Origin of the sequence: Chengkuizengella marina (assembly GCF_009910845.1) — a bacterium.
Lineage (GTDB): Bacteria > Bacillota > Bacilli > Paenibacillales > KCTC-33759 > Chengkuizengella > Chengkuizengella marina.
In genome coordinates, this window is sequence record NZ_SIJB01000027.1 from 1 (window position 1) to 57671 (window position 57671).

Annotated in this window: 52 protein-coding genes and 2 pseudogenes (1 of these 54 running past the window's edge); 9 read left to right on the forward strand and 45 right to left on the reverse strand. The window is 33.0% G+C overall.

Translation table 11 applies throughout. The annotated features are described in order from the left end of the window. Positions 1-36 precede the first annotated feature (36 nt). The 6 genes from ERL59_RS21430 to ERL59_RS11865 all read right to left on the reverse strand — a co-directional run bounded on the left by ERL59_RS21430 (position 37) and on the right by ERL59_RS11865 (position 6715). On the reverse strand, positions 37-723 hold the full coding sequence (locus ERL59_RS21430) for a phosphatase PAP2 family protein (protein WP_160646437.1): 687 nt from the start codon (positions 721-723) through the stop codon (positions 37-39). An 86-nt stretch (positions 724-809) separates the two neighbouring features. After that, complete coding sequence (gene nikC / locus ERL59_RS11845; RefSeq protein ID WP_160646438.1) at positions 810-1703, reverse strand: nickel transporter permease; 894 nt, start codon at positions 1701-1703, stop codon at positions 810-812. 45 nt (positions 1704-1748) lie between these two features. After that, positions 1749-2753: an ABC transporter permease gene (locus ERL59_RS11850; RefSeq protein ID WP_160646439.1), complete on the reverse strand. Its 1005-nt coding sequence runs from the start codon at positions 2751-2753 to the stop codon at positions 1749-1751. Positions 2754-3049: 296 nt separating this feature from the next. After that, positions 3050-4708 carry an ABC transporter substrate-binding protein gene (locus tag ERL59_RS11855; RefSeq protein ID WP_160646440.1) on the reverse strand — a complete coding sequence of 553 codons (1659 nt, stop codon included), beginning with the start codon at positions 4706-4708 and terminating at the stop codon, positions 3050-3052. Between the two features lie 34 nt (positions 4709-4742). Continuing rightward, the gene (locus tag ERL59_RS11860) at positions 4743-5726 is read right to left on the reverse strand and encodes an ABC transporter ATP-binding protein (RefSeq protein ID WP_160646441.1); all 984 of its coding nucleotides are present in this window, start codon (positions 5724-5726) and stop codon (positions 4743-4745) included. Then, the gene (locus ERL59_RS11865; protein ID WP_160646442.1) at positions 5723-6715 is read right to left on the reverse strand and encodes an ABC transporter ATP-binding protein; all 993 of its coding nucleotides are present in this window, start codon (positions 6713-6715) and stop codon (positions 5723-5725) included. The genes ERL59_RS11860 and ERL59_RS11865 overlap by 4 nt, the downstream gene beginning before the upstream one ends. A 661-nt stretch (positions 6716-7376) precedes the next feature. Between ERL59_RS11865 and ERL59_RS11870 the strand changes: the two genes are divergently transcribed. The 4 genes from ERL59_RS11870 to ERL59_RS11885 all read left to right on the forward strand — a co-directional run bounded on the left by ERL59_RS11870 (position 7377) and on the right by ERL59_RS11885 (position 10761). Next, positions 7377-8282 carry a diacylglycerol/lipid kinase family protein gene (locus tag ERL59_RS11870; RefSeq protein ID WP_160646443.1) on the forward strand — a complete coding sequence of 302 codons (906 nt, stop codon included), beginning with the start codon at positions 7377-7379 and terminating at the stop codon, positions 8280-8282. A gap of 112 nt (positions 8283-8394) precedes the next feature. Further along, complete coding sequence (locus ERL59_RS11875) at positions 8395-9243, forward strand: basic amino acid ABC transporter substrate-binding protein (RefSeq protein WP_160646444.1); 849 nt, start codon at positions 8395-8397, stop codon at positions 9241-9243. A gap of 101 nt (positions 9244-9344) precedes the next feature. Next, positions 9345-10052, forward strand: coding sequence for an amino acid ABC transporter permease (locus tag ERL59_RS11880; RefSeq protein WP_160646445.1), 708 nt, complete (start codon positions 9345-9347; stop codon positions 10050-10052). After that, positions 10039-10761 (forward strand): amino acid ABC transporter ATP-binding protein, encoded by a 723-nt coding sequence (locus tag ERL59_RS11885; RefSeq protein ID WP_160646446.1) that lies wholly within the window; start codon positions 10039-10041, stop codon positions 10759-10761. The genes ERL59_RS11880 and ERL59_RS11885 overlap by 14 nt, the downstream gene beginning before the upstream one ends. 77 nt (positions 10762-10838) lie before the next feature. On the opposite strand, the gene ERL59_RS11890 is transcribed toward ERL59_RS11885, so the two are convergent. The 5 genes and pseudogenes from ERL59_RS11890 to ERL59_RS11910 form a co-directional block, all read right to left on the reverse strand. Continuing rightward, positions 10839-11360 carry a hypothetical protein gene (locus tag ERL59_RS11890; RefSeq protein ID WP_160646447.1) on the reverse strand — a complete coding sequence of 174 codons (522 nt, stop codon included), beginning with the start codon at positions 11358-11360 and terminating at the stop codon, positions 10839-10841. A gap of 339 nt (positions 11361-11699) precedes the next feature. Next, positions 11700-12056, reverse strand: coding sequence for a cupin domain-containing protein (locus ERL59_RS11895; RefSeq protein WP_160646448.1), 357 nt, complete (start codon positions 12054-12056; stop codon positions 11700-11702). A gap of 13 nt (positions 12057-12069) precedes the next feature. Beyond that, positions 12070-12924 carry an HAD family hydrolase gene (locus ERL59_RS11900; protein WP_160646449.1) on the reverse strand — a complete coding sequence of 285 codons (855 nt, stop codon included), beginning with the start codon at positions 12922-12924 and terminating at the stop codon, positions 12070-12072. Between the two features lie 39 nt (positions 12925-12963). Continuing rightward, positions 12964-13363, reverse strand: a pseudogene (locus tag ERL59_RS11905) (GNAT family N-acetyltransferase). A 142-nt stretch (positions 13364-13505) separates the two neighbouring features. After that, positions 13506-14387, reverse strand: coding sequence for a LysR family transcriptional regulator (locus ERL59_RS11910; protein WP_160646450.1), 882 nt, complete (start codon positions 14385-14387; stop codon positions 13506-13508). Between the two features lie 118 nt (positions 14388-14505). Between ERL59_RS11910 and ERL59_RS11915 the strand changes: the two genes are divergently transcribed. After that, positions 14506-14955, forward strand: coding sequence for a rhodanese-like domain-containing protein (locus ERL59_RS11915; protein ID WP_160646451.1), 450 nt, complete (start codon positions 14506-14508; stop codon positions 14953-14955). 210 nt (positions 14956-15165) lie between these two features. On the opposite strand, the gene ERL59_RS11920 is transcribed toward ERL59_RS11915, so the two are convergent. From ERL59_RS11920 to nagA, 7 genes are all read right to left on the reverse strand, one after another. Beyond that, positions 15166-16515 carry an MATE family efflux transporter gene (locus ERL59_RS11920; protein ID WP_160646452.1) on the reverse strand — a complete coding sequence of 450 codons (1350 nt, stop codon included), beginning with the start codon at positions 16513-16515 and terminating at the stop codon, positions 15166-15168. A 17-nt stretch (positions 16516-16532) separates the two neighbouring features. Beyond that, positions 16533-16802, reverse strand: coding sequence for a metal-sensing transcriptional repressor (locus ERL59_RS11925; RefSeq protein WP_160646453.1), 270 nt, complete (start codon positions 16800-16802; stop codon positions 16533-16535). A 241-nt stretch (positions 16803-17043) separates the two neighbouring features. Then, positions 17044-18828, reverse strand: a complete 1785-nt coding sequence (locus ERL59_RS11930) for a peptidoglycan D,D-transpeptidase FtsI family protein (RefSeq protein WP_160646454.1) — start codon at positions 18826-18828, stop codon at positions 17044-17046. A gap of 213 nt (positions 18829-19041) precedes the next feature. Then, entirely contained in the window at positions 19042-21996 is a 2955-nt protein-coding gene (locus ERL59_RS11935; protein ID WP_160646455.1) for a fibronectin type III domain-containing protein, read from the reverse strand. A gap of 902 nt (positions 21997-22898) precedes the next feature. Continuing rightward, positions 22899-23225, reverse strand: a complete 327-nt coding sequence (locus tag ERL59_RS11940; protein ID WP_160646592.1) for an MGMT family protein — start codon at positions 23223-23225, stop codon at positions 22899-22901. A 369-nt stretch (positions 23226-23594) separates the two neighbouring features. Then, positions 23595-23771, reverse strand: a complete 177-nt coding sequence (locus ERL59_RS11945; RefSeq protein WP_160646456.1) for a hypothetical protein — start codon at positions 23769-23771, stop codon at positions 23595-23597. Between the two features lie 71 nt (positions 23772-23842). Further along, positions 23843-25018, reverse strand: a complete 1176-nt coding sequence (nagA, locus tag ERL59_RS11950) for an N-acetylglucosamine-6-phosphate deacetylase (protein ID WP_160646457.1) — start codon at positions 25016-25018, stop codon at positions 23843-23845. Positions 25019-25210: 192 nt separating this feature from the next. On the opposite strand from nagA, the gene deoD reads away from it, so the two are divergent. Further along, on the forward strand, positions 25211-25918 hold the full coding sequence (gene deoD, locus ERL59_RS11955; RefSeq protein ID WP_160646458.1) for a purine-nucleoside phosphorylase: 708 nt from the start codon (positions 25211-25213) through the stop codon (positions 25916-25918). A 95-nt stretch (positions 25919-26013) separates the two neighbouring features. On the opposite strand, the gene ERL59_RS11960 is transcribed toward deoD, so the two are convergent. The 16 genes from ERL59_RS11960 to lepB all read right to left on the reverse strand — a co-directional run bounded on the left by ERL59_RS11960 (position 26014) and on the right by lepB (position 43156). Next, entirely contained in the window at positions 26014-26553 is a 540-nt protein-coding gene (locus tag ERL59_RS11960) for a GNAT family N-acetyltransferase (RefSeq protein ID WP_160646459.1), read from the reverse strand. 66 nt (positions 26554-26619) lie between these two features. Continuing rightward, a complete protein-coding gene (locus ERL59_RS11965) occupies positions 26620-27117 on the reverse strand; it encodes a GNAT family N-acetyltransferase (protein WP_160646460.1) in 498 nt (165 codons plus the stop codon). A gap of 160 nt (positions 27118-27277) precedes the next feature. Next, positions 27278-27583 (reverse strand): hypothetical protein, encoded by a 306-nt coding sequence (locus ERL59_RS11970; RefSeq protein ID WP_160646461.1) that lies wholly within the window; start codon positions 27581-27583, stop codon positions 27278-27280. Between the two features lie 482 nt (positions 27584-28065). Then, entirely contained in the window at positions 28066-28791 is a 726-nt protein-coding gene (locus ERL59_RS11975; RefSeq protein WP_235929872.1) for an MBL fold metallo-hydrolase, read from the reverse strand. 42 nt (positions 28792-28833) lie between these two features. After that, positions 28834-29697: a helix-turn-helix domain-containing protein gene (locus ERL59_RS11980; protein WP_160646462.1), complete on the reverse strand. Its 864-nt coding sequence runs from the start codon at positions 29695-29697 to the stop codon at positions 28834-28836. A gap of 164 nt (positions 29698-29861) precedes the next feature. Continuing rightward, positions 29862-31916 carry a (Fe-S)-binding protein gene (locus ERL59_RS11985; protein ID WP_160646463.1) on the reverse strand — a complete coding sequence of 685 codons (2055 nt, stop codon included), beginning with the start codon at positions 31914-31916 and terminating at the stop codon, positions 29862-29864. A 14-nt stretch (positions 31917-31930) separates the two neighbouring features. Continuing rightward, a complete protein-coding gene (locus ERL59_RS11990) occupies positions 31931-32314 on the reverse strand; it encodes a PaaI family thioesterase (RefSeq protein ID WP_160646464.1) in 384 nt (127 codons plus the stop codon). 41 nt (positions 32315-32355) lie between these two features. Further along, a complete protein-coding gene (locus tag ERL59_RS11995) occupies positions 32356-34134 on the reverse strand; it encodes an acyl-CoA dehydrogenase family protein (protein WP_160646465.1) in 1779 nt (592 codons plus the stop codon). A gap of 133 nt (positions 34135-34267) precedes the next feature. Next, positions 34268-35446, reverse strand: a complete 1179-nt coding sequence (locus ERL59_RS12000; protein ID WP_160646466.1) for an acetyl-CoA C-acyltransferase — start codon at positions 35444-35446, stop codon at positions 34268-34270. Between the two features lie 39 nt (positions 35447-35485). Then, the gene (locus ERL59_RS12005; protein WP_160646467.1) at positions 35486-37846 is read right to left on the reverse strand and encodes a 3-hydroxyacyl-CoA dehydrogenase/enoyl-CoA hydratase family protein; all 2361 of its coding nucleotides are present in this window, start codon (positions 37844-37846) and stop codon (positions 35486-35488) included. Between the two features lie 16 nt (positions 37847-37862). Then, positions 37863-39530 (reverse strand): long-chain-fatty-acid--CoA ligase, encoded by a 1668-nt coding sequence (locus ERL59_RS12010; RefSeq protein ID WP_160646468.1) that lies wholly within the window; start codon positions 39528-39530, stop codon positions 37863-37865. A 24-nt stretch (positions 39531-39554) separates the two neighbouring features. Beyond that, a complete protein-coding gene (locus ERL59_RS12015) occupies positions 39555-40538 on the reverse strand; it encodes an electron transfer flavoprotein subunit alpha/FixB family protein (RefSeq protein ID WP_160646469.1) in 984 nt (327 codons plus the stop codon). Further along, positions 40531-41301, reverse strand: a complete 771-nt coding sequence (locus tag ERL59_RS12020) for an electron transfer flavoprotein subunit beta/FixA family protein (protein ID WP_160646470.1) — start codon at positions 41299-41301, stop codon at positions 40531-40533. The genes ERL59_RS12015 and ERL59_RS12020 overlap by 8 nt, the downstream gene beginning before the upstream one ends. Before the next feature lie 376 nt (positions 41302-41677). Further along, the gene (locus ERL59_RS12025) at positions 41678-41974 is read right to left on the reverse strand and encodes an antibiotic biosynthesis monooxygenase family protein (RefSeq protein WP_160646471.1); all 297 of its coding nucleotides are present in this window, start codon (positions 41972-41974) and stop codon (positions 41678-41680) included. Positions 41975-42197: 223 nt separating this feature from the next. After that, positions 42198-42527 carry a tRNA-binding protein gene (locus ERL59_RS12030; protein ID WP_160646594.1) on the reverse strand — a complete coding sequence of 110 codons (330 nt, stop codon included), beginning with the start codon at positions 42525-42527 and terminating at the stop codon, positions 42198-42200. Between the two features lie 20 nt (positions 42528-42547). After that, positions 42548-43156, reverse strand: coding sequence for a signal peptidase I (lepB, locus tag ERL59_RS12035; protein ID WP_160646472.1), 609 nt, complete (start codon positions 43154-43156; stop codon positions 42548-42550). 192 nt (positions 43157-43348) lie between these two features. Between lepB and ERL59_RS12040 the strand changes: the two genes are divergently transcribed. Further along, entirely contained in the window at positions 43349-44062 is a 714-nt protein-coding gene (locus ERL59_RS12040; protein WP_160646473.1) for a YceI family protein, read from the forward strand. An 81-nt stretch (positions 44063-44143) separates the two neighbouring features. Here ERL59_RS12040 and ERL59_RS12045 read toward each other — a convergent pair whose 3' ends face one another. From ERL59_RS12045 to ERL59_RS12065, 5 genes are all read right to left on the reverse strand, one after another. After that, positions 44144-45157: an NADP-dependent oxidoreductase gene (locus ERL59_RS12045; RefSeq protein WP_160646474.1), complete on the reverse strand. Its 1014-nt coding sequence runs from the start codon at positions 45155-45157 to the stop codon at positions 44144-44146. Positions 45158-45333: 176 nt separating this feature from the next. Next, a complete protein-coding gene (locus ERL59_RS12050; protein WP_328699946.1) occupies positions 45334-45957 on the reverse strand; it encodes a LysE family translocator in 624 nt (207 codons plus the stop codon). Positions 45958-45998: 41 nt separating this feature from the next. After that, entirely contained in the window at positions 45999-46433 is a 435-nt protein-coding gene (locus ERL59_RS12055) for an Lrp/AsnC family transcriptional regulator (protein WP_160646476.1), read from the reverse strand. Between the two features lie 245 nt (positions 46434-46678). Beyond that, positions 46679-47548, reverse strand: coding sequence for an EamA family transporter (locus ERL59_RS12060; RefSeq protein ID WP_160646477.1), 870 nt, complete (start codon positions 47546-47548; stop codon positions 46679-46681). Positions 47549-47737: 189 nt separating this feature from the next. Beyond that, positions 47738-51427 carry a carbohydrate-binding protein gene (locus tag ERL59_RS12065; protein WP_160646478.1) on the reverse strand — a complete coding sequence of 1230 codons (3690 nt, stop codon included), beginning with the start codon at positions 51425-51427 and terminating at the stop codon, positions 47738-47740. Between the two features lie 323 nt (positions 51428-51750). Between ERL59_RS12065 and ERL59_RS12070 the strand changes: the two genes are divergently transcribed. Next, on the forward strand, positions 51751-52740 hold the full coding sequence (locus ERL59_RS12070; RefSeq protein ID WP_160646479.1) for a LacI family DNA-binding transcriptional regulator: 990 nt from the start codon (positions 51751-51753) through the stop codon (positions 52738-52740). A gap of 88 nt (positions 52741-52828) precedes the next feature. Here the strand turns inward: ERL59_RS12070 and ERL59_RS12075 are convergent, their stop codons facing one another. Continuing rightward, positions 52829-53875, reverse strand: a complete 1047-nt coding sequence (locus tag ERL59_RS12075; RefSeq protein WP_160646480.1) for a S66 family peptidase — start codon at positions 53873-53875, stop codon at positions 52829-52831. A 278-nt stretch (positions 53876-54153) separates the two neighbouring features. Between ERL59_RS12075 and ERL59_RS12080 the strand changes: the two genes are divergently transcribed. Continuing rightward, positions 54154-54723, forward strand: coding sequence for a nucleotidyltransferase family protein (locus tag ERL59_RS12080; protein ID WP_160646595.1), 570 nt, complete (start codon positions 54154-54156; stop codon positions 54721-54723). Between the two features lie 31 nt (positions 54724-54754). Here ERL59_RS12080 and ERL59_RS12085 read toward each other — a convergent pair whose 3' ends face one another. The 5 genes and pseudogenes from ERL59_RS12085 to ERL59_RS12105 all read right to left on the reverse strand — a co-directional run. Then, positions 54755-55078, reverse strand: a complete 324-nt coding sequence (locus ERL59_RS12085; protein WP_160646481.1) for a YciI family protein — start codon at positions 55076-55078, stop codon at positions 54755-54757. A gap of 43 nt (positions 55079-55121) precedes the next feature. Beyond that, positions 55122-55574: a GNAT family N-acetyltransferase gene (locus ERL59_RS12090; protein ID WP_160646482.1), complete on the reverse strand. Its 453-nt coding sequence runs from the start codon at positions 55572-55574 to the stop codon at positions 55122-55124. Between the two features lie 101 nt (positions 55575-55675). Further along, positions 55676-56422 (reverse strand): HAD family hydrolase, encoded by a 747-nt coding sequence (locus tag ERL59_RS12095; protein WP_160646483.1) that lies wholly within the window; start codon positions 56420-56422, stop codon positions 55676-55678. A gap of 172 nt (positions 56423-56594) precedes the next feature. Beyond that, positions 56595-57518 carry a hypothetical protein gene (locus tag ERL59_RS12100; protein ID WP_160646484.1) on the reverse strand — a complete coding sequence of 308 codons (924 nt, stop codon included), beginning with the start codon at positions 57516-57518 and terminating at the stop codon, positions 56595-56597. 54 nt (positions 57519-57572) lie between these two features. Next, positions 57573-57671 (reverse strand): annotated as a pseudogene (locus ERL59_RS12105) (AraC family transcriptional regulator); its annotated part runs 339 nt beyond the window's last position; the annotation flags it as partial.

Here is a 57671-nt window from a genome sequence, read left to right on the forward strand (position 1 = left end):
TACTTGACAGGGGGCAGTTCATATTGTTATTCGTGTTTAGTTATTTTTTTTATGAATTTTCAACTCACTTATACTTTCATAAATGAAAATAGATACACATAAAATTGTAAGCCCTAAGAAATATCCTGCCATAATATCAGTAAAATAATGTACTGAGAAATAAATTCGATTAAATCCTAACAAACCGATGAAAAGAATAAAAATGATAGAAATAATCCATTTATCTATTGTTCTTTTTGTATACTTCACTAAAAAATATGCAATCAAACCATAACATACCAGTCCCACAAGTGCATGTCCACTAGGGAAACTAAACCCTGTTCCATCAACTGCTATATTGATTTCAGGTCTAGGTCTTTGAAAAAAATCTTTAATTGACCCTTTTAAAATCTCACTTATCGCAACAGCAATAGGTAAAATAATTACGCCTATTAAGTCTCGCTTCCTCCATCCCAACCAGAGCATCGCTATCAACACTACGATTGGAATAGACCAATAGGTCACTGCTTCAGTTAAAAGAGTTAAAAAACCTGATAAAAAGTTGGGAGCATGTTGATCCACCCATTCTATAACCTGAATGTCCAGAGATGACGGTTTGTTTATATCTAATGAATAAACCAACAATACAAAAATAGCAAGTGTTAGTATAGCTAAAACTAAACTATATAATTTCGATTTTGAATGTAATGTTATTCCACTGTCTTTCCTAGATATTTGAGCCACGCCAATGAATACCTCCACAATCATTAATGGTGATGCTTTTCTATCTTAACACAAGATATCAAACACTAACAATAGTAACATTACATTTAGTTTTTCATTCTTGGATCTAAAGCATCTCTTAAACCATCACCCATCAAATTAAAACCAAGTACAGTTAACATGATTGCAATCCCTGGGAAAAACATCGTCCATGGTGCCTGTACCAAGTAATTCTTTGAATCTGCCAACATTTTCCCCCATTCAGGTGCTGGTGGTTCTGCTCCTAACCCCAAAAACCCTAAGGCAGCAGCTTCAATTATAGCAGTTGCTATAGCTAAAGTACCTTGGACAATAATTGGAGCCATACTATTTGGTAAAATGTGAAAAAATAAAATTCTACGATCTCGCATGCCAATCGCCTTTGCTGCAGTAACATATTCTTCTTGTTTAATGCTCAGAACTTTTGATCTTATCAAACGTCCAAAATTAGGAACATTAATAATAGCTATAGCTATTAAGGCATTTCTTAATGAAGGACCTAATACTGAAACAATGGCAATAGCTAATAATATACTAGGAAAGGCAAGCATAATATCAAAAAATCTAGAAATGATAGTGTCTACCCATCGTCCGTAATAACCAGCTAAAATACCCAGAAAACAACCAACCACAATAGACCCTATAACTGAAACAAATCCAACCCACAGTGATATTCTAGCACCGTGTATCACCCGAGATAAAATATCTCTTCCAAAGTCATCTGTTCCTAACCAGTGTTCACTTGAAGGTGGTAGTAATCGATCCGCTAGTTTTTGATCATTAATTCCTTCTGGTGTTATATACGGAGCCGAAAGAGCTAAAAATATAAAGACGATCACGATAAATAAACCCACAACGGCTAATTTATTTTTTTTAAAACTTTTCCAAGCTTCTATCCATAAGAGAAAGCTATTTCCCCTTAAGGATTTTTGTGGAGCGTTATTTCGAGCTAATTCTGCCATAAGTAATAATCCTCCCCTTAGGAGTTGTTCATATTTTAATGAATATTAGTTGTATTTAATTCTTGGATCAATTAATGCATATAATAAATCAACAATAAGGTTAATCATTACAAAAATCGTTGCTACAATTAATATACCGGACTGAATGACAGGGTAATCCCTAAATTCAATGGCATTGTAAATATATCGTCCAATCCCAGGCCAGGAAAAAATAGTTTCTGTTAATATTGCTCCACCTAGCAATAGTCCTGTTTGTAAACCAATTACAGTTAACACTGGAATGACCGCATTTTTTAAAGAATGTTTATATACAACCCAAAACATCTTCTGCCCTTTAGCCCTAGCTGTTCTAATGTAATCTGAGCGCATAACTTCTAACATACTGGATCGAGTAATTCTGGCAATAATAGCCATAGGTATAGTTGCAAGTGCTATACCAGGCATAATCAAGTGTTTTACCACATCTATAAACTGATCCATTCTACCTTGTATTAACGTATCAATTAAATAGAAATGAGTAATGGTTTCAACAGGATTTTTAACATTTTCTCTCTTTGAAGGAGGTAACCAATCAAGCTGAACAGAAAACATCCACTGTTCCATTAAACCCAGCCAAAATATTGGCATAGAAACCCCTACGAGTGCTACTACCATTGCTGTATAATCAAACCAAGATTTTTGAAACCATGCACTAATAATCCCAGCGTTTACACCAACAACAACAGCAATAATCAAAGCCACGAAGGATAGCTCAAAAGTAGCCGCTAAATAAGGCCAAATCTCCTCACTTACCTCTGTCTTGGTTCTTAGTGATTCACCTAAATCCAAGGTGAATAACTGTTTTAAATATTCAAAATACTGAGTAAACCATGGTTGGTCAAGCCCTAGTTCTGCCCTTAAACTGTTAATAGCTTCTTCTGTAGCAAGCTGACCTAAAATCACTTGAGCAGGATCACCTGGAATCGCTCGAATCATAAAAAATACGATAAACGTCATTCCAAATAAAACGGGTATCAACATTAAAAGTCGTCTAATGGTATAACTGAACACTATGATCACCTCTTCATATACCCATATTTACCCTAAAAAGTGAAGTATGCACACGGATGTGATTGCCGAGTACTTTTCAGGGACCCCCGGAATAAAATGAAGAAATTCATTCTTCTATCTTCTGGAGCCCGATGATTTTACCAATACTTTTAAAGGGCTCTGAGCCACTTAATAAAATCACATATGTGAATTGTTTAATTCGTTCCTTATGAATTAGCAGGTATCGAAGTTAAACTTATTTTCAACGCTTGAAAAAAGGGGAGGTTTTAGCTCCCCTTTTTTTGAAATTCTATATCTTATTCAAAATAAACTTTTGTTAAAGATTGTGAACCAGTTGGATGAGCAAAAAAGTCTTTAATATTGTTCTTTCCACCAAGGATTGGAGTAGAATGTACTAAAGGAATCCATGGGGCATCTTCATGAATAATCTCCTGTGCTTGTTTATAAAGCTCTTCGCGTTTTGCTTGATCAGGGTTAGATTGTGCGTCAATTAAAATGTCATGTAATTGATCATTACTGTAATAAGCGTAGTTATTGCTTCCTATGTTGTCTTTATCTAACAAGACATACATAAAATTATCAGCATCTCCATTATCACCAGTCCAACCTAATAAGAATGCATCTGCTTCACCATTTCTTGCTTTTTCTAAGTAAGTAGCCCACTCATAGGATACAATTTTAGCGCTAACTCCAATTTGTGCAAAACTATTTTGAATTACCTCAGCTACTTTTTGACCGTCAGGCATATAAGGACGTGGTACTGGCATAGCCCATAATTCCATTTCGAAACCATCTGCATATCCAGCTTCTGCTAATAATTCTTTTGCTCTTTCTAAATCATAAGGATATGGATCGATGTCGTCATTATATCCAGCAATTACAGGTGGTAATGGATTTTTAGCTGGAACTGCTTGTCCTGAGTAGAAAGCTGCAATAATACCTTCTTTATCAACTGCATGATTTAAAGCTTGACGTACAAGTTTATTATCAAATGGTGGTCTTGTATTCGTTAAGCCTAAATAACCAACATTCATAGAAGGTCTAACGAATAATTGTAAGTCGCTTTCCTCTTCAACTCTTGTATTGTCGTTAGGACTTACTCCATCTGCAATATCAATTTCTCCAGCAATCAATTCATTTAATCTTGTTGCGTTATCTGGAATAGAAACAAAGATAACCGATTCTAGTTTTGGATAACCTTCCATCCAATAATTTTCATTTTTAACTAAAACAATGCGATCATTTCTTTTCCATTCTTGAAATACAAATGGTCCAGTTCCCACAGGATTTTCTGTGAAACTTTCACCATACTCTTCTAAAGCTGTAGGACTGGCAATACCAAACGGAGGCATGGCTACATTTTGTAGAAACGGTGCTTGTGGTCGACTTAGTGTAAACTCAACCGTAAGCTCATCAACCGCTTTTACTTCTTGAATGACATGACCTTCATCCCCTTTAAATCCTCCAAACATAGATGAATAATAATAGAATGAAGATTTATCACCATTTGCCCAACGCTCAAAGTTATAAACAACTGCTTCTGCATTGAAGTCCGTTCCATCATGGAACTTTACTCCTTCACGAAGATTAAAAGTATATGTTAATCCATCATCACTTGTTGTCCAGTCAGTTGCCAAACTTGGTTCAATAGAAGTATCTAAATCACCATATTTCACTAAAGTATCATAAATGTTTAAAGTTACCTTAATGGATTCACCGTCTGTGACTAAAGCAGGGTCTAAATCAACTGAATCAGCACCTCGACCAAACACTAGAGTACTTTCTGAAGAACTATCCTCTGATTGTTGATTCTGATCATCATTAGTCTCCTCATTGTTATCATTTGTCTCCCCTTGTTCAGGCGGATTTTCTGTAGTAGATGTGCTGCAACCTACTAATGCAATACCTAGAATAAAAATAAAGACTAGCGAAAGAAAAAGACTCTTTTTTTTCATTTCTTTTTAACCCTCCTAATTTTTTTATCTATCACTAAAGCTGCTCGTTCTTGTTGTACAAATGACAAGCAACATAATGATCTTGCTCAATTTCTTCAAACTCTGGCTGAACTGTTTTACATATGTCCATACTATGTGGACATCTTGTATGAAACGAACACCCCTTTGGTGGATTAGAAGGACTTGGCATTTCTCCTGATAACTCTATATGCTCCCTCTCATATGTAGGGTCAGGAATAGGCACTGAACTTAGAAGTGCCTCGGTATATGGATGCAGTGGTTTTTTATAAAGCTTTTCACTGTTCGATAATTCTACTATTTTACCTAAATACATGACAGCTACTCGATCACAAATATGTCTAACAACTCCTAAATCATGTGCTATAAATATATAGGTTAATGAAAATGCCTTTTGCAGATCATCTAGTAAATTTAATATTTGTGATTGAATAGAAACGTCCAATGCAGAAACAGGTTCATCTGCTATGATGAGTTTTGGTTTTGTCATTAGAGCACGTGCTATACCAATACGCTGGCGCTGTCCACCACTGAATTGATGAGGATATCGTTTTGCGTGATAACTGCTCAAACCTACTGTTTCTAACATTTCAATAACCATTTGTTTTCGTTCTTTAGGGGTGCCTATTTTATGAACGATTAAAGGTTCTTCTAATATTTTCTCAACGGTTTGCCTAGGATTAAGTGAAGCGAATGGATCTTGAAATATCATCTGAACATCTCTTCTAACCGTACGCAATTCACTTAGACTGAGATTTGTTAATTCCTGATTGTTGAATTTGACCTTTCCATCAGTAGGTTCGTGTAAGCGAAGAAGTGTTCTTCCAGTTGTAGATTTTCCACAACCGCTTTCCCCCACTAAACCGAAAGTCTCCCCTTCAAATACAGAAAATGATACATCATCAACCGCCTTTACTTCTCCTATTTTCCGTCCCAGAATTCCCCCGTTAATCGGAAAATACTTCTTCATCTTTTCAACTTCTAATAGTGTTTTTGTCATAAAGTATTTTCCTCACTTTCCTGATGTAAAAAGCAACGAACCTTATGGTTGGTTTCAATTGTAATTAAATCTGGTGTTTCTACTTTGCATTTATCCATGACAAAATCACACCGATCAGCAAATCGACAGCCTTGTTTAATAGATCCAGGAATCGGTACATTTCCTGGAATTGAGTATAAACGACTCTTTTTATCACGAATATCAGGTACAGATTGAATTAAACCTTTAGTATAAGGATGCTGTGGACTCTCAAATATCGTTTTAACATCCGTCTCCTCAACTATTTTCCCTGCATACATAACAATGACTCTCTCACATATTTCTGATACAACGCCAAGATCATGAGTAATAAGTATAATAGATGTATTTAGCTGTTTATTTAATCTCTTCATCAAAGCCAAGATTTGTGATTGAATTGTAACATCTAAAGCTGTAGTAGGTTCATCAGCTATCAATACTTTCGGTTCACAAACCATTGCCATTGCAATCATAACTCTCTGTCTCATTCCTCCAGATAACTGATGAGGATACTCATTCATCAATTCCTCAGCACGAGGTAGTCCGACCAACTTTAAATATTCTATGGCTTTTATTTTCGCTTGTTTTTTATTCCATTTACGATGTATTAAGATTGCTTCGATGATTTGATTACCAATGGTAAAAAGCGGATTCAAAGAAGTCATAGGTTCCTGAAATATCATAGCTATCTCATTTCCACGTATATCCCTCATCTTTGATTCTGAAGCTTTTAATATATCTTCATCATTAAAAATAATCTCACCGCCCACAACTTTACCGGGAGGATGAGGTACTAGTCCCATTATAGAAAGGGAAGTAACACTTTTGCCGCATCCAGACTCTCCTACTATGGCAATGATCTCCCCTTGTTTTAAGTTGAAATCAACATCGTCAACAGCTGGCACTTCGGATTTATCCATAAAAAAAGAGGTTTTCAGTCCATTTACCTGTAATACAGAAGTTTCACTCATTTCATTACCCCCAAGAAATTAACAATTTAAATTATATGAGTTGGATAAAACCATCGCTAATAGCATTTAAATCGTATGATATTAAATTTATTTAGTTAGAACAATTCCATTCAATGAAAGCGCTTCATTCCCTTCTTGCAATATTGCTATAAGTAATAGCCTTTCATAGATAAAAAAATCAATAGTACCAAAATAATTCACATTGTGAATTTAATTTTAATATTGTGTAAACGAAAGTAGTGAAGTTAAATAAATTTCTGAAGTTGATTTGATATTTTATATAAATCTCTTAAATGTTCTAAGGAGGTCAAATCTACTGGAGTACACAAGAAGTTATATGTGAATAAATTAATTTCTGAATATTTATCCACATCTATACTCACAGATGTAAGGTTATATATTTATTGAAATATTATCATATTCCGATTTTTTTTTCTATATTAAATATAAAATAATTTCACTAAAGCTTATATTTACCCTGATTGTTTATTTATAATTTAAAGTTGATCATTATGAAAATGACTGGTAATATCAAGAATTTTTTACTTTTAAATCACTGATATAATATGACATTTTTTTATTGAGGAAATGAATCTAGTAAGTTAATATGAATGAATAGAATTAGACACAATTAGCATCTTTAGAAGAAAGTAGGTTCGATATGATAGGTTTTGTTGTGAACCCTGTTTCTGGAAATGGCAGGGGTCTTAAAGTTTGGCATGAAATTAAAAATATATTAAATGAAAAAGACATAAACTATGTTGAAAGTTTTACGAATAGAGCAGGTTCTGGGGTTGCTTGTACAATGGATTTAATTAAAAAGTATGAACCAAATATCATTGTAGCAGTAGGAGGTGATGGAACCGTACACGAAGTAATCAATGGGATCTATCAAGCTGAAATTAAGAACAAAGTCCATTTTGGTTTTATTCCTTCTGGTTCTGGAAATGATTACGCAAGGGGAGTAAAATTGCCAAGACATCACTTGAAAGCGCTTGAAGTCATCTTAAACTCAACTCAACGTAAATCAATAGATCTATTAAAAATTGATAATAAAGTTGCGGTATGTTCTATTGGTGCAGGTTTAGATGGAAAAATAGCTCAAATTACGAACGAAGCAAAATATAAAAAATGGTTAAATGGACTCCGCCTTGGTGGATTGGCTTATGTAATTTCATTATTTAGAGTATTGTTTTCTTTTCGAACCAGTGACATTGCTTTAACCATAGATGGAGAAGTAAAACAACTCAAAAATGTATGGTTCATCGCTGTCTCCAATCTCCCATACTATGGGGGTGGTATGATCATTAATCCAAATGCAAACGAGAATGACGAGAAAGCAGAGGTTTGTATTGTTAGCAATATCAATCGTTTGCAACTTCTAACACTATTCCCACTCGTATATCTTGGAAAACATGCCAAACATAAAGCCGTGAGTTTCTTTGCAGGAGAAAACATAGAATATGAACCAAATCATTACCTTACTACTCAAGCAGATGGAGAAACGATTATAGTGAATAAATATAAAATTGAGGTTTTGCCCCAACATATCACAGTTGTTAAATAAACTTCAAATCCTAATCGTAAAATTGCATTTCTAAAACAATGGTTGAGAAATTCTCTTAATAGGTTATACTATTAAATAAATATATATAATTTATTCAAAAAGGGGAATAAAAATGAAAAAGAACTTATTCATTGTATTATTGATTAGTATGGTTGCAATTTTAGCAGCTTGTGGCGCTAATCCTTCAAATGAAAGTCAGGAGCCTACAAATGGTTCAACTGGAGAAACTTCTGAACCAGCTACACCTGAAGAACAAACTAAATTAGTTGTTGGTACTGATGCAGCTTTTGCACCTTTTGAATCACTGGATGGAGAAGACATTGTAGGTTTTGATGTGGATTTATTAGATGCAGTAATGGAAGAAGCAGGTCTTGAATATGAATTGAACAATATTGGATGGGACCCAATATTTCTTTCATTAAAGGATGGGAGCATTGACCTAGCAATTTCTGGAATAACTGTTACAGAAGAACGTGATCAAGAGTATGACTTTACACGTCCTTATTTTGAATCTACTCATATGATTGCTTTTTATGAAGGAACAGATATTGAAAGCGCAAATGATTTAGAAGGAAAAATTATAGGAGTTCAAACAGCAACTACAGGTCAAATTGCAGCAGAGGCAATCGTAGGTGAATTAAATCCAAACCTACAACTATTTGAGACAACAGCGTTGGCTTTCGCTTCTTTAAAGGAAGGAAATGTTGAAGCAGTAGTTACAGATATAGCAGTAGCAGCTGAATTTGTTAAAAACAATCCAGAAGATAATGTGAAGCTTGTTTCAGATCCAGAAAACTTCGAAGCTGAATACTATGGTATGATGGTTCCAGAAGGTAGCGAGTTGAAAGAAACGTTAGATAAGGCTTTAACAACAATCATTGATAATGGTAAATACGCTGAAATATATGAAAAATGGTTTGGTTCAACACCTAATCTAGAAACATTATTAGAGCAGGAATAGTTTGAAGTAAGGCTTAAAATTCCAGCGTAGCGCAATAAGCGGTACGCTTTTCTTTTTTATTACGAATGATATGTTTTATATGAAGAAAATGGAGTGAGTTTATGCAAGGTTTATATGATTGGATATTGAACGACTCAGGTATTCGAATAGATGTAATTATAGAATATTTCCCATTGTTTATGAAAGGAACACTATATACTTTAGGTATTTCAATCTCAGGTATTCTAATTGGATGTATACTGGGATTAATCATTGCATTTGGAAAAATGTCACGTTTAATGCCAATTCGTTTACCATTCGTTTGGTACATTAATTTTTTTAGAGGGACACCTCTCCTCGTACAAATTTTAATTATTCATTTTGGTGTTACCCCTCTATTCATAGCTGGTGCAAGTCCTATAAAAGCCGTAATTTCAGCCATAATTGCCCTATCACTAAATTCCGCAGCATATTTGGCAGAAATATACAGAGCAGGTATTCAATCTATTGATAAAGGGCAAGTTGAAGCTGGACGATCATTGGGAATGAATAAGGTTCAAACGATGAGTTATATTGTATTACCTCAATCCATTAAAAGAATGATACCTCCTTTTGGAAATGAGTTTATTACATTAATTAAAGATTCTTCTTTAGCATCTGTTATTGCAGCTCCAGAGTTATTGTATTGGGCACGTGCAGTAAATGGTAAATTCTTTATCGTATGGGAATCTCTTTTATTTATTGCATTAATATATTTAGTCATAACTTTATCTTTAACTTATTTATTAAATTACATCGAAAAGAGGTGGAATATCGATGATAACCGTTAATAATCTAAAAAAATCCTTTGGAGATAACGAAGTCTTAAAAGATATTAATCTTCAAATTAAGCCTCAAGAAGTCGTTGTTATTATAGGACCTTCAGGATCAGGGAAATCAACCTGTTTACGTTGTATGAATTTGTTAGAGTCTATTACAGCTGGTGAAGTTCATATTGAAGGTGTTAATCTTACAGATAAAAACACAGATATAAATCAAATTCGTACAGAAGTAGGGATGGTATTTCAGCAGTTTAATTTATTTCCGCATAAATCTGTTCTTGAAAATATTACTCTCGCACCGATAAAAGTTAGAAAATGGTCGAAAGAAAAAGCAAATAAAGTGGCATTAGATTTACTTGAAAAAGTTAACTTATCTGAAAAGGCAAATGCTTATCCAGATTCATTGTCTGGGGGACAAAAACAACGTGTTGCCATTGCAAGAGCTTTAGCCATGGAACCTAAAATCATGTTATTTGACGAGCCAACCTCTGCCCTTGATCCAGAAATGGTTGGAGAAGTGCTAGATGTCATGAAACAATTAGCCAAAGAAGGCATGACAATGGTAGTCGTAACTCATGAAATGGGATTTGCGCGTGAGGTTGGAGATCGAGTGATTTTCATGGATGAAGGGTATATAATTGAAGAAAATGTACCTGAAAAATTGTTTGATTTTCCATCTCACGAAAGAACAAAATCATTTTTAAGTAAGGTACTCTGAACAGCTATTACAAACCATTACAAATCTCATATAAATGTGAGAAAAATAAACCAGCAGAATTGCTGGTTTATTTTTCTTTATAAATTCATCGTTGAATGACCACATTGTGGGCAAACATCAACAGCGCACTCTAACTCTTCATCACAAAAGGAACAAGTAAACTGCTCCTCGTTTACTGGTTTGATATTTGTATATTCATAGTCTTTACTATAAATATTATCTGTACCATAAACATTCTGTACAACTTTAACTTCAAATTTGTGTCCACAAACTGGGCAATAATTGTTATCAATATCTACTAAATAACCGCAGCTGCATTCTTTTTTATTTGATAATTCTTTCACCTGTAAATCAATTTGTTTGATTTCATTTTTTAATTGCTCAATATCTTTACACATTATCTCCATGTCCTGATCCAATTCAATTAGAGCTTGATTTTGATATTGATCATATACTTTTTCTCCAATGTACATCAACTTATTATCTATTTCTTTCTGTTTCACAGAAATTTTATATTTTAATTGGTTTATTTCAATCACTTCTTTTGCTTTATTGCCTGCTTCAGAGAACCCTTTCTTCAATTTGTCTAACATGCTCATCTTCCTGCGCTCCTTAAATGGTCTTTTTGATTACTTTTAACCAAATTCGTTTACAATCATATTATGATCAAAAACATACATTGGTTAATCATTATCCTCATAATGTTTTGAAATGACTTATTTAATGATCTATTAAACTACTACTTTTTCTATTAACTTCCTATGGATTATACGTAAATTTGTTAATAAAGTTTCATCAAAAGATAGAATTGAAGAATTGAAATTAGAAGCATTATTTATTGGAATATAAATTTTTCTAATTATTGTATTTACAAGTCAAAAAACCTCGTAAAAAGCTTACCATTACTTCTTACAAGGATTCAATCATTGTTTATTTTATTATTTAAGTTTTACTATAGCTGAAGTATCTATATTTTCTCCTTCGATAATGATAGCTGTCATTCCCTTTTCTGAGGTTGTTTTATGCCATTCACCAGGCTCCCAAAAAGCAGCTTGACCTGCTTTAATTGGTGTTTTTACATCCTCTTTACCACGAACAAATCCTTCACCACTTACAACTAATAATAATTGTGCACCTACTGCTTGATGATGACCTACAACACCATCAGAACCAATGAACATACACCCAATATGATGGGTTTCTTTAGAGTGTAGAATTCTAGACATGGTTATATTTTTACTATCAAAGGCTGTTATTTCCTTTCCTACCTCTTTATCAAAACTAAACATTTTCATAAGTATCCTCCCCCTAAGGTGAACCAGAATTTTGGACTACAAATCTCTTTATATATTTAGCTACCGAGTCACTATCATGATGATCAATCACTTCATTAGCTAATCCTTTTAAATTTACATGTGCATTTTGAACAGCTACTTTCAATCCAGCTTCTTCAAACATTCCTAAATCATTTAAGTTATCTCCAAAAACCAATACATCCTTTTTGTTACAATCCACATGCTCGCACCATAGTTCTAATCCTCTTTTTTTATTGGCCAAAGGATGGCTAAATTCTAAAAAATAGTTATTTGTAATATAACTATCCTCCATAAAGTGGATTTGAATTAGATCACTAAAAGTCTCTTTCACAATTTGAAAAATAGGAATCATCTCTTCATAGGTTCCTATAAATGTAACAATGATTGTTTTTGAATCCTTTGGAAATAATAAACGGTCAACTTGATTGAATCTTGGATCACCTAATCTACTCTTATAAAATTGTAAGTCACTCCCTCTTGATAATGATCTGTGAAATACCTTTTCTTCATCATTTGCATCTAGAAAAAATAAAAAAGGAGATATATTGTGTTGCTCACCTATCCTGATAATTTCATTGGATATAATGGTATCTAGAAAATACCCATCTATTAATTTTTGTTGAACAGGATCAAATAATAATGCTCCGTTATACAATACTAATGGAAACTTCCAAGGAATATCTGAAAGAATCTCCATTGAACTCCTATAACTTCTTGCTGTAGCATAACTAATGGTAACACCTATTTCTAATGCTTCTGTAAGTACTCTTACTGAATATTTAGATATGCTTTGATTTGATCGAAGTAATGTTCCATCTAAATCGGTCAAAATGTATTTTCTGTCCATAAATCTCTCCTTATGTTTAAAAAATTGATGTTTCATAACTTATAAATCATAGTGAAATTCTAATTCGTGTTCTATAGGAATATCATTGAAACCAGTTAAAGGAATTTGTGGTTTTAATTTTCTAGACTCCTGAACGGCATTCAAATGCAAATCTTTCATCTTAAATCCTCTTTTTTGATAAAATCGAAATTGCTCTAGTATTATCATTTGTTGTAATTAGCCAAACCTGCTTGCATTTTTCCATTCTTGCTTTTCCTATCACTTTATTAATCAGCTGACTCCCAATTCCTCTGTTTTCAATGAAACTATCTAATGATACAATTTCCATCTTTTTGTTTTGGATGATGTAAGTAATAAGTCCAATGATGTTACTATCGGAGTACACTACAAAACCTGGCAACTTATCAATAAAATGCACTTTCCCCCTTGACACCATCATAGAAGAACCCCAGTTTTCTGTAACTAATTGTTTAACTTAATTTCTTATCTTGTTTGTTATTTCTTTAATTTCAATCACTTTTTTAACCTTCTTCTCACTTATTCTATATACACAATGTTTAAAAAACTATAAATAATTCCTATCAATTCGAATGAACCTTTTGTAAATCTATAAATTTTTGAGAAGCCTTTGAAATCCATTTATCTTTCCTGTAAATCAATTGACTATAGAAATTTATGTTAGGGTTGATAAAAGGTATCACTTTCAAACCCCTATCTACTATATTATTCTCAACCGAAAAATGTGGTAAAAAAGCAATTCCCCAACAATGTTCCACAGCTTTTTTTATCGTCTCAACGCTGCTTAGTTCTAATGAAATATTACAAGTAATAAAATGCTTATTCATTTCATTTATTAGGAGTGCACGATATGTGCAACCTTCCTCTGTCAAAATTAATTTCTTATTCTCTATATCCTGGATTGTAAGTATTGATTTATTAGAAAGAGGGTGATCTAAGTCCATTAAGATGATCATATTTTCCTTTTTTATAGGAATGGTATTTATGTCTTTTGAAGAGTATGGAACATCTAATATTAAACCAAAATCAATTTCTTTGAATTTTAATCTATGAATAATATTAGTTTCAGTATCTAGTATAATACGAACCCTTACTTCTGGATAACTCTTTTTAAATTCCTCTAAAATTTCTGGTAGATAATATATTGCTAATGTCTCTACTGTTCCTACTGTAATGATTCCAGTGTCTTGTTTTATAATTTTATCTTTTGCTTCCTGATGTAATGATAGAATCTTTTTTGCATAATCATAAAGCACTTCTCCTGTGTCTGTAGGTACCATAACATTTCCTCTTCTCTGTAGGAGCTTGACATTGCCATATGATTCTTCAAGTTTCTGAATATGATTAGTTACACTAGATTGAGCATAATCTAGTTCTAAAGCTGTTCTTGTATAAGTACCCCATTTTATGACTTCACAAAAAGTTTTTAAATATAGTAATTCCACCTACTCTTCACCGCCTTATCAGTAATTCTGATAATTAACATCATTAAATATCTATAACTATAATACAGAAAATAAAGTAAAATGAAAACGAAATAATTTAATTTGGGAGGAAAAAAGAATGAACACAAAACCTAAATTTTCATTGGTATTACAATCTGAAGCAGCTGACCCAAAAATAGCGTTTCTACACTTCACATCAAAACTTGCATTTGAGAAAGATGTAGCCGATCTCTTAATTGATTTAAAAAAAGGATGTGATCATTTCATTCTTGTTGATGTTCGAGAACCTAGTTCATACGAAGAATGTCATATACCTGGAGCGATCTCTTTACCTACGAATCAGATAAATGCAAAAACAACAGATTCATTTCCTAAGGAAAAAGTAATGATCACTTATTGCTGGGGACCTGCTTGCAATGGAGCAACAAAAGCTGCAGCCAAGTTTGCAGAACTTGGTTTTAAAGTAAAAGAATTAATAGGGGGTATTGAATATTGGCGTAATGAAGGTGGAGAAGTTGAAGGTGCTTTAGGGAAAGAAGCTCCATTATACTGGAAAATGAAATCTTAATAAAAAGTGCCGATTTCCTTAAACGAAGGTCATCGGCATGAAAAAACCATAGAAATTTTTCTTAAAGAGGCTTTCTGCCACAATAGTAAAAATGAAGGCTTGAAGGAAGGATTTTTAATATTGGGATGTTCACAATAATATCCATTTTTTCAGGGATTGTTATAAACCTTAAATTAAATGATTTTTTGTTTTTTTAAGTGTAGTTTAAATTTATGTATTCACGATCCATCTATTATTTTTATAACGAATCCATAAACAGATAGCTCTAAATAAGTTATCAAGACCTATTGCTATCCAGATTCCAGCAATCCCCCACCCAAGGTATATCCCTAAAAAATAAACCCCAATTGTTCTTATTAACCAGATTCCAATTGCCGTAATATACATAGGAAATTTTGTATTTTCTCCTCCTTGATAGATTCCCGTTAAAATAAGAACGATTGCAAGAACGGGTTGAATGAAAGCATCTATCTTTAATGCAAGTGCAATTTGCTTCATTACAACAAGATCACTTGTAAAGAAAGACGCAACCCAGTTTCCTAAAAAGAATAACAAGATACCAAAAATACTCATAAAAATTATACCTAGGATCATAGACATATTTGCGTACTTTTTTGCTCCTTCATAATCATTTTCACCTAGTTTTTGTCCTACTAGAGTAGTAGCAGCTGTTGCAAATCCGTACCCAATCATATAAGAGAAAATCTCAATATTTCCTGCAATTTGATGAGCTGCAAATGTATTGGTTCCAATTGCTACAATCATTCCAAAATAGAGTACCTGCCCTACTCTCATCACAAGTCTTTCCCCTGCAGCAGGAGTACCTAATCTCATTAAATTTAGTTGTGATTGCTTATCAATCTTCCAATTTTCCTTTAAAATTTGTATGGATTTTGATTTAAACATGTACATAGATAGTCCAATCACTCCAATTAATCTAGATAGAACCGTAGCCCATGCTGCTCCTGCTAAACCAAATGAAGGGATGAAGAAAAAACCAAAGATGAGTATATAATCTAATAAAATATTTAATAGGTTTGCCATAATACTAACTTTCATCGGCGTTTTTGTATCTCCTGTCCCTCTTAAAATACTACTAAGAACAAACATTAATGAAATCAAAATAGAGGGGATAGCTACAATACGAAAATAAGTCGTGGCATGAGCAAGAACATCTTTATCTACACCCATAAGTTTCAAAAGTGGTTCAGCAAAAAATAAAGATATAAGTCCAAACAATACTCCTGCAAAAATAGATAAAATAATAGCTTGTTGTCCGATTTGGCTCGCTTTGTCTTTCTTCCCTGCCCCAATATTTTTAGCTACAAAAACATTTGTTGCAACTCCAAGTGCCATGAAAACTGCAAAATATATAGCTAATATGGCATTAGTTACACCAACAGCTGAAACTTCTATTAGTCCTAATTTAGAAACAAATAGAGTATCTACAAAACCAAGAATAGTTTGAAAAAAATTTTCTATCACTGCTGGCAAGGCTAGAACCAGTATGAATTTTATTATTTGACTATTGGATTGGGGTGAACCTAAAGGATGTTCCATAGTAGGCTTTTTCCTCTCTAACGTATAAATTTATCAATCGCATCGTTTAATTTTTCAATCACTTTTTCATCACCTTCTTTAATTGCTTCTACGACACATCCTTCTAAATGATCTTTTAAAATTAATTTTCCACAACTATCTAAAGCTGATCTTATAGCTGCCAGCTGAATGAGCAAATCTCCACAATCCCTTCCTGTACCTGCCATTTCTTTAACAGAACGAACATGTCCTTCAATCCTAGCTAAGCGGTTTACCACACTTTTTCGATGTTTATGATGATCTGACATTTTTATCACCTCTTATATTCACTATATCCCCCCTGGGGGGTTATTGGCAAGACAAAAAAAAGAATAAATCTATTTCATCTAAACTAGCCTCTGTCATCAATTCACATGTTTGCAGTTCTTCCTCATTGAAATCCATTTTCTATGGTAAACAAAAAAATCCATTTTGAAAAAAATTGTCAAAATAGATTCTATATTTGAAGTTGGTTATTTATTTTAAAAGAACTAGATAAGCCAAACATGACTAATAACCATTCTCGGCTAACCACTTCATAATCTCTCCAAAAATTTTCGTAGCTATATGTTGTGCTCCTTCGTAAGGATTTTGAACAAATACAGCGATCGAATATCTAGGATCTTTATGAGGACCGTAGCCAATAAACCATTGATTTTCTCCATTTTTCCCATCAACAATCACTTCTGCAGTCCCAGATTTTCCTGCTAGTTTCCAGGGATTGCTTTTTAAACTTTTTCCAGTACCGTCTTGTACAACCTCCTCCATCCAATGCAATAATAAATTTGAAGTTTGCAATGAAATATTATGTTCTCCCGTACTTAGAAACTGATCATCAAAAGCTTGTTTAAAAGAGTCATTTTGGTAACGAACTTCCTTTACTACCTTTGGTTGCTTTACTTCACCTTGATTAAGCAAGGTGACAACAAGGTTTGCGGCTTGCAGTGGTGTCATCAATACATCCCTTTGACCAATTGAGGTTTGAGCTTTCACACCTTCATCATATCTATCAGTATCGGCTGAAAAAATTTGCCCTACCTCCTCATGATCAAATTGATAAAATACAGATTTTCCTTGAATCTGAAACCATCCATTTTTTTGTAAACCACCTAATTTCCTAAATGTTTTTGTTAACATGTCAGAGCTCATTCGTTCCATTACTTTTGCAAAGGTAATATTGCAAGATTGTGCAAAAGCTTCCTCGAATGAAATTGTACCATGACCTTCCTTTCTCCAGCATGTAAATCTATATTTTCCAAGATGACCGTTACATTCAAATTTTTCTTTTGGATCTACTAAATCGTTTTCTATTGCTGCCGCTGCAACAATGATTTTAAAAATGGAACCAGGGATTTGCGCTTTTAAAGCTTGATTGCCCCAATGATTTACAGTCATGGTTACCCGATTAGGATCATAACCAGGAAGACTGGACATTGCTAGAACATCAGCGTTATGAGTATCTAAAACAACCACAGCACTATTTTGATTTGTATATGAGGCTTGTATCCTTTCCACGTTCTGTTGAATATTTTTATCAATCGTAGTCTGAATTTTTAAAGGATAAAATGGATTAGTAGACTGAATGAGCCTTAAATCTAATCCAGGAATCACTCGATGTTTCCCATCTGTGAAAAATGAAAGTGATATATCTTCTACACTTTGAATTAGTGAGTCAAATGTTTTTTCTAATCCGCTAGCACCAATTAATGTATTTATGGACATTTCTCCACGATCAATTTTATTTGGGTATAAATTTTTTATTCTACTCGGGTTTTCACCTACAAAACCAATTAAATGGCTTGCAATATAAGGATCAGGGTATCTTAGTTCATATTGGATAGCTTGAATACCTGGTAAATGGAGTTCATTGATGTGTGCTACCTCATCGGCTGTTAATAAATAAGGAATTATTGCAGTTGGATCCTCCTTCCAAATGACAGGTTCATTTATACTATTAAAGAATTCAGTCCACTCTTCTAATGTAATGTCTAATATACTTACTAATTTATTTATTTTTTGTTCATTTCCCTGGAAATGACTTTGATTTGGAAAGACGGCTACAACATGTACCAACCTTCCTGTTAATGAATCTCCATTACGATCATAAAAGTGACCTCTTCCAGAGGATAGTATAACTCCAGATTCTCTTTGATTAACGGAACGCTCAACAAGATTAATGTCCATAGTTGAATAACTTCTGGTCTCAACCACTTGAATCCAGAACAATCTTGAGACTAATATTCCAATTATAAATGTAAAACATAATAATATGAGTAAGATCCTTCTTTTATCCAATTTGCCTGCTCCTAATTTCTGACTTTTACTTGTTTTTATTTCAGAAACATAAAAATTAAGTCGTTTTTATTATTTACAAATTTAAATTAGAACAAACAAAAGTGTTAAATATACTATATTTTTTCAACAAAAAAACTCCTATGCTACAGAATTTTATCTGCTTGCACAGGAGTTCTTTAACTATTTTAATTTAATGATATGAGTTGTTTACATTTAATGTGTGTATTCATAATGCTCAGAGTCATATTGAGGTCCATTCTTTTCATATGTGAAATAATAATCCACTACATCCCCTGTTGATAAATTAGAAATCGTATATTCCCAACGATCTCCACCGCCAACATCATTTAGAAAATAGTTTTGTTCATCTCCGTTGTTCACCCTGTAGTGCACTACTACAAAATTTGGAGTATAACCGTTTGGTTCAAATGAAATGAGAGCTTGTGAATCAGTAATAGCTTCTACATTAGAAGTGAAATCAATATTCGGTGTTCCGTCACCCTCATGTTCAAATATATAGGTCTGAGATTCATATTGAGGCCCATTCATTTCATAAGTGAAATAATAACTAATTGAAGAACCTACTGGAACATTGTTAATCGTATACTCCCATCGATCACTTGTTCCATTATATTGTAGGAAATAATTCTGTTGTGTACCATTATCTATTCTGTAGTGTAATGTCACAAAATTTGGTGTGTAGCCGTTTGGAACAAACCATATCTGTACTTGTGAGTTACTTAATGTGTCTACGCCTTTTGAGAAATCTCCCGCTGGTGCTTCATCTGTAGTTACATTAAGTGCAATGCTCTCTGTAGAGCTATTACCTGCCGCATCTTTAGCGATGATTGTAAATGAATAAGTTGTACTAGCATTTAGACCAGTTATTTCAAATGTCAAATTACTTGTAGAACCTACAAGACTTGAATCCATATATACATCATATTCAGCAACACCTACATTGTCAGTTGATGATGTCCAATTAATATTGACACTTGACTGAGTAACGTTACTAGCATTCAAATTGGTTGGTGCAGTTGGTGGTTCTGTATCTGGTGATTCTGTAGTAACACTTAATGGCTCACTTTCCCCAGATTTATTTCCAGCTGCATCTTTTGCAGAAACTGTAAATACATAATTTGTTTCTGCATTAAGTCCATTCACCACATAAAAGGTATCAGTTGTTGATCCAATGAAATTTGAGTCCATATATACATCATATTCTAAAACTCCAAGGTTATCTGACGATGCATTCCATGAAATATTAACAGTGGATTGTGTTATGACAGTTGCAGCTAAATTAGTTGGTATTGTTGGTGGTTCTATGTCTGGCCCAGCTGTAGTCACTAATAATGGGATGCTTTCATTTGATACATTTCCTGATACATCCTTCGCTGTGATAGTAAAGGTATAAGTTGTATCTGGAGATAAACCAGTTACAGTAAAATGAGTGCTGTTAGATGACCCTACTAAATTTCCATCTCTATAAATATCATATCCTGACACCCCGTAATTATCTGTGGAAGGGGACCAAGATAGATTTACAGAAGTATCTGTTACTAAATCAGCAAACAAATTAGCAGGGACAGTAGGAGCTTCAGTATCATCTACAGGTACACCTGTCTCTAATATTTCAAACAGATCTGGTGACGCATTCATCCACATTCCATTATTTATTTCTTCTAACCATTTCGTTTTAATGTAATCATTCGTTTCAATTCTTGTATCTCCCCATAAATCTCCCCACATCTCCTGATTTGCCCAATCATTATTAATGTAGGACAAAGCTCTAACTACATCTCTATTTTCTTCTATCCACGAGAAAAGCAACTGATACCAGCTCCAAATCTGTTCATCCGTTACATCACCATTCCAAAAATTCCAATTTGTATCCAAATGATACCCTTGTGGTGTTGATTCTGCAATCATAATTGGTTTATCATGCTCTCTAGCAAAATCAAGCATCTGGTCATATGGAGCAGGAACGTATTGGAAAAACGAAACCCCCATCCAATCTACATACTCATCACCAGGATACCAACTCTCAATTGGTGTTGTAACTTGCCAAGTGGAAGCTTGCCATACATAAGCTACGTTGTCTACACCTAGAAATTCAAAACGATCTACAATATATCTCCATGCATCTACAAATTGTTCTGCATTGTAATGATTCCATGGACCATCAAATTCATAACCAATTCTTAGAAAAACTGGACGACCATCCTCCTTAAAAGAATTCCCTAATTGATCAATATATTGATCATGAGTACCATCAACAATATGTGTTAAGTTAGTTCCTGTATTGTCTACAATATACAAGCCCATTTGCAACACAGAATTTGGATAATCTCTTAAGTTTTCAAACATATTTATAGGGCCAGATCCATAATCAATTCTTTCATCCAAACTACAACCATATAAAATATATTCTTGATTTCCTTCAGAAATATCACAATACGTCGTAGTTCCTGCTGGAACAGGTAAATCAGGATCTGCCACATAACCTTCCACAGCTGCTAAATCTTGACCAATAATTAAAAGTGCTTTACCATCAGGAGGCGAATATTTTCCGGTATAATAGTAATCCGGTTCAGGAAATGGCGGTGGGTCTCTAGTGGGTGGAACTGGTGAACCGTCTCCTTCAGAATATAGTAATTCTTGTGGAATAACTTCTTTTGCCTGACTATCACTTGACCAAGCTAATTGAGCTGAAGCTTCTCCATCATTTTCAAAATATTCAACCGTAATATACGCTTTTTGCCCTCCAACCAACTCTACTCTACCTTTTATTTCAGTAGCAGGTTGAATAGCCCATCGATCAATTACTAACTGACCATCTACCCATACACGAACCCCATCATCTGTTGTACCATAAATTGTATAAATTTCAGAGTATCTAGGTTCTACCATTCCAGACCAACGTATGGAAAAGTTCTCGCTCCCTACACTACCTGGACCACTTTGCCCCCAATTGAAATTAATACTTGGATCTATCTGAGTAAAACTCGGTGTTCCAGACAAATTTTGATTTGAAAAATACTCTGCAAATAAACCATCACCATTGGCATCTACCGGCGCTGATAGAACAACACTATATAGAGATAAAATTGAAAAAAGCAAGCTAAGAATAGTTATGATACTAATTCGTTTTCCAGACTTTTTTAACATAGATTATCTTCTCCCTTACTTTCATATTATTTTCCACTATATGAAAAGCAAAAGTTAGCTTTATTAGAGGATCATAAAGATGAACCAATTGACGAAATTGAGAAAGAGGGAAAATTTTGATTGATTGGTTGCTTTATGTCCCCAATTGAGACAATAGGTATGTAAGAATGATCATTGGAAATTTAAGTGATAAGTACTTAGATGGTGATTACCAAATGTAGAAGAATGTTTGAAGTGAAGATTAGTACAACGATTTTAATAATATATGATTTGACGATTAGAAATTAACAAAACTAATAAACTCAATTAATTTATACTATAATGCAATCTACCTAATCTCATATACATATAGTGGTACAAAAAAAACTGTCTCTCACCTCCAATAACAAATTTATCGAAAATTTTTTAAATACTCATCTATAAGTATTTAAAATTTTCCTATGATATAATAATAAAAGTGTATATATATGTAAAATATCATAATAATTAAATGCTAACAATGACTTATATCACTTGAAATTGTCCATTTTATTAAATTAATACTAGGAATACTATGATATACTTTAAAATCCTATTCTTTACTTTTATTTATATAAAACCAAAGAATAGGATTAGTTTTTAATAAAGAAAATTTTCCGTATTTAGTTAAAATTGAAGTATTAATTTCTAGAAGATCTACCTATTCGTATGATAAGAAAGAAAATAATAATCCCAATCATACTAAAAAGTAGGATATAACTAATATCTAATCCTGTACTTTTATTTTGATTTGATAAATCAATTATTTCATACACAAAGAAACTTCTTTTATAAAAGAAGCTTCTCTTACTTTGTCGCTACTTAAATATTTATCTTTCTTCAAGATTTGATATTCAATATATCTAGATTTTATAAAAAGTATCTCAATGATTCTCTTCAGGATGAAATTGATATACAGAAAGATTTAAAGCTCGATAAGTATTGAATTTAATACCTTCACTTTCAAGTGACATTTTTTGAATAAAAAATAATTCTTCATCAGCAATACCTATTTCACCTTTGGAATTGATCACTCGATGCCAAGGGAGTTTATGATTTCGGCTCATGGAATGTAAGATTCTTACAACTTGTCTTGCTCCCTTTGGACTTCCAGCTAACCTAGCTATTTGTCCATAAGTCATCACTTTTCCCGATGGGATTTTCTTGATGATTTTAAGTACCTGCTCTGTAAAACTGTGCAAAATGTACATCTCCTTAAATACATAATCCATTATAATTATAAATCTTAATAACATTTTAACGCATTTTTCCATCTCTTTGATATCAGAATACTTAAACTAAAAATATTAAAAATGTGTGCTTGTCATAGGATACTTGTCTATACAAAATAATGTCTTTGAACATAGTATATAATACCTCTTAGTAATAGGAGGCAATTATCACACGCTATGACTTATTTATCTATCTATAGTAAAAAACCTCACTATTAATTTATGTAGTGAGGTTTTCTAGTGTATATAAAATTTACTTTAATAATTCTCCTTTTGTAATTGTAAAATTCTAAAAAAACGTCGAATTCCGTTTACAATGAAATTGACGATTTCTGATTTTTTTAACTATTAAACATTCTTAACTGCAACGTAATAAGCAACTACGCCGAAAGGTCCAAACAAAGACACAATGATCTTCCATAACATATGTATATTCGTTTCTTTTCGTTTGGAAATTTTAGTAATCATAAAAATAGAAATAATCCATATAATGAACGCCATAGCAAATCCTATTGGTCCACCCATAATCATAACCCACCTTCTTTGTTTAATGCTAATCTAAATATTATAACTTATATATTCAGATTTTTCATTTATTAAACAAAAAACTTCAATAATTCTCCATCTTTCCATACCTTCTCAATATGCAGATCTTTTGAAACCAATAACAAATCTGCTTGCAAACCTTCATCTACACTTCCAATTTGCTCTTCCATTCCTAGACGTTTTGCAGGATTATAACTAGCAAGTTTACTAACCTCTGGAACAGATAGACCCACTTTATTGACCATATATTTAAAGCCTTCTATCATCGTTAAACTACTACCTGCAAGATTGTCTCCTTCTTTTAATCTTGCTACGTTATCTTTCACTACTACATTTAACCCTCCCAAATTATATATCCCATCACCCAACCCTGCTGCAGACATCGCATCCGTAATGAGCAATAGGTTATCTTTATTTTTCAATTTCGTTAATAAGTCAATACAAACAGGGTGAACATGTTCTCCATCTGCTATAATTTCCGTACTTATTCCTTCATTCACTAAAATACTTCCAACTACCCCAGGTTCTCTATGATGCATTCCACTCATTGCGTTAAACATATGTACAGAATGAGTTAATCCAGCTTCGTATGCAGTTTCCATCTCCTCATGAACTGCATCAGTGTGTCCACACGCTATCACTATACCCTGTTCAACTCCATATCGAATCATCTCAACAGCTTTTTCCTTCTCAGGAGCAAGGGTTAAAATTTTAATCACCTCTGGAAATTTATCAATCCACTCTTTTAACCAATCTAACCGAGGCGGAATAACGTAATTTGGATTTTGAGCTCCTAGTTTATTGCGACTAATAAAAGGACCTTCCAAATGTACTCCAATGATTTGTGCAAATAGTTGGTCTTTTTTCTGTAAGCTCACAACAGATTGCAGAACTTTCTCAATGTTTTCTTTTGAGGAAGTAACGGTTGTGGCAAGCATTGTTGTTGTCCCATGTTGAGCATGAAATTCGCTTATTCCTTGAAGAGATTTCTGACTGGCATCCATAAAATCAAAACCATTACCACCATGTACATGAACATCTATAAAACCTGGAAGTAACCAAGCACCTTCAGCGTTCACGATTTCCACATCTGGCTTCTCCACTAAAAAATAATCCACATCATGATTTTCAACAATATGCTTTATTTTTCCTTCATAAATGAAAACTGCCCCTCTTTCAATTACTCCCTTTAAGCTAACAATATTTGCGTTATATATAAACAACATATCACCTCAAATACTAATCAAAAATCAAACTTATATATTCTTCTAATATAAACTATAAAACAGATCTACAATTAAAAACAGGGGGAAATTTTGTTCATTTTATGTCTTATTTGAATCAATATAACGATTATGATACATTGATTAAGCAAGGTTATGATAATTATCTACTGAAAATGAGAAAGGATTGTTAAAATGAGCATACATATTGAAGCAAAAGAAAATGAAATCGCGGAAACGATTCTGTTACCAGGTGATCCATTACGCGCAAAATATATCGCAGAAACCTTCTTAGAAGATATTTCTTGTTATAACAATGTTCGAGGCATGTTAGGGTTTACAGGTACATACAAAAATGAACGTATTTCTGTTCAGGGAACTGGAATGGGTGTCCCTTCAATTTCTATTTATGTAAATGAATTAATTAAAAGTTATGGTGTTAAAAATTTAATCAGAGTAGGAACATGTGGAGCAATTCAGAAAGATGTAAAAGTGCGTGATGTCATTCTTGCCATGACCTCCACCACAGATTCTCAAATGAATCGCATTGAATTTGGACCTATTGATTATGCGCCAACAGCAAATTTCGACCTATTAAAAAGAGCTTATGACACTGGTGTTGAAAAAGGATTAAATTTAAAAGTGGGTAATGTATTTACTGCGGATCAATTTTACAATGATAATGCACAATTTGAAAAGTTAGCTCGTTACGGAGTTCTTGCAGTTGAGATGGAAACGACAGCTTTATATACACTAGCAGCTAAATTTGATGTCAATGCACTATCTGTTTTAACTGTAAGTGATCACATCTTAACCGGTGAAGAAACAACTGCTGAAGAAAGACAAACAACCTTTAATGATATGATTGAAGTTGCATTAGATGCTGCAATAAAAAATAAATAATCAACATTAAAAATAAAGAAAAGATTCGAAAATATTTAAATAACCATTGACCCTGTACCTAAGTACAGGGTTTAACTATGAATTACATCGTATATTTACTGATTGTATTCATCTTTTAATAATCCATATAAAAACATATCATAACGCTTACCATCACGTTCAAGAAACTCACGGTAAACTCCCTCTTTTTTAAATCTAAGTTTTTCATATAAAGTTATCGCTCGTTCGTTATAACTAAACACGGTTAATTGTAAACGATATAAATTAAGTTCTCTAAATGAATAACGAAGAGCAAGTGTTAACATTTCTGTTCCAAAACCTTTTGACCAATATTCTTTATCTCCAATGGCCATGGTTATCCATGCCGTACGGTGGTTCCAAAGTATTCCATCTAATTCTATTATCCCTATAATTTGTTCTACATCTATTAACCTTACAGCAAATCGATATTCATTGGAATTTGAGGAATCAATCCACTTTTTTATTTCTGAAGCTTGCTTTGGGAATGCCGCTTCCGCAGTAAAAAAATTCAAAAAATCAGCATCCTCATACCATTTCAACAAATCAGAAATATCTGATTCTCTGATAGCTGTTAATTTTAACTTGTCCCCTACAAACAATTGACTTGACTTCATATATATCCTCTTTTCTAGTATGTAATCTATACTTATCAATAACATTAGTGAAAACAAAATGATTTATCATACAAACAACACCATATGTTCTTCATCATAATACGTATCTTCTATTTTTAAAGCTCTTTTGTCTATTCCAAAAGTTTCAAATCCTAAAGAAATATACAGTTTTTTTGCAGCTTCATTATCTTTGTTAACACTCAAATAAATTTGTTCGACTTCATCTAATTCTTTTGCTCTTTTTATTACTTCAATCATTAAACTTTTACCAGTCCCCATACCATGATATTCAGAATCAACATACATAGCATAGACATTTGCTCTATGTTTTAATTTATTTTTCTTTTCTTTCACCAAAGTAACTATTCCAATAAGCTTCTCATCACTTTTAAAAGCACCTAAAGTCATAGACTCCGATTGTAATCTACTTTTATATACTTCAATAGTAAATTCTTTTTCCTCTTCATAACTTGAACCAAATGCAGAAGGGTGGCTTTGTAAACCTTTTAATCTAAGTTTTTTATATAATTCAGCATGTACAGATTCTAATCGTTTGATATGCATATGCTCCTCCTAATATTAGAAATGATGGACTGTTCTTCCTCAAATTCTGTATCATTTTTAACTCTGTTTCAGGTTCTAATTAACCAAGTGTTATTTATTCCAAAATCAATATATTTAAGTTTCACGCTCCCAATTATAGTAATTTTTATTTGATTCTATTTCAGTTAAATGGTTCTAACCACCATGGATAATCAAATTGTCCATCAGACACTTTATAGAATTTACCCATTATTCCTAGATGAGTTACTCCATTTTCATCAATTACTTCAACAAAAGGGGTATAGGTAGAAAATATATAGAAATTTATATGTTCAATAATAATTTTAGGTGTTTCAGGAGGGGTTATTCCCAACCTTTCTTCTTCCTCAGCTCTGTATTCATTAAAATCTTCTAAATTTGGATTAGTTAAAATTAATAATGCAATCATTATTACAACAACTATGATAATTATATATACCTTCTTCATGTTAATCACCCACTTTTTAATCCATTAAATTGAATCATAATTTGCACTTCTCTTAAATGAAAGTTTCAATCTATGATAAACTCTTTACTCTTATATTAACTATCAATGTTTAACTCATATTATATAATCCATTTGAGAATTTTAATAGAATTTTTTTATTAGATTATTACATGGTATTTTATTGAGATAAATATAGACTCAGATCGAATTAAATCATTAGGGGGGACGCTGATTACCAGACTGATATTAACAGTATTCATAATTTGTTATTTTGGAACAAAGCTATAAGAAGCGGAGATTTCGCATTTGATGAAGATGGTGAGAACATTTTTATTTTGAGGTAATATTAGTACCTAGCACCTATGGATGTATATCTCATTATTCAATAAACAAAAAAACTTCATATCTATTACAAGAACAGATAATAAAAGAAAGAATTAAAAAGGTGGTGTAAGAATTACAGAGAAAATTAAGTTAGGTTATTATGAGAGGACCAATTTAGCTATACATTCATTTACATTTTCATTAAATAAACCACCGTGATAACAAATAACAGTTTCAATATCATATTGTGTGAACTTGTTTAATGATTTTTGAGATAATTCAATATCCATAGATTGTTGATTTAGTTCTAACATACCGTCTTGGACAACCATTGCATCTGCAGCAATAAGAGTCTTACTTTGTTTATGATACAAACTAATATGTCCTATGCTATGACCTGGTGTATTAATAACAACGATTCCTCCACAATAAGGTAACTCTTCACCATCAGTCACTATTTTGTGAACAATAGTTTTTGGTGGATTTGATAACTCTGATTGAAAGTCAATACGCCATTGTTCTGGCCAAGATTCCATCTGAGCCAATAATTCTTTTGTTATTAGATCTTTTTCTCCTTGAATGTATGGTTTTTCTAATTCATTTGATAAAACTTGAATTTTATGATGTGACTCCTCTAAAATACTAGGTAAACTTCCAGTATGGTCCAAGTGATGATGTGTGATGATAATTTTTTTTAGAAGCTCAAAAGGAACAGATGCTTTTTCAAATTCTTCGAGGAAAATATCTTTTTGACCTGAAAAACCTGTGTCTATTAAAACTGCCATTGCATTATCACTAATCACTGTAGGATGTATGATCACGTCCTGTCCCAAAAAATTTTTTCTTTCTATTTCGAACATTTCAATTCCTGTAGTTACCTTCATCTCATTCCTCCATAATCAGATTTTTATACAATTCTTTATCCTTTATTTCTTTTTTATTGGAATCCAAATTTCACATCTATAATTAGGGTTTTTATCATCGCCTGGGGGAATTAACTCGATTTCAGGTATTCCTGAGAGTTGCTCATATCCAGTTGAAGGAAACCATTCTGTATAAATTCGATCCCATACTTTTGAAACAGCATCCGGCATCGCACCAATGGATTCAAAAACAGCCCATGAAGTAGAAGAGATTTCTCTTTGTTCATAATTTTTCAAATCCTCATGATCACTGACTATTGCACCAATAAAATAAGTAAATTCTTCTCTTTCATGATCTATGTCCATAATTAGACCTAGTAAATCCTTTTCTCCTGTAATAGAAAGAATTTGTTTATCTACACTCTCTTGTTGCAACTCCTCCCTAAATTTTAAAATATATGCTCTTGACTCCTCTTTAACCATAGGGACTTTTATACCTTTTCCTAGTACTTTAAAACTGTCTTTCTTTATAATTTTATAATTCATTTCCTTTTCTCCTTTTAAAGAAATATGAAATGTGATTCGTGGAAAAGCAACTAATGAAACATTAGAATCCCTTACTTGTGAAGGGGAAATACCATGCACTCTACGGAAGGCTTTAGAGAATGACTCTGGTGTTTCATACCCATACTTTAAAGCAACATTAATCACTTTTGTTTTCGTATTTGTCAGCTCTTGTGCAGCTAATGTCAACCTTCGTTTTCGTATATATTCAGCTATTGTATAACCTGTTAACATATGAAACATTCGTTGAAAGTGAAACTTAGAACTGAGTGACTTACGAGCTAATACTGATAGTTCTATTTTTTGATTCATGTTCTTTTCAATATATTCAATACATTCATTCATGCTTTGAAGCATATTCATAAATTTATCCCCTCAACTTTATTTTAAGTTTACCAGTGAACTTAATTTTAAACCTGTCATTTTGTGCTCTCTATTGACATAAATAGAAAAGTAAAAACCTGTGAATGCAATCTGCCATTCACAGGTTTTATTACAATGACTTGTATAAATTTTAGAAACTTATATTAACGCTCTAAGCTCTCGGCGATAATCTCTGCTATATCCCTAGCTTGAACTTTCTCTTCGTCTTTTGCTTTTAATCCATCGTCAACCATGGTGAGACAATACGGACAGCCAGTAGCAATCAGATCAGGTTTTGTTTTTAAAGCTTGCTCTGTTCTTTCTGTATTTACTCTTGTTCCTTCTGTCTCTTCCATCCACATCATTCCCCCGCCAGCACCACAACACATACTATTACTACCAGAACGCTCCATTTCTACAAGTTCTACACCTGGAATGGCAGATAAGGCTTGACGTGGAGCTTCATATTCATTATTGTGACGGCCTAAATAGCAAGGATCATGATATGTTATCTTATCCATCATGGATTTATTAGGTTGAATTCTACCTTCTTCAATCCATTTTGAAATGAGCTGTGAATGATGATAGACTTCTACATCCTCAGGCAATCCAAAATCCTGATATTCATTTTTAAACGTATGGAATGCATGAGGGTCAATGGTAACAATCTTTTTCACATTATAATTTTTAAATAGCTCAACATTTTCTTCCGCAAGCATTTGATACAAATATTCATTACCTAAACGTCTTGCTGTATCACCGGAATTTTTTTCTTCATTTCCTAATACTGCAAAAGAAATACCCGCTTTGTTCATAATTTCTACAAACGCTTCGGAGATTTTTTGACAACGTTTATCGTATGAACCCATAGAACCTACATAAAATAAATATTCGAAGGATTCTGTATTTTGCACTTCAACTACTTTATTGTCATCGTCCATTTGATCTATCCAATTTTTACGATCTAAACGGTTCAATCCCCATGGGTTTCCTTGTCTTTCAATATTATTTAAAGCTCGAGCAGCTTCAGCCGGCAGACTTCCTTCCGTTAATACTAGATAACGACGCATATCCATAATTTTATCAACATGTTCATTAGCAACAGGACATACTTCCTCACAATTTCGGCAAGACGTACAAGCCCAAAGTTCTTGTTCTGTAACAACTTCACCTACTAAAGGAGTATCTAGTTCGGTTTCAGTAGCAACTGCTAGTTCATTGGCAGTTGTTCCTCCAAATGCAAAAGCTGGCATCCAAGGTGTACGAGAAGTAATTGCTGCACCCTTATTAGTTAGGTGATCTCTCATATTCGTTATTAAATGCATTGGGGATAACATCTTTCCAGTTGACGCAGCCGGGCAAACACTTGTACAACGACCACATTCTACACATGCATATAGGTCCACCAATTGATTTTGCGTGAAATCTTCAATTTTACCAGCCCCAAAGGACTCTGCATTCTCATCTTCTAAATCTATTTTTTTCAATTTGCCTGGTACACCTAGTTTTCTAATAAACACATTGATCGGTGCAAAAAACAAATGAGCGTGCTTAGACTGCGGTACATAAATTAAAAATGTGTACAGAATCAATAAATGAATCCACCAAAGAACATAAAACAATACCCCAGCCACATTGCTTCCCAACCAAGAAAATGCCAATACAAATAGAGAGCTGACAGGTTGAAGAGCATTTACCTCATGCCCTTTCCAAATCATTTCCAAACCACCAGCCAATATAATAGAAAGCATTAAACTTGAAAGCAATAAGATTACGATACCTGCTTTCCAGCCTCGTTTTAAACGAGCTAACTTTTCAACATATCGACGGTAAAAAGCATATCCTGTAGCTAATAACACAAGTAAAACTGTAATTTCCTGTATAAATACAAAAATTGGATAGAAGGAACCTAATGGTAAATGCCAACCAGGCACCAATCCTTTACCAACCAAATCAATTGCACCAAATTGAATGAGGATAAATCCATAAAACATAACCAAGTGCATTATACCGCTTTTTTTATCCTTTAGTAATGTTTTATGTCCAAACATGTTCACTGCAATTTGTTTAAACCTTTGTTTATATTCTGGCTTTAAAGACTCTTCTTTTCCTAATTTAATAAATGAGTAACGACTATACATGATGTGATAAAACAAATAAAAAACATATCCAGTGAGCAATAAAAATGCACAAAGCTGAATTATAGTTAATAGTTCCATAAAATCACCCACCTTTATTTATTAATCACTCGATATGAGCCTGTTGCTTTCGCAACAAGCTGCCCATCTTCACTTCTAATTTCTCCCTCAGTTGTGAGAGTATGATTTGTTTGATGTATTACCTTTGCACTAACTTGTAAAGTTCCATCTTTTAAAGCAGTTAAATAATGAATGTTTAACATAGTAGTTACTAATTTATCATCAGGGCGGGCAACAACAACTGCCAGCCCCATGATACTATCCAACACGGTAGCGTGAACGCCACCGTGTATAATTCCATTTGGATTAAGATGAATAGGTTCGACTTTAAAGGAACCAAAAATTTGATTGTCTTTTATTTCTGTGACTTCACTATTTAAGAGTTCCATAAATGTGCCTTTTACTTTTTCGGCCAACATATTCTGAAACGCTTCCCATTCTTTTTGGTTCATATTACCACCTAAACTGTATACTGATCAGATTGAATGATCTTATCAGCAATTTCTCTTTTAATGTGTAATAAATTTTTAGGTTTAAAACGAACTAATTTCTTTAAGATAGAAAGAACCATTAATGCAGAATCACCATCATCCATAGATACGATTCCATCTTTAGCCATTAACTCAATTTTTGTAAATGTTTCTTGAGCAAATGCAACTGTAAGGTTTAACTTTTGTTTGGACTTCTCTAATCCATCTCTAGCAATTGCTTTTTCTGTTCTTAAAATCGTGGATTCTAAAGCATAGATTTGAATTGCTAGATTTGAGATGATTTCTAAAATTTCTTGTTCTTCTTGTAAAGCTTGTTTATATTTCTTAACAGCTGTTCCACCAACCATTAAAAAGATCTTTTTAGCAGATGCAAGCATTGCTTTTTCTTTTTCTAATGGTGTATCTTCGTCAATCATAGGAGGCATGTAAGCTACTAATTCTTGCTCTAAATTAGCTGCTACTTCCATCATTGGCAGTTCGCCTTTCATCGCTTTACGGAATAACATATCAGGAATTAATAACCGATTAATTTCATTCGTTCCTTCAAAAATTCTATTGATTCTAGAATCTCTATAAATTCTCTCTACTTTATACTCTTGTGTAAATCCATAACCACCATGAATTTGAACTGCTTCATCTGAAACAAAATCCAAACACTCTGATGCAAATACTTTGTTAACAGAACATTCTAACGCATAATCTGCAACTTTTTTCACTACATCTTTCTGATAGTTTTCATCATTTACATTTAATGTTTTAAGAGCATCATCCATTAATCCACCAGTTCTATAGACGACACTTTCTGTTGCATAAGTGTAAATAGCCATGTCTGCTATTTTCTTTTGCATAAGTGGAAATTCTACTAAAGCTTTACCAAATTGTTTTCTTTGTTTTGCATATTCAACTGCAAGGTCAATTGCCCATTTGGATGTTCCTAAACAACCAGCTCCTAAGGAATAACGGCCTAGATTAAGAATATTAAAAGCGATTACATGCCCTTTGCCAATCTCTCCTAATAAATTTTCAACAGGTACTTTTACATCTTCTAATATAAGAGGACGTGTTGATGAACCTTTAATTCCCATTTTCTTTTCTTCAGGACCAGTAGATACACCTTCAAATGATTTTTCCACAATAAATGTTGTGAATTTGTCACCATCTACTTTGGCATATACAACAAATACATCAGCAAACGCTGCGTTAGTAATAAATTGTTTAGTACCATTTAAGATATAATGTTTACCATCTTCACTTAAAACGGCAGTTGTTTTTGCTCCTAATGCATCTGAACCTGAAGATGGTTCGGTTAAACAGTATGCAGCTAATTTTTCACCAGTTACAAGTGAAGGTAAATATTTAGCTTTTTGATCCTCATTACCAAAAAGTGCAATGGGTTGAGTTCCAATTCCTACATGTGCACCCACACTTAGAGCAAATGAACTACCACGAACTAGTTTCTCACCAATTAAAGTAGAACTAATTTTATCCAAATTTGTTCCACCATAATTTTCAGGAATTGCAGCTCCTAATAAACCTAATTCTCCAGCTTTTTGTAATAAATTAACAAGTAAATCAAAGTCTTGTGTTTCAATTCTTTCATCTACTGGTGCAATATCATTTTCTACAAAGTCAGCTGTCATTCCTGCTATCATTTTATGTTCATCAGAAAAATCCTCAGGCGTAAATACCGTAGATGCATCCACATCACCTAATAAATAACTTCCACCTTTAGCAACTTCTTTGATCATCGTAAATTCCTCCTCAAAATTATAACACACATATTCGTTGTTTGTACTACACACAAAGTGGCAATTTATAACCGACCCAGCCCAAAGGCTGGATCGAAAAATATATTTCGGGACTGAAATTTAGAGTTTATTTTTAAACAAATTCAAATACTCCCGCGGCGCCCATACCACCACCAATACACATACTAACCACACCATATTTACTATTTCTACGTTTTGCTTCATGTAACAATGTTGTAGTTAATTTAGCACCTGTACATCCTAATGGATGACCTAATGCAATTGCCCCTCCATTAACATTTACCTTAGCTGAATCAATTTTTAATGTTTCCATTACAGCAAGAGCTTGAGCTGCAAATGCTTCATTGATTTCAAACAAATCAATTTGGTCTAACGTTAAACCTGCCTTTTCTAATGCTTTTGGAATGGCTACAACAGGGCCAATTCCCATAACTTCTGGAGCTACCCCTCCAACAGCAAAGCTACGGAAAATAGCCATTGGTTTTAATCCTAACTGATCTGCTTTTTCTCTAGACATAACTACAACTGCTGAAGCCCCATCATTCATTTGAGATGCGTTTCCAGCTGTTACGGAGCCTCCTTGTAAAAATGCAGGTCTTAATTTAGATAACACTTCTACACTTGTGCTCGCACGAACACCTTCATCTGTATCAAACATAAAGGATACTTCTTCTCTCTTACCTGAATCATTAATGATCGTTTGTTTAACTGGGACAGAAACAATCTCTTCTTTGAATTTCCCAGATTCAATTGCAGCTGCTGCTTTTTGATGACTGCTTACTGCAAAAGCGTCTTGTTTTTCACGAGATACTTCATAATCTCTTGCAACATTCTCCGCTGTATTCCCCATGGAGATGTATACCTCTGGACGATGATCTACCAAATAAGGATTTGGTTGTGGTTTGAATCCAGACATAGGTACATGACTCATGCTTTCTACTCCGCCTGCAACAATAACATCTGAGAATCCACTCATGATTCGTTCTGCTGCAAAAGCAATGGACTGTAAACCAGAAGAACAAAAACGATTAATGGTTAAACCGGGTACTGTATCCGGTAATCCTGCTCTTAAAGCTACAATACGTCCCATATTTAAACCTTGTTCACCTTCTGGCATGGCACAGCCAATAATGACATCTTCGATTTCTTCAGGAGATAATCCAGGGGTGCGTTTAACAACCTCCTCAATAACAAGTCCTCCTAAATCTTCTGCACGTGTATTTGCAAGAGAACCTTTATGAGCTTTACCCATTGGTGTTCTCACTGCTGAAACAATAACAGCTTCCTTCATATTATTACTCCTCTCAAAGTAAGACTTATATAAAATACTTTAATTTCTCAAAGGTCTTCTTTTTAATAACATATGCTGCATTCTAGCCTGGCTTTTCGGTTCACTTAATAGGCTCAAAAATGCTTCTTTTTCTAAATCTAAAATGTATTGCTCATCAACTAATGTATTTGCTGGGATATTTCCACCTGTTAAAATGTTAGCAAGTCTAGTTCCGATTAATTCATCATGATCACTGATATAACCTGAAGACTTCATGTGATATAAGCCCATCTTTAATGTAGCTAAGCCAGGTTCTCCAACAACTCTGATTTTTTTCGCTTGAGGTGCTTCATACCCTGAAATGGACATTCCTAATACGGCTTGTTTTGCATCATGAAGTAAATAATCTGAATTGACTGTAACTCGATCTGTTTCTCTTAAATATCCAAGATCTCTAGCTTCCGCTGCACTAGTTGATACTTTTGCCTGACCAATGTTCTCAAATACTCGGTTAACAAAAGGCTGTAAATCAATTGTTTTGTTGATATCCATTGGTACCGTATTACGATATAACATTTCCTTCGTACCGCCACCTGCTGGAATTAAACCAACACCTACTTCTACTAATCCCATATATGTTTCAGCAGATGCCTGAACATGTGGAGCTGGTATTACAAGCTCTACTCCTCCGCCTAAACACATATTAAATGGAGCAGATACAATTGGTTTTTCAAAATATTTCATATTCATAGCAACTTGATGGTAAGTAGAGATCATCTGCTCAATTTCGAACCAGTTTTCATCTTGTGCTTCCATTAACATCATCATTAAATTTGCACCAACACAAAAGTGTTTTTCTTGATGTCCAATTACAAGACCACGATAATTCTTTCTTACTTCCTCAAAAGAATGAAGGAACATTTGTAAAACATCAGGTCCTACAGTACTGTTTGGTGAATGGAATTGCAAACAAGCAATATCATCCCCAATATCAATTAAACTTGCACCTGTATTCTTTTTAATCACACCATTTTTTTCTTTTAATAACTCTAAGTTTATAAATTCTTTTGGTATCTCTTTCTCGCTTAAGCCACCATCAACTTTAACGTAAAAAGTCTTATCTTCTTCCTTCTGATAAAATGATGTTTTACCATCAGAAAGCATTTTTTCAATCCATGCTGGAATCTCTTCTCCCTCTTCTTTCATTCGAGCAACGGTAGATTCTAAACCTACAGCATCCCAAGCTTCAAAAGGTCCAAGTTCCCAATTGAATCCCCATCTCATTGCATCATCGATGGCTGAAATATCATCAGCAATTTCCGGTACTTTACTAGCTGAATACAACCAGCTTTTTTTCATAATCTCCCAAACAAATTTTCCTGCTGCATCATCTGAAGTGATCAAGGCTTTTAATTTCCCTTTTAAACCTTTTGCATTTTTTGCATTTTCAACAGAAGCAAATTTGGTTTTTGTTTTTGGAACATAACTTTTACTTTCAATGTCAAATTGTAAAATTTCTTTTCCTGCATCAGTACGCTTTTTCTGATAAAAACCTTTTTTAGTTTTTTCACCTAGTTGGCCATTTTTCACCATTTCAGTAAGCAGTTCAGGCACTTTGAAAATTTCTTTCTCAGGTCCATCCACTACATTTTCATAAACATTATTTGCAACAAATACAAAGGTGTCCAATCCAACTAAATCTAAAGTTCTAAAAGTAGCGCTTTTTGGTCTACCTGTGAGCGGACCCGTTAATTGATCTACATCAGCAACAGACAAACCAAACTTCTCCATTTCATGTAGAACAACCATTAATCCATATGTTCCAATTCTGTTAGCAATAAAGTTAGGCGTATCTTTAGCTACAACAATCCCTTTGCCTAACTTTCTTTCACAAAACTTTGCCATCAATTGTACAATGCTTGGATCTGTAGCCTCTGTTGGGATCAACTCAAGTAACTTCATATATCTTGGAGGATTGAAAAAATGAGTGCCTAAAAAGTGTTTTTTTAATGAATCTGACAAACCTTCAGATATTTGTTGAATAGAAATTCCAGATGTATTAGAACTTACAATCGTTCCTGGTTTCCAGTGTTGTTCTACTTTACTAAGCAATTGTTTTTTTATGTCTAGATTTTCTATAACAACCTCAATGACCCAATCCACCTCAGAAACACGGTGAAGATCATCTTCAAAATTTCCTACTTTAATAAGTTCTAAAGATTGTTTGGAATATATCGGACTCGGTTTTGCCTTTAAAAGATTTTTTTTCGCAGTCTGAGCTAACACATTTGGGTCTTTTTCTCCTTCTATCACTCTGTCTAAAAGGAAAGTTTCAATACCTACATTTGCTAAATGAGCAGCAATAGATGCACCCATAACGCCAGACCCTAACACAGCCGCTTTTCGAATTTGTTTTTCCATACTTTACCTCCTGGTTTTATTCTTCGAGTGTAGCAGCATGTTCCTCTGCCAATACTCTACGTAATATTTTTCCAACCATTGATTTAGGAAGCTCATCACGAAATTCATATATTCTCGGAACTTTATATGAAGCTAAATTAGAACGACAATATTGATTCAACGCTTCATCCGTTACATTTGAGCCTTTTTTTCGAACAATATATGCTTTTACGGTTTCACCACGATATTTGTCTGGGACTCCCAGAACAATGGCTTCCTTTACCGCAGGATGTTTATATAAAACCTCTTCAATCTCTCTAGGATATACATTGTAACCGCTTGCGATGATCATATCTTTTTTACGATCCACAATATAAAAGTATCCTTTGTTATCCATATAACCCATATCTCCTGTATACAACCAACCATCCTTCAGTACTGCTGCTGTTTCCTCAGGTTGATTCCAATACCCCTTCATCACTTGGGGTCCTTTTACAATGATCTCACCAATTTCATGAGGAGCGACTTGTTCACCTAATTCGTTAACAACCTTACTTTCAGTGTTTGGCCAAGGAATACCAATACTTCCTTCGATACGATGTCCCCATACTGGATTCGCAATAACAACAGGAGAAGCTTCAGATAGTCCATAACCTTCTACCAACTTTCCATTAGTCAACTCTTCAAACTTTTGTTGAGTTGAAACTGGCAATGGGGCTGAACCACTAATACAACATTCGATAGAAGAAAGATCTGTTTGATTGACTTTGGGATGGTTAATAATACCTTGATATAAAGTTGGTGCGCCTGGAAAAATGGTAGGTTTCTGAGATTCTATTAATTTTAATAATGAATCTACCTCAAACTTTGGAATTAAATTCACCACAGCCCCTGAAGCAATACTAAAGTTCATACAAGTGGTCATACCATAAACATGAAACAAAGGTACCACCGCCAACACACTTCCTTGCCCTTTTTTCACTTTGACCCATGTCTGACATTGAATCGTATTTGACACAAGGTTCATATGAGTAAGCATTACTCCCTTAGAAACACCTGTTGTACCACCTGTGTATTGCAAGACTGCTACATCATCAGGTTTACTTGGACTATTTACTGGTTTATCTGAAGATTGTTCTAATTCTTGTTTTAATGATAAAACTTGCTCTTTATCTAAACGTGTATAAGGTCCTTTTTTAATTTTTTGCACTAAAGGATATAATAACTTTTTTATAAAGGGTAAATGATCTTGTATGCTAGTAGTGAATATATTTTCCAAAGCGACCTTTTCTTTAACCGCTTTCACTCGGGAATAAACTAAATCAAGTACAACGATAGTTTTAGCTCCCGAATCTTTAAGGTGATATTCCAGTTCTCTTTCTACATATAACGGATTCGTTTGAACAACAATGCCTCCCATAAATAATACGCCATAATAACAATAAACATACTGAGGTATATTGGGAAGCATTATTGCTACTCGATCTCCTGGTTTAACACCTTTTTCTTTCAATAGGTTAGCAAATTTATAAGCTTGCTTGATCAGGTCTTTATAGGTGATTTTTTTTCCAAAATAATAAATTGCATTATGATTAGGAAATTGCTCAGTTGAATTTTTTAAAAAATCTGATATTAATTGTGAAGGATATTCAAGATGTGGTTCAATTCCTTCTGGATAATTTTTTGTCCATGGATCGTTAGACATCAAAAAAACCACCTCATCATATTGTTATGAAGCTTGTTTGTTTATCACCTTTCTAAAGTGTTCTGTTAACATCGGTACTACTTCAAATAGATCCCCAACGATTCCAAAATCAGCAATATCAAATATTGGCGCTTCAGGATCTTTATTAATAGCAACGATGATCTTTGAATTTGACATACCTGCTAAATGTTGAATTGCTCCTGAAATCCCACAGGCAATATATAAGTCAGGTGTCACCACTTTACCCGTCTGTCCAATCTGTAAAGAATAGTCGCAATATTCAGCATCACAAGCACCTCTTGAAGCTCCAACAGCTGCTCCAAGAACTTCTGCTAATTCTTTAATAGGTTCAAATCCTTTAGTACTTTTTACTCCTCTACCTCCAGATACAATGATTTTTGCCTCAGACAAATCTACACCATCCGTTGCTTTTTGAACAACTTCTTTTACAACCGTACGAATGTTATCAATGTTGACATTCATTGTATCTTTGTTCACTGTTCGACTACTGTCCTCTAAACCACTTGGAATATTATTTGGTCTTATCGTAGCAAAAATCTTTCCATCGATGACTTCTCTCTTTTGAAATGCTTTACCTGCATAAATTGGACGAGTAAACACAATGTTTCCGTTTTCAATATTTACATCTGTACAATCAGTAATAAGTCCACAGCTCAAATGAGATGCTAACCGAGGTGCAAAATCTTTACAGGATGCAGTATGAGGCATCAAGATTACGTCTGGTTTTTTTTCTTCTACAATTGAAATGAAAGCTTGTGTGTAAGCATCTGTTGTGTAACTTGTTAGTTCTTCATTGTTTACAACTAAAATTTCATCTGCACCGTGTGAAGTTAGTAATTCAGCAAATGAATCTGGTTGTTCACCAAAAATCACTGCAGTAATTTTTCCACCATCATGTATACGTTTTGCTGCATTTAATACTTCAAAAGAAACATTACGTAAACTTCCATTTTTAACCTCAGCAAATACGATTACTTCTCTACCCATTGATGTTCACCTCACCTTGTAATAAGTTCACCAGTTCATTCACTTGATCATTCATTTCACCTTGTAAAATTCTTCCTTCTTGTCTTTTCGGTGGAAGTACTTGATCTATAATTTTCGTTTTTGCTTGTATTTGGTCTAGATCAATTGATAAATCCTCTGCTTTAAGCTCTTGAATTGGTTTCCTTTTCGCTTTCATAATACCAGGCAATGAAGGATATCGAGGCTCATTTAGTCCTTGTTGAGCTGTGATTAAAATTGGCAGCTCAGCTTCAATGATTTCAACATCTCCTTCTACATCACGTTCCAATACAACCTGATTACCTTGCACCTCTAATTTGGTGATAGCATTTACATGAGCGATATCTAATTCTTCTGCTAAACGGATTCCACTTTGCCCACCGCCATTATCTACGGACATGTAACCGCTTAAAATTAAGTCAAATTCTTTATCTTTCATTACTGCAGCTAATACTTTTGAAGTCGTGAATTCATCTCCTATTAAACGCTCATCATTTACTAAAACAGCATGATCAGCTCCCATAGCTAGAGCTGTTCGTAATGCACTTTCAGCCTGAGAAGTTCCAATTGTAATCGCTGTCACTTCTCCGCCAAATTTTTCTTTTAATTGGATCGCTTCTTCTAAAGCATATTCATCATATGGGTTAATTACGAACTTTGCCCCGTCTTCACTAACCTTCCCGTTTTCGATGTGTACTTTCTCTTCAGTATCAAAGGTTTGTTTAAGACATACTAAAAGATTCAATACTCTCCCCTCCTATTTTTGTGGTTAATTTATAGAGTTAAACAAATGTTGTTCATCTTTCTATACTATTATACCGATTTGGTCATTTCGTGTAAATAGTCAGTTTCACATAATTGAAACATTTTATACCTATATAAATAATTTTAATTGTTTTTTTAAAAGGCAGAAACCCTTTTGAACAACTTTTTTAATAAACCATAGCTTTAAATATTGGAAATTACAATAAATATTGGAAATCTAAATGAGTTATACATGACTCATTTAGAAACAGTTTCACACTATTTTTGTCTGATATCTTGAACATATTACTTAAATGGATAAAAGAGACGGAAACTGGAAAATCTATATGTAAATATAATAAGGACTTTATTAAAATTTAATTTAAACCTATTTCTTCAAAGTGTTCAACAACTGGAAATGGATCGTAATAGTGATGGAGGATTTTTTTCCATTCTAAATATTCTTCAGACTCTCTAAATCCAACAGTATGATCTTCTAGTGTCTCCCATTCTACAAGTAGTAAATATTTATTCTCAATTTCTATACAACGATGAAGGGCATGAGAAATATACCCTTTCATTTTCGAAATAATCTTGGAGGCTTCTTTAAAAGACATTTCAAATTGTTCAGTTTGACCTGATTTAACGTTTAACATAACCGCTTCTAAAATCAAATTATACAACTCCTTTTATGTTTGCAGTGAATATGCACCTTATTCCCTATCTAAGAAAATTATATCTGCTTCAGATTTCAACAATAATACTTATCAAAATAAAAAAATAATAATTGTGCTATTTCATTTGTTTGCAAGATCTTCTCTGGATCACCCTTTTAGTTAAGCTTCATTAAAAAAGCTGCTCCCTCAAGGAAAAAGCAGCTTTCTATAAATTTTCATGTTAACCTAATTTATCTCCATTCTTCACTTTTTGCTCTGGCTGAATCAATACAACCCCTTGTTCCGAATAAGTTCCCAGTACTAAAGCTTCTGACATAAAAGATGCAATCTGCATGGAAGGAAAATTCACAACACCCATAACTTGCTTTCCAACTAATTCATCGACTTGATAACATTCCGTTATTTGAGCACTTGATTTTTTCACTCCTATTTCTTCCCCAAAATCTACCCACAATTTGTATGCTGGTTTACGAGCCTCTACAAAAAGCTCCGCTTTTATCACTTCTCCAACACGTATATCTAACTTATTAAAGTCGTCAAAAGTAGCCATATCTTCTCCTTTTTCAACAGTCAATCTATCAAACCTATTTCATTTATCGGCCACATTTTGAAAATGGCTTTTCCTTCTATGTTGTTCATGTCTATAGGTCCAAAATCTCGACTATCTCTACTAACCGTCCTATTATCACCCATCACAAAAACTTTTCCTTCCGGAACTTCAATAGGAAATTCCACATTTCTTGTAAATGTTTTTTCGCCTTTTATATAAGACTCAGCTATTAAATCTCCATTAATATAAACTTGTCCTTCTTTGATATCAATAATATCACCTGGAACCCCTATTATTCTCTTCACAAGTCTTTTCCTTGGTTCACCATTTGTCACTTTATCCATATAATCATCCAATTGAATTCCAATATTGCTGCTCCAAAATCCTCCTGTTAGTTCCTCTTCTGTAAATATAACAATGTCTCCTCGATCAAAATCATTAAATGTGTCTGAAATTTTATCAATGATTATTCTTTCATTTTCAAATAAAGTATTTTCCATAGAAGATTGTTTCACTTCAGTAACTGCAAACACTTCACTTTGAATAAAAAAAGCTACACCAAATGCAACTAAAAATGTGATTATCCAACTTACGATTTCTTTTCTTATTGATTTCGTTGCTTGCTTCAAATATGGTTCATCTCCTTATGCTTTATTTGGTTTATGATATTTAACACCATTTTAGCAAAATATATCAATCGATTCAAAAAAATGAATTTGGACATCATTTTGACACAAAACTAAAGTATGTTGATAATGTGTGGAAATGATCAAAAGATCATGTGAAATTGAAATATCATATTAATGAAGGAGATTTTCATAATGAATAAAAGAAAACTAATATTTATTGTAGCTTCTCTATTAATTCTAATCTGTGGATACTATATATTTGATTACTACACTGGAAATCATATTATAATTGATGATGTGTTTAAAGAAAGTGCAACAAAAGACGTTAAAGAGCAATCGGATGATGTTCAATCTAGTGAGAATTTTACTGTAGAATCATTTGATTGGGATGGAGAATGGGAGATTTCAGAAGACTCAGCTGTATATTTAAGTATTAAAACATCAAAGGAAGAAATTATTATTCAATTTAGTGAGGTAAGTGGAAGTTGGGAGATTAATCAAACTGAACCTAATTTAATGGAGGCAAATGCAATTGTAAACATCAACTCTATTGATTCTGGAAATGGTCAACGAGATTCTCACATTAAAGGGGATAGATTTTTGCAAGCCGAGCCATTTCCTGAGGCTACCTTTCAATTGCACTCCATTGAAAATTGGTCTAATGAATGGCAATCTGGACAAACAAATTTTATACTATTAACTGGGGATCTTACTATTAAAGACATTACTAAAACTGTAACTTTTGAAACAGAAGTTTTATCAGAAAATGATATATTGAAATTAAAAGCAGATACCACAGTCACATTTAATGATTATGGAATGAATAATCCACACACTGTATTGTTAGATACAGAAAATGATGTATTGATTACACTGCAACTTGTATTAAACAAGAATGAAATGTAAAGATATGAATAAATTAGGGAAAATAGTAGGTTTATTGTAGAATAGACCTATTATTTTCCCTTAAAGTTTATAAATTCAATTTTATGTTAAACTTGGCTCAGCTACCTTAACTAATAATTTACCTAAATTAGTCCCTTTGAACAAACCTTCAAAAGCCTCAGGTGTGTTTTCAAATCCCTCAACGATCGTCTCCTCATATTTTAACTTTCCTTCCATCATCCAACCAGCTAATTGTTTAATGCCTTCTGGAAAACGATCAATATAATCAAATACTAAAAACCCCTTCATTAGCGCACGATTTTGAATTAAAAGTGTCTGAACTCGTGGACCTAAATCTATTTCTTTATTATTATAGGATGAGATCGCTCCACAAACAGGAATACGAGCATTTACATTTAATCGTTTAAACACTTCGTCAGAAATATCTCCGCCAACATTTTCAAAATATACGTCCACTCCATTAGAACATGCTTCTTTTAACTTCGTTTTAAAATCAGGGTCTTTATAGTTAATAGCTGCATCAAAGTTTAGTTCATTCACCAAATAATCGATTTTTTCTTGAGAACCTGCGATTCCTACCACATGAGCCCCTTGAATTTTTGCAATTTGTCCAACAATCATACCTACCGCACCTGCAGCGCCAGATACAACAACCGTTTCACCTTCTTTAGGTTGACCAATATCCATTAATCCAAAATATGCTGTTGCCCCAGGCATACCTAACACACCAAGACTTGTTGAAATCGGTGCTAAAGATGGATTCACTTTTTGTACAGATGTTTCATTAACAGTTTGGTAACGAGCCCAATTTAACATTCCCGTTACAATATCCCCTTTTTGGAAATTAGAAGACTTTGATTCTACTACCTCTCCAATAACTCCACCAGAGATGGCCTCATCAATAGCAAAAGGCGCAACATAAGATTTGCCCTCTCTCATTCGCCCTCGCATATATGGGTCTACTGAAAGATATAGTGTTTTTACTAAAATTTCTTCTTCATTAGGTGTTGGCATTTCTGTAGTAACAAATCGAAATGTTTTTTCATCTGGTAGACCTACTGGTCTTGAGGCTAATTGAATTTCTTCATTTTGCATTGGATAATCACCTTTCATTAAGTAAAGTATTTACTCTTCATAATAAATTGTGTACAATTTAATTTTAGACAATTAAAAAATAACATTATTTTTAAAATTTGTCAAAACAATATGTACTGAAGAATACATTATTATATTCAAAAAAATTACACTATATTATAAAAAGAAAAAATACATCATACCAAAGTAATAATAACTACTAAACCAAAACATAGAATAAAAATACCAGAGAATCTATTTATCCAATTTAAATATGTAGGGTTTATTCGATCCCTGAAAATTCCTGCTAAACCTGTAAGAACAAGCCACCAGGTAGCTGATCCAAGAAATACACCTATGACAAGCAAAAAAGATAGAAGGTAATCTGGATTTTCTAAACTACCAATTCCTAAACCAGCAAATATACCCATAAATGAGAGTATTGTAACGGGATTAGTAATTGTAAGAAAGAATGTAGTGAGATAAGAGGATAGCAGACCTTTATTTTTAGAATTTGAAGGACTAACCTGAGGTTTGGAACTAAATATTTTCAAACCTATATAAACTAGAAAAACTCCACCAACAATTTGCAGGATGATCTTCTGATCCATTAAAAAGTTTGAAATAAAAGTCAGTCCAAAACCAGCGATAAAACCATACATCATATCTGCAGTAGCAGCACCTAAACCCGTTAAAAAACCATAAACTCTACCTTGATATAACGTGCGATGAATACAGAGTAATCCAATTGGGCCTACAGGTGCAGCGATTGAAAATCCAATGAATAAACCTTTTAGAAAAAATATATATTCATTTTCCATGTTCATTTCCTCACCTTATTTTGTAATACAATCCTTTATCATTACATTTCTTCTTTTAAAGTTGATAAAACAATGGTCGTACTTGTTTTTTGAACACCTTTAATTCCTTTTAATGTGTTAGATATAAAATCCTCTAGTCCTTTTGTGCCTTCTACAGCTACTTTTAACAAGTAATCATATTCACCCGCTAAATGGTGACATTCTAAAACATGGTCTGATTGTACTATTGTCTGTCTAAAACAAGTTATATTCTCCGTTGTATCTATAATGACATTGACAAATGCTAGTAAAGTTTGACCCACACTCTCTCGATTTATCTTCACTGTAAAACGATCTATAATCCCTTTGCTTTCAAGTTTTTTAATCCGTTCTGAAATTGCGGGTATAGATAAATGAGTTTGTTTGCTTATTTCAGAATTTGTCATCCTGCCTTGATGTTTTAATAGTTGAATGATTTGTTTATCGATTGCGTCCACGATTTCACTCCCTATATATTTTAAGATAATTATACCTTATGATTTTATTATTTTAAATATATTTAATAAAATAAATAATAAATTAATTTAATTATTATAAAATACTTAATTTATTTAATTATATATAATGAAAGTGATAAAAATAACAAATTAAAAAAACTTTATGATTATGAAACAAAAAAAGACGCAATGACTGCGCCTTTACTACGGTTTCTTGTTTAATTTCAAAATTAAAATTGTCCATGTTACCAAATAATAAGTACAACACCAGCAAAAATTATGATCGAGCCCATCAATTTACTTATACCAAAATTTTCTTTTAAAAACAAAAATCCTAATATGGAACCTATTACTATACTTGTTTCTCTTAATGGAGATACATAACTAACTGGAACTTCTGTTAAGACTATTAATACTAATATATAAGCTAAGCCAGCTAAACCACCTGCTAATGCCATTTTAATCCAATATTTTTTCCATTGCTCGAGTACTAGTTTTCTCCCCTTCTTCTTCACCTTATTTCCGAGTATAAAAATTTGTCCTAGGTTATCCATTAAATTTAATATAATTGGAGGCACAAAAGCAACAGCCATCTTATCAAAAATAGTATAACTAGCAATCGCTACGCCAACAAGAAGAGGCCAAGGACTATATAGAATCATCTTTAATGTTTGTAAACCTAATTTTAAGTTAAATCCAGAATATAGTACATAAATGCCTAACATAATGATACTAACACCCAGTAAAGTAATGAACCCAACATCTTCTTTTAATATAAATATACCTACAATAACAACAATTAAAGGTCCTGTCCCACGTGCAATAGGATAAACTAGAGTAAAATCATTCTTTTCGTAAGCTTTAGATAGAATAAGAGCATAAATACTATGTAAAATCGCACTTCCTATACCCCATATTAGCCAATTTGTAATGGATATAGGTTGTTCAGGCCAAAAATAAATGCTGATAGGTAAAAAGATAATGAATGACCATACCCTTAATGACCACAAAAATATGTCTTTTTGTTCACTGCTTTTAAGTAACAAGTTCCATATTGCATGTGAGAAAGAGGCAATTAGTATTAATACAAACCAATAATCTATTAAATTACTCATCTATTTTTCATCATTACGTTAATATCAATATATTGCATAAGGTAATAACCACCTTTTTATGTCATCTTAATTGTTTAATTATACAATATTTTTCTGAATAAGGTTTTATATAAAAAAAAGAAATGACAAGAGTAACCTCTCATCATTTCAAAATATTATTCACAAATATAGTTCATACATTTATTTTAATTAATGGATCTGAAACCATTCCAAGTTAAATGTTCCTGAAGCTGCATACAACCGAATTATATAAGTTCCTTCCTCTAAATAAACTTCACCTGCTTTAATATTTTGATATTTAGTTAGATCCTTTGTATTTGGAATGGCCTTTGTATTTAAAATATTCTCGTTCATTTGAAATTGTATTTGTGCATCTGAACTAGAAGAGGCAATTCTATATTTTAGTTTATAATAACCTGATGTTTCTACAGAAATGTTATATTCCAACCAGTCATTTGCACCTATCTGTAATCCTGTTTTGTTTCCTGTACCTTCTACCGATTCAGCTCCAACCATATAACTATAATCATCGGCTTTAATTTTTACTGGTATAACATAAGGATCATTCACAACTTTTGAAAGATTAAACCAATTTAAATTAAATCCACCTGTTTCCGTAAAAACAGAAATTTTGTACGATCCTTTCTCTAAATATATTTCACCCGCTTCTTCTGTTGCATACGTATTCCAACCTCCTGTATCCACAACGTTAAACGAATGAATCGTTTCATTATCGATTTTAAGATCAATCATAGCTTGGAAGTCCTCTCCTAAATCCACAAAGTTAGAAGAAACTCGATAATCTAAAGCATATTTACCTGATGATGGAACATCGATCTCGAATTCCATTTCATCTCCAGCCAAGATCCAAGCTAGTACAGTTCCACCATCATCTTGAGCTTCTACGATAGTGTTTGAGTTTATCATTCTTGCCTGCTCTGCTTCTATTTGACTAGGGACATCATGAATTTTAGATAATTTAAACCAATTGAGATTAAATCCACCTGTATCAGTTACTAGAGAGATATTATATTTCCCTTCTGGTAATTCAATTTCACCTGCTTCTTCTGTTACATAATGATTCCAACCCTCTGTATCAATAACAGAAAAATTATTCATTGTCTCGCCATCTAACTGTAATTTAATATTTGCTTGGAAGTCTTCTCCAAGGTCTACAAAATTAGAAGAAACTCGGTAATCTAGAACATATATCCCTGATGATGGTACATTAATTTCATATTCAATAGAATCTCCTGCTAAAATCCAGGCTAATACTGTTCCGCCATCATCCTCTGCTTCCACAATTGTGTTGGATGAAGTTTCTACATATTCTTCTGCCTCAATCTGCCCAGGAACATCATGGACATAAATGATTGGTTCAGAAATTTGAATCCAATTCAAGTTAAATCCACCTGTACTAGTAAACATATGAATTGTGTATGTTCCTTCTTCTAAATAAATTTCACCTGCATGCTGTGTCCGATAAGTATTCCAACCACCTGTATCCTCAATAGAATAAGAATTTAGCGTATTTTCTCCAGATTTTAGTTCTATGAATGCTTCAAAATCATCTCCCAAATCACTATAATTAGATGCAACTCGATAGGTTAAGTCGTACATTCCTGTGGAAGGTACGATAACCTCATATTCCACTGAATCCTCTGGGGAAATCCAAGAAAGTACCGTACCACTGTCATCTTCAGCATTTATGATAGTTTCAGAATTTAATTGTTTATAATTTTCCGCTTCAATTTTTCCAGGTACATTATGAACACCCTGTTCCACTTTAGTAAGTTTAAACCAATTTAAGTTAAAACCACCTGTACTCGTAAATAACCTAATGGTATGTGTTCCTGGCTCTAAATCTAAAATGATATTACCAGCATCGTAAGTCTGGTACACATTCCAATCTACTGTATACGGTAAGACAGTAGATTGTATTAGATTTCCATCTAATAAAAAGTCAAGTAATGGTTCTTGAATATCAAAATTTCCTGAAGCTATTCGATATTCTAATTTATATGTGCCAGAAGTAAGAGTGTCCAATTCATATTCCATCCAATTATCAGCAAAAATCCACCCAATGACTTCTCCACCATCACTAGGGCCACTTACTCTAATTTCCTCACCGTAAATATCACTATAATCTTCAGCTTCAATTAATCCTGATGTATCAGGAGGGAGGTTTGAAATTTCAAACCAATTCAAATTAAATCCACCAGTATTTGTTGTTAATTTAATTGTATGTTTTCCCTCTTCTAAACTCATCTCACCTGCAAAATCAGTTACATAACCTTCACCGCTCCAGCTCCCTGTAAAGGTTAAGTTTGCATTATTCACTAATTCACCATCTACCCATAAATCAATGGATGGATTACTTATCGCTTCATTTCCTGAGGTTGATCTATATTTTAATTGGTATACATTCGTTTCTGGTACATAAACCTCATATTCAGTCCATACTGATTCGTCTAAAAATTGTACAATTGTGCCACCATCACTTGGTCCAGTACTTATCCCATCTGATGAACTACTGAAGCTTTCAGCTTCTACTAGAGTTGGTAAGACAGTATCTGTTTTAAACATTACTTCATTACTTGATTCAGATAAATTGCCAGCAGCATCACGTGCACGTATCCCTATTGTATATTCAGTATCTGAAAGTAGATTAGTTACTATATGGTTTGTTGATTTTGTTGACCATCTAAAAATACCATTTGCATAAATTTCATAACCTGTTACTGCTACATTATCTGCAGAAACATCCCATTCTAACGAAACTTCTGTTCCTTGTGATTGGTTGATTTTAAGATTAGGAGGGGCTGTTGGGATTTCCAAATCTTCTTTTACATTTGGTACAAAACCAATTTGTTCATATAATTGATTTGATGAGTTTATAAAACGAGTATTCTCTGCATTCATTACTTGCTGCCATAATGCAAATACCTCTTCATTATCTTGAACTCTCGAATTTCCCCAATCTTCTCCAACCCACATACTCTGCTGATTCCAATCTTGATTAATGTAAGACCACATTTTTACATCTTTTTCTTCTATCCATTGCATCACTTCTTTATACCAATCCAAGTTTCCTTCAAACTCTTCTTTTGGAGCAGACTCACCGATCATTAGAGGTTTTCCATGTTCTATTGCAATCTGTGCCATTTCTTCCCTACGTACAATCGCAGCTTCTTTATTGGCATCATCCCATCCAGGAAACCAACTAACACCAACCCAATCTACATATTCATCTCCTGGATACCATTCTATTAATTGTCTGTCATTACCACCATAAGGTACAAATCCTGCAGAATGCCATATATAAGCGACATTATTAACACCTTTTGCATTAAATCTATCAACAATTCGTTGATATGCTAAAATATATAGATCTGAATCATAGTGATTCCAAGGACCATCAAATTCATAACCTATTCTTAAAAAGATAGGTTTATTTGTTGTTTTCAGGATTTCGGCCATCCTATCTATATTCTCATCACGCAAACCCTCATCAATATTTTCTAAATCATTTACAATGTAAAGACCAATTTGCATGACACTATTTGGATATGTAGTAACCCAATGTTGTAAATCATGTAATCCTCCACCCTCATCATAGGATTCTTCCTGACCTTGCAATTCACTTAAATTTGTATAAATCATATATCCACCAGGATCTGGCACTTCACCTAGAGACGAATATTCATCCATTTCAAAAGAATCTTGTCCTACCACTAGTATTGTTTGACCATCCTCAGGTTCAAATTTTTCTAAGTCATTATTTGCATCCACTTTTACTTGCAACATTTGAGAAGGTAATAAGGTTAAAATAAGAACAAAAACCATAAACAATAAAAAACCTTTTTTCCCAGAATTCATTAAATTCCCACCTTTCTTTGTTTTGAGATCATGACTATGAAGCGCTTTCAATTTATAATCCTTGTTTGCAGTAATAATAGATCGAATATAGATGGTTTTTTGGAAAATTTTCTTTTCATTATGGTTTACAAATGATATAAATAAGGTAGTATGAATTTAAAGTATATAAATGTGAAGTGAGATAAATAAAAGGTTTCATTGAAAATTATTAAGGATTATATATTTGTATTATACATCAATTAGAGAAAATTTTATATATTTTTAACAACTTACTATAGAAAATTTTTTATGGTAAAATAAAAAGAAAAATTAGGGTGAAAATTATGAAAATTAAGATTAAAGAAATTGCTGAAAGAGCTGGCGTATCTATATCGACCGTTTCAAAAGTTATTCATCATTATGCAGGTGTATCACAAGATACAAAACAAAAAGTAAATGAAGTTATGACTGAACTTGGATATAAAGTACAGTATAGAAATCAAAATAATTCCAAAATGAAATGTATAGGAGTCATATTAGGAAAAGATATTCCTTTTCATCACCCTTATTTTTCTAAAGTCATTGATTCTTTTAAAAACGTGGTCTATAAAGAAGGTTTTGATTTTGTCTTTTTCTCAACTCAATTTCGAACGGATGAAAAGGCAATTAATTATTTATTATCTTGCCGTGAATATCAAGTGGATGGATGTTTAATTCTAGCGGAAAAAGGTGAGGGAATTAAGGAGTTAGATTCAAGCGATATTCCATGTGTAGGGATTGATGCTGAGTTAAGTGGAGTTAAGTCAAGTTACATCATGACAGATAATGATCAAATCGCAAAAAAAGCGGTAGAACATTTCTATCTTCATGGATATAAAGACATTGGTTATATTGGGATAAATAAAAAATGGCAAGTGGCTAAGTTAAGAGAAGAAGGATTTAAAAATTCACTATCTAGTTTTGGATTAAAGTTTCATGAAGAATGGTGTGTACATGGGGAAAATTTTGATTCACAAAGTGGATACGAAGCGATGAAAAAAATTCTGCAGAATGACAAACTACCAAAAGCCATTTTTGCATGGCACGATATATTTGCAATTGGAGCTATGAATGCACTAAAAGAACACAATATCAACATACCTGAAGATATTGCAATTATTGGCTGTGATGATGTTGACGCAGGTAAACACCTTACCCCTCCTCTAACAACAGTTTTACAAGATCATGAAAAAATTGGAAAACTAGCTGCACAAATGTTAATGGATGTTATGGATGATAAAAAATTAAGCCCTATTCAAATCGAACCAGGATTAGTAGTAAGAGGAACAGTTTGAACAAATTCTACGTCATTATTTACCCAGATTCTTATATAGAATGATTTAAAATAGGGCTTACTCTTATTTCTACAATAGAGAGTAATTTTTAATCAATCGTTTCAAAAGGATTTTCCATGAGAATAATGTCCTTATTTTTGGGATTCAATTGAACCTTACACCCCAAAGGTAAAATGAGTTTAGGATCTGTATGTCCAAAATCCATATCTACTATGATTGGAATGTCTTTAACTCCAAACTCTTCTCTGATAATACGAAGAATTGTTCCATTTAGCTCTTCTTTCTCTTCTAGGGTATAGTCTTTAGCTCTTCCAAAAATAATACCATTGATTTGCTCAAAAATACCCTGTATTCCATAATTGCGAAGCATATATCCAACTTGATGTGGTAAAGGTTTTTCTTCAGAAGTTTCAAAGAAAAGTACTTTATCTTGCCAAAATGTAGGATCAGGCCAATATTGGGTAGATTTCAAAAATTCTAAGACTTCAATACAACCACCCCATAACTGTCCTTCAAATATTGAATTTCCTTGTAAAAACGTCCATCCATTTACATTTTTTGTAAATGGTGTACACTCCCCTAATGTTTCTTTTATGCTCCAATCTTTATATCCATTGGTCCATTTTGGATAGGGTTGATATTGATAAGAATATTGATCTCCAAAAAAGATGGATTTTAAATGTTTTATATATTCATCAGGAAGATGATTTGTTTGAGCAAAACCAGCCATAACTGTAGGACCATAAAAAGTAACTAATCCTAAATAGTTAAAATAGGTAAGGAAAGTAGTTGGATCTGACGTTCCCATAATCATCTTAGGGTGCTTAAGTATGGAATCTATATTAAGATACGGCAAAATTCTAACGGATTCATAACCACCAATGGATGTAATCATTCCATCAATACTATCATCTTCAAAACAATGATTAATATCTTCTGCACGTTTTTTTGGATTTTGATATAATTCATCAGGAGACATTCTTGCTGTAGGCATATCAATGACTTCAAACTCTAATACTTCTTGTAACATTTTCAACCCTAATTCGTAATTGTCTGGGAACAAGAAGGGCAAACCATTCGAAGGTGATATAATCGCTATTGTTGATCCAGGTTTTAATCTTCTAGGTTTTATCATTTTTTCACATCCTCTGGTTAACCCAGCTTTGTTTAATAAAGCCTAGGTTTCACTGTATAAATTTCAAATCATTATACAGTATAATGATTCATTAATTCAACTTCTTTCTCCAAAAACCACAAAAGCATCTTAAACACTATCCTTCTAATTAAGATCTTAAAAAACCCTCTATTTATCACAAAAACAATATACATAAAACATGAAAATTAAAGTAGTATTATGTAATTAAATATTGTAAAATAGAATATATGTTCGTAAGTTTAAAATAAAAGAGGTCTATCATGATTGAAAGTGAAAAAGATATTATAAAACTAGTGCAAGAAGACAATTGGATGATGGATATCATACTAGCTGCAAAAACACTAGAATTACCAGATTGGTGGATATGTGCGGGATTTATCCGAAATAAGATATGGGATACATTACATCATTTTAGTGAAAGAACCGTTTTATCAGATATTGATGTGATTTATTTTGATCATTCGCTTATTGATGAAAAACATGAAAAGAAACTAGAAGAAAAACTTAAAACGATCATGCCAAACATCCCTTGGGAGGTTACAAATGAGGCAAGAATGCATGTAATGAATGGTCTCCCTCCTTACTCATCTTCAGTTGACGCTATTTCAAAATTTCCTGAAACAGCCACAGCTTTAGGATTAAAATTAGATACAAATAACAACCTAATTTTAACTGCCCCATGTGGAATTGAAGATGTAATCAATCTAGAAGTAAAGCCCACTCCACATTTCTTAAGTAGTGAGAAACTTTTATCTATTTATAAAAAGAGAGTCTCGCAAAAAAATTGGAAGTCTACCTGGTACAAAATTAAAATAACTACCCCTTAGATATTAGAACTAAATATAGTTCATCCATTATTTATAAATTACTTTCAGAAATTAAAGCAACTTGATATGGATACAATTGGGCTGTCATAATCCCATCTTTTACGGCTGGATCATTTTCCATAATCAAAATGGCTTCATTTTCATTTTTTGCTTTGAATATTACAATCCCAAATGTTGTCTCATCCATATTTTGTGTTCTACCAGCTAATATTAGTTGTCCTTCACTTTGTAACTGTTGTAGAGCTTTAAAATGTCTTCCTACAATATCATTTTCTTTATGTGTCCATTTGGTTTCATCAAGCAATTTTGGGATTAATTTCAGAACATAAATATATTGGCTTGTTGTTTCTAACATCTCTATTTTCACCTTTTCTTTTAAAACTTTTTATTTTCTGGTATTATACTGACAAAAAATAATGAAAGAAATCATCTTTTTCATAACCAAAAGATTCATAAATTCTCTGAGCTGTTAAGTTATCTTTCGCTGTAGCTAATTCTATCCCTTTTGCATTTGTCTGCTTAGCAAAGGTTTTTGCTGATTCGAGCAAGTACTGTGCAACTCTTCTCCCTCTATACTTTTCATTTACATATAAATCATTTAACAACCAAGTTCTTTTCATTGAAACCGATGAAAAAGTAGGATATAGCTGTGTAAATCCAGCTGGAGTTGTTTTCTCTTGATCTCGAGCTAAAAAGATAATTGATTGTTGATGTTCAAATCTTTCATATAGAAATTTTCTAACACCTTCAATATCTGATTGTTGTTCATAGAAAATTCTGTACTGATCAAAGAGTTGAGCCACTTCTTCAAGTTCCTGAATAGTTGCTTGGGTAATTTTAATTTGATTCATTTTATAATCCTCCTTTTTGAGTACATTTCTTTACTTAATAAAAATATTTTTATTTTGAAAAATTTTTTTTCTAAAATCTACTACTCTTTCAAGTACCACCCCTACCCGTCTTGATCATTAGATAAAGTAACCTCGTTCGCTATTTTTTTTAATTCATCAATTGCATTTTCCACCGCTACACAATACCCACATTCTTTAAACATTTCGATATCATTATAATCATCACCAAACACCATGACATCAGACATTTGTAATCCATTACGAGTACATAACGTTGAAATTCCTGTTGCCTTAGAAACATTTTTGTTCATTATCTGAATTAACTCCCCTTCATCTGTTGCCACTATCTTTACTCTCCCATTAAATCTTTCCTTTAGTTGATCAATATTGTTAAATCCTGTCATGATTATTTTGGTTGCCTCTAGTTGTTTAAGCTCATCCATACTCAGCACAATCGGACTTGTATCTATATTAAAAAATGCGGCATCAACGTCAGAAATTCCCTTATTTGAAAACCATTTATCCTCCAATTCAATACTCAAATGACATTTTGGTGAGATTGTTAAACAGTAATGTATGATTTCAGCTGATAGTTTTTTTGATATGTATATATGTTCTTTATAGCTATTATCAATAATATAACCCCCATTGTAAAAAACAAATGAGCAATTTTTCATCATTACTTCAGGTACAAACTTCTTAACTGAACGCGGTGGTCTTGCAGTTGCAATGATAATTTTTATATCATGTTTGATACAAGTCATTACTGCATCCATATTTCGATGAGAAATTTCTTTATTAGAATTTAAAAAAGTGCCATCCAAATCTAACACAACTGCAGAAATCATAAATCCACTCCTTATTTTAAGAAATTTCTTATTAATATATCATAACAAAATATCATAGATAGAACAGTAGATCGTTATTACTTATATAAAAATACTAAAGAATAATCTCTATTTTAAGTACTATAAAAGCAAAAAAGGAGAGATATCCCCCCCTAATTAAAATTATCATATTTTACAAATTTAAAATCTCTTTCCTTATCTCTTCTTCTATATCTGCAAGTTGAACAAACTTATCAGCCACACTATTCCACAGATTAGATGTTGCAAATGAATGGCATTGACCAAATAATTTACTTTGTGTTTCCTTCAATTTTGCAATATGATCATTTTTATTTATAAAAAACAATGAAAAGTCATGTGCTCGTCTTGCTGCCAATGGAAGGGCAAAAAATATTAAGTGCCCAATCTCTTTCTCTGAAATATTTTGCCTTCTTAACTGTTTTGATTTAAACAATATTGCTTCTTTGCCAAACTCTGATTTATGATCAACATTCTGCTGGTTCAAATAAATTTTTTTAAAATTTTGTATTGCTTTCACATAAATGTCTTCTTGAGTAAGGTTGCTAGTCCTTTTAGGTGCATGCCAATAGCGAAAATGACCTCGTTTATAGTGAATTTGATCTGCTCTCCAAGCTTTTTCTAATTGGTTTAATGACAATGAAACAAAAGGATATCCGGCAGGGTCATGGAGCAAAATTTCATAATCATTTATTTCAATTGCCAGTACATAATGATCAGCCCCACCTAAAAATTTATGATTTGGTAAATAAGTCAAGTACCCCATGTCAAGAGGCCCTAACATAACTACCGAATTGGAAAGGGATAGTTTAAGTTCTTTTAATGGTATAGATTCTTTCTCTAAACTAGCATTTTCTTTAACCTTAAATCCTAAAGTTTCAAATGCCACATTAATTGCCTTGTCAGGACTACTTGTACAATCATCAAAATATATTAAATCATCAAAAATACTTGCTCCTAGTGAAAAACCTGAAAGAACTTCTATAAGAGAAGGAGAAATGTTTTCTCCTATCGATGATAATAACATTGCAGCTGAATTAGCATAACAGTAAGCGCCATTACCTATATATGAATTCATCTCATCTATCCTCTCCTGATTGCTATTTATTTATATGAAAATTCAAAATGTGGATTATAGGGGTTTTACAGGTATATAAGCTTCAATTACGATTTCATCTGCATCTTTAGGTGACAAATAAAACTCTAAGCAAGGTTTGTCATCTAATTCATA

Coding starts and splice junctions, on each gene's coding strand:
- ERL59_RS12030 (WP_160646594.1), bottom strand. CDS start 42,527: ATGGCTACTTTTGACGACTTTAATAAGTTAGATATACGTGTTGGAGAA.
- ERL59_RS11920 (WP_160646452.1), bottom strand. CDS start 16,515: ATGGAACATCCTTTAGGTTCACCCCAATCCAATAGTCAAATAATAAAA.
- ERL59_RS12005 (WP_160646467.1), bottom strand. CDS start 37,846: ATGGAAAAACAAATTCGAAAAGCGGCTGTGTTAGGGTCTGGCGTTATG.
- ERL59_RS11935 (WP_160646455.1), bottom strand. CDS start 21,996: ATGTTAAAAAAGTCTGGAAAACGAATTAGTATCATAACTATTCTTAGC.
- ERL59_RS11890 (WP_160646447.1), bottom strand. CDS start 11,360: ATGAGCATGTTAGACAAATTGAAGAAAGGGTTCTCTGAAGCAGGCAAT.
- ERL59_RS11870 (WP_160646443.1), top strand. CDS start 7,377: ATGATAGGTTTTGTTGTGAACCCTGTTTCTGGAAATGGCAGGGGTCTT.
- ERL59_RS11940 (WP_160646592.1), bottom strand. CDS start 23,225: ATGTACATTTTGCACAGTTTTACAGAGCAGGTACTTAAAATCATCAAG.
- ERL59_RS12075 (WP_160646480.1), bottom strand. CDS start 53,875: ATGATAAAACCTAGAAGATTAAAACCTGGATCAACAATAGCGATTATA.
- ERL59_RS11945 (WP_160646456.1), bottom strand. CDS start 23,771: ATGGGTGGACCAATAGGATTTGCTATGGCGTTCATTATATGGATTATT.
- ERL59_RS12060 (WP_160646477.1), bottom strand. CDS start 47,548: ATGAGTAATTTAATAGATTATTGGTTTGTATTAATACTAATTGCCTCT.
- ERL59_RS11970 (WP_160646461.1), bottom strand. CDS start 27,583: ATGAAGAAGGTATATATAATTATCATAGTTGTTGTAATAATGATTGCA.
- ERL59_RS11975 (WP_235929872.1), bottom strand. CDS start 28,791: ATGAAGGTAACTACAGGAATTGAAATGTTCGAAATAGAAAGAAAAAAT.
- ERL59_RS12045 (WP_160646474.1), bottom strand. CDS start 45,157: ATGCAAAATGAAGAAATTCAATTAGCCTCAAGACCAGTAGGTCTACCA.
- ERL59_RS11965 (WP_160646460.1), bottom strand. CDS start 27,117: ATGCATATCAAACGATTAGAATCTGTACATGCTGAATTATATAAAAAA.
- ERL59_RS11995 (WP_160646465.1), bottom strand. CDS start 34,134: ATGATCAAAGAAGTTGCTAAAGGTGGAAGTTATTTATTAGGTGATGTG.
- ERL59_RS11980 (WP_160646462.1), bottom strand. CDS start 29,697: ATGAATATGCTTCAAAGCATGAATGAATGTATTGAATATATTGAAAAG.
- nagA (WP_160646457.1), bottom strand. CDS start 25,018: ATGTTGTTTATATATAACGCAAATATTGTTAGCTTAAAGGGAGTAATT.
- ERL59_RS12070 (WP_160646479.1), top strand. CDS start 51,751: ATGAAAATTAAGATTAAAGAAATTGCTGAAAGAGCTGGCGTATCTATA.
- ERL59_RS12040 (WP_160646473.1), top strand. CDS start 43,349: ATGAATAAAAGAAAACTAATATTTATTGTAGCTTCTCTATTAATTCTA.
- ERL59_RS12010 (WP_160646468.1), bottom strand. CDS start 39,530: ATGTCTAACGATCCATGGACAAAAAATTATCCAGAAGGAATTGAACCA.
- ERL59_RS12015 (WP_160646469.1), bottom strand. CDS start 40,538: ATGGGTAGAGAAGTAATCGTATTTGCTGAGGTTAAAAATGGAAGTTTA.
- ERL59_RS11895 (WP_160646448.1), bottom strand. CDS start 12,056: ATGAAAATGTTTAGTTTTGATAAAGAGGTAGGAAAGGAAATAACAGCC.
- ERL59_RS11925 (WP_160646453.1), bottom strand. CDS start 16,802: ATGTCAGATCATCATAAACATCGAAAAAGTGTGGTAAACCGCTTAGCT.
- ERL59_RS12090 (WP_160646482.1), bottom strand. CDS start 55,574: ATGAATCAAATTAAAATTACCCAAGCAACTATTCAGGAACTTGAAGAA.
- ERL59_RS11985 (WP_160646463.1), bottom strand. CDS start 31,916: ATGGAACTATTAACTATAATTCAGCTTTGTGCATTTTTATTGCTCACT.
- ERL59_RS12000 (WP_160646466.1), bottom strand. CDS start 35,446: ATGAAGGAAGCTGTTATTGTTTCAGCAGTGAGAACACCAATGGGTAAA.
- ERL59_RS11915 (WP_160646451.1), top strand. CDS start 14,506: ATGAACACAAAACCTAAATTTTCATTGGTATTACAATCTGAAGCAGCT.
- nikC (WP_160646438.1), bottom strand. CDS start 1,703: ATGGCAGAATTAGCTCGAAATAACGCTCCACAAAAATCCTTAAGGGGA.
- ERL59_RS12100 (WP_160646484.1), bottom strand. CDS start 57,518: ATGAATTCATATATAGGTAATGGCGCTTACTGTTATGCTAATTCAGCT.
- ERL59_RS12085 (WP_160646481.1), bottom strand. CDS start 55,078: ATGTTAGAAACAACAAGCCAATATATTTATGTTCTGAAATTAATCCCA.
- ERL59_RS12050 (WP_328699946.1), bottom strand. CDS start 45,957: ATGGAAAATGAATATATATTTTTTCTAAAAGGTTTATTCATTGGATTT.
- ERL59_RS11855 (WP_160646440.1), bottom strand. CDS start 4,708: ATGAAAAAAAAGAGTCTTTTTCTTTCGCTAGTCTTTATTTTTATTCTA.
- ERL59_RS11865 (WP_160646442.1), bottom strand. CDS start 6,715: ATGAGTGAAACTTCTGTATTACAGGTAAATGGACTGAAAACCTCTTTT.
- ERL59_RS11875 (WP_160646444.1), top strand. CDS start 8,395: ATGAAAAAGAACTTATTCATTGTATTATTGATTAGTATGGTTGCAATT.
- ERL59_RS11960 (WP_160646459.1), bottom strand. CDS start 26,553: ATGAAGTCAAGTCAATTGTTTGTAGGGGACAAGTTAAAATTAACAGCT.
- ERL59_RS11880 (WP_160646445.1), top strand. CDS start 9,345: ATGCAAGGTTTATATGATTGGATATTGAACGACTCAGGTATTCGAATA.
- ERL59_RS11900 (WP_160646449.1), bottom strand. CDS start 12,924: ATGGACAGAAAATACATTTTGACCGATTTAGATGGAACATTACTTCGA.
- ERL59_RS11990 (WP_160646464.1), bottom strand. CDS start 32,314: ATGTTGGCCGAAAAAGTAAAAGGCACATTTATGGAACTCTTAAATAGT.
- ERL59_RS11860 (WP_160646441.1), bottom strand. CDS start 5,726: ATGACAAAAACACTATTAGAAGTTGAAAAGATGAAGAAGTATTTTCCG.
- ERL59_RS12095 (WP_160646483.1), bottom strand. CDS start 56,422: ATGATTTCTGCAGTTGTGTTAGATTTGGATGGCACTTTTTTAAATTCT.
- ERL59_RS11885 (WP_160646446.1), top strand. CDS start 10,039: ATGATAACCGTTAATAATCTAAAAAAATCCTTTGGAGATAACGAAGTC.
- ERL59_RS12065 (WP_160646478.1), bottom strand. CDS start 51,427: ATGAATTCTGGGAAAAAAGGTTTTTTATTGTTTATGGTTTTTGTTCTT.
- deoD (WP_160646458.1), top strand. CDS start 25,211: ATGAGCATACATATTGAAGCAAAAGAAAATGAAATCGCGGAAACGATT.